The sequence below is a fragment of the Rhodocaloribacter sp. genome (genome assembly GCF_056451265.1).
Genome location: NZ_JBWOPL010000045.1, coordinates 1 through 57,671 on the forward strand (window position 1 = coordinate 1; position 57,671 = coordinate 57,671).

Below are 57,671 nucleotides of genomic sequence, written 5' to 3' on the forward strand. Positions count from 1 at the left end.
ACTTCGAATTGCGGATGCGGGTCGGGGGCCGTAATGAGCCCCGACGGGCATCGGAGACAAAAACATCTGCCGAACAATGAGAGTGCCGGAGGGCCGTGTGCCGGGACCGGTCCGTGTGAGGCAGGGAGAGTGGCAAGGAGTGGGGCGGAGCTTTGCCCGTGGGGGCTTCCGCGTCGAGGGGCCGCCTCGCCCGGCGTCACAACAGCGAGACGAAGGCGTCGTCTTCCACCTCGACGGAGCCGTCGGGAGCGAGGGCGGTGAGGCGCGCGTCGGTGAGGCGGCCGTCGAAGGTCGGGTCGAAGGGGCGGCGGACCCGGACGTAGTTGTCCGTGAAGCCGTGCATCGATCCGTCTTTCTCGTCGCCTTCCCAGAGGACGGGGCGCACCGTGCCGAGGTGCTCCCGATAGAAGGCGAGGCGTTTTTTCTCCGAGAGGATGCGGAGCATCTTGTTGCGCCGGGCGCGTTCGGGCTTCGGCGCCGGGGCTCCGCCGAGGGCGTCGAGGCGGTCGACCGCCACGGTGTTCGGACGTTCGGAGTACGTGAAGACGTGCAGGTAGGAAACCGGCAGGTCATTGAGGAAGCGATACGTGTTCTCGAAGCGCTCCTCCGTCTCTGCCGGGAAGCCGACGATCACGTCCACCCCGATGCAGGCGTGCGGCATCCGCTCCTTGATGCGCATCACCCGGTCGGCATACCGCTCGCGGCGATAGCGCCGGCGCATCTTCCCGAGCACGTAATCGTCGCCGCTTTGAAGGGGGATGTGGAAGTGGGGTTGGAACGTGTCCGAAGCCGCCACGAAGTCGATGATCTCGTCGGTGAGCAGGTTGGGTTCGATGGACGAGATGCGGCAGCGTTCGATGCCTTCGATGCGGTCGAGGCCGCGCAGGAGGTCGAGGAGGGTGACGCCGTGCTCCTGTCCGTACAGCCCGATATTGACGCCGCTGAGGACGATCTCTTTGTACCCGCGTTCGGCGATCTCGCGGGCCTGCGCGAGCGTCGGTTCGAGCGGATGGGAGCGGCTGCGTCCGCGCGCGAGCGGGATCGTGCAGAAGGCGCACGTATAGTCGCACCCGTCCTGCACCTTGAGGAAGGCCCGCGTGCGCTCGCCGGAGGAATACGCCGGTCCGAAGGCCGCCTGCTCGTCGATGCACGAGACGGCCACCTGCGTCGCGTCGCCCCGCGAGAAGTCGCCGAGGAGGTCGAAGAGGCGGAACTTCTCCTGCGCGCCGAGCACCGCGTCGACGCCGGGGATGGCGGCGATGGCCTCGGGGCGGAGCTGGGCATAGCAGCCCGTCACCACGATGAACGCCTCGGGGTTGGCGCGGCGGGCGCGGCGGATGACCTGACGGCACTTCCGCTCGGCTTCTTCGGTGACGGTGCACGTGTTGATGACCGTCACGTCGGCGGGCGTCCCGAACGGCGTCACTTCGAAGTTATGCGCCTCGAAATCGCGGGCCATCGTGCTGGACTCCGCATAGTTGAGCTTGCAGCCGAGGGTATAGAAGGATACGCGGGACACGTTTGCGGTGCGGGATGGGAAGAAGGATCATCGAAACGAACGGCGTCTCCGGTGCGGTTCGCGTGGGGCAAGAACGAAAAGTTTCGACGTACGTTTCACATCGACCGCTTTTTCGCGTATGCTCAACCGTTGACGCGATCCTTCTTCACCCCATCGAAAGAATCACTGTGTTTGCTCGCGAAGGATATCCCCTGATCGCCGGAGCCGGCGCCCTTGCCGTGGCGCTCGTGCTCGTCGGACTGTTGCTGCCGACGCTATGGCGGGGCGTGCTTTTCGTGCTCGCCGCCCTTGTCTTCGGCTTCACCCTCTACTTTTTCCGCGACCCCGCCCGCACGCCGCCGCCCGAAGCCGCCGGGGGGACGCTCCTCCTGGCGCCGGCCGACGGGAAGGTGGTGCAGGTCATCGACGTCGACGAGCCGTTGTATCTCAAAGGCCCCGCCCGGCAGGTGTCGATCTTTCTTTCGCCGCTCAACGTGCACGTCAACCGTGTGCCGGCGGACGGGGTGATCGAGTACGTGCGCTACGTGCCGGGGGATTACCTCGTGGCGTGGCATCCGAAGGCGAGTGAGAAGAACGAGCGCTCGGAGATCGGGCTCCGCCATCCGAGCGGGACGAAGATCCTCTTCAAGCAGATCGCGGGTGCGGTGGCCCGGCGCATCGTCTATCATCTCTCCGTCGGCGACACGGTGAAGGCCGGCGAGCGCTTCGGACTCGTCAAGTTCGGCTCGCGCATGGACGTGCTCGTGCCGCCGGGCACGCCCCTCGACGTGGCCGTGGGCGACCGCGTGACCGCCGGGGAGACCATCCTCGGGCGCATCCCGTCGTCGGACGCCGCCGCCGCCGCCGACTCCACCGAACACGCCGCCGCCCGCTGATGTTGCGCCTCCAGCCTCGCCGCCGAGACCCCGCCCGCAAGCAACGCCTCTTGCGGCAACGCATGCGCGCCTACCGCGAAAAACGCCTCGGCCCGCGCCGCCGCCAGATCCCGCGCGCCGCCGTGCCGTCGTTCTTCACGCTGATGAACCTCCTCAGCGGCTTCATCGCCATCACGCAGGTCTTCGACGGGCGGTTTCAGCAGGCGTGCTGGTTCATCGTCCTGGCCGGATTCTTCGACCTCCTCGACGGCATGATCGCCCGCCTCGCCAACGGCCAGAGCCTCTTCGGGGTAGAACTCGACTCGCTCAGCGACGTGGTCTCGTTCGGCGTCGCGCCGGGGTTTCTGGTCTACGTGTTCGGGCTGAAGGAATTCGGCATCCTCGGCCTGTTCGTGGCCTCGCTTCCGGCGCTCTGCGGGGCCGTGCGCCTGGCGCGGTTCAACGTCAACTTCGGCGGGGTGAAGAAGGAGTACTTCTCCGGACTGCCCATCCCCGTGCAGGCCATCTTCATCGTGGTGCTCATCCTCACCGTCGAAGACGCCTCCTGGTTCAGCCGGTACAGCCCGAACAACCTGTCCATCCTCGTGCCCATCATCATCGTGCTCTCGGGACTGATGATCACGACGATCCGCTTCGACGCACCCCCGAAGCCGACGGCGCGGTATATCCGCATGCACCCGCGCAAGTCCGCCGCCTACGGACTCGGGCTTTTGCTCACGATCTTTTTCCAGCAGTTCGGCCTGCTGATCAGCCTCTCGGTGTATCTCCTGCACGGCATCGGACGCGCCGTCGTCAACCTGATTCGGGCCATCATGAGCACGCCGATAGACGATCCGGTCGGGGGGGGGCAGCAGTGAGCAAGCGTGCGCGAAATCCCCGCGAAGCCGCGTAAAATCTACTTCCGTGGCGTATATTCAGGCGATTGGCGAGCCGAATTCCGTCGCGCCGCCGATCTTTTCGGAAACTCATGGTCTCCTTTCGTCATGTACAAAGCCGACATCCGCATCACGCTCCGACCCTCGATCCTCGACCCGCAGGGCAAGGCCGTCCATCATGCCCTCGAGAACCTGGGTTTCGACGACGTCGATCAGGTCCGGATGGGCAAGTACGTGGAAATGTGGATCGACACGGACGAGGAGGCGGAGGCCGAACGAGTGGCGCGCGAAGCCTGCGAAAAGTTGCTCGCCAATCAGGTCATGGAAGACTTTGACATCACCCTGGAGCCGGTCGCCGCACGGACGGCGTGAAGCGGGAGAGCAGAGGACCAACGACGTGAAGCCCGGACCCATGTTGAAGCACGACGACACCCTTTTCCCGAAGACGACCCTCGTGTGCGCCGAGGACCCGGCTGCCGCCCCGGACGTGGAGGTGATGGTGGCGGAGGAGACCGAGGAACGCCTCGATGCGCCGTGGCGGGTGATCCTGTACAACGACGAGATCCACACCTTCGAAGAGGTCATCTTTCAACTCATCAAGGCCACCGGGTGCACCATGGCGGAGGCGGAGGCGATGGTGTGGAAAGCGCACATGGAGGGCAAGGCCGCCGTGTTCGAGGGGACGTTCGAGGAGTGCTTCCGGGTGCAGGGGGTGCTGGCCGAGATCGGACTCGTCACCGATCTCGAAGGGTGAGGCGGGCGCTCACGTTCGCTCGCGGCGCATCCGGTCGAGGTACGCCGGCACTTCCCCGATGTGTTCGAGCGTGGTGAAAGCGTCGCGGAAGGGCGTCACGTCGTCTACGTGCTCGTGGATCCACGTCGTGTGATAGGGGATGTGCACCGCGTGCCCGCCGGCTTCGATCACCGGCAGGACGTCGGATTTGAGCGAATTGCCGACCATGAGGAAACGGTCCGGATCCACCGCATACTTGTCGAGGAGGCTGCGGTACACGGACGGATTCTTCTCGCTCACGATCTCGACGTGCGCGAAATACCGGGCCAGCCCCGAGCGGGCGAGTTTGCTTTCCTGATCGAAAAGGTCGCCCTTGGTGAGAAGCATCAGCCGGTGGCGTTTGGCGAGGCGGTCGAGGGTAGGCTCGACGTGCGGAAGCAGACGGATCGGCGTCTGAAGCATGCCCTTGCCCGTGTCGATGATGCGCTGAATCTCCGCGCCGGTGATCCGCCCGTCCGACAGCTCGATGGCGGTCTCGATCATCGAGAGCATGAACGCTTTCGCTCCGTAGCCGAAGAGGGCGAGGTTGTGCCGCTCGCGCTCATAGAGACGCTTCGTGAGGACCGCGTCGCCGAGGAACGGGGCGAGCAGGCGTTCGAGTTCTTCTTCCGCGGCGCGGTACAGCGGCTCGTTCACCCAGAGGGTGTCGTCGGCGTCGAAGGCGATGAGGTGGAAAGGCATGGCTCGGCTACGGGTGCTTCGATGGGGAAAGAGAGGGCGCGTCTTTCGGAAGATACACCTCCTGATCGCCCGATGCTCGAGGATCGCCGGGATCGAAGGCTCTGCCGTTCCGCTTTTCGGGGGGGCGCTTCAGGTCTGAACGGGGCCTCTCTTCGCTGATCGGCAGGGGTCGCCGGGGAAACGGGGAGGCCGTCGTCGGAAAACTCTGGGGTGCGGATGTCTCGAGTCTGGCAGGACGCGGCCCACCCCGGCGCTTCTCCCATCACTTCGAGCATTTCCGGTTCGTGGAACGAACGCTCGGCCGAGATCCGTCGCACGTGTTCAGGCGCATCCATGCTCTCGAGGGCGGCGATCTCGGCGAGCGCCGGTCCGAAGACGCCCGGGCGAACATCCCTCATCCGTCCCTCGACCACGGTGCACATGCTTCATCGCGTCCTCCTCCGATGACGGAAGCGTCCCGCCGGGTGCGCCGCGTTTTCGTCTCGTGTCTGCATGTTATCGCAGCGCCATGCCCTCGTCCGGAGCTTCGACGACGAGGGCGCCGGTGGCCGTGCGGCCGAAGACCGAGGGGCGATACATCATCTCGCCGTGGACGGGTGGGTGGACGAACGTGCCCGGCGTGGTGGCGCGGGCGACGTACGTGTACGTGTGCTCGCCGCGTCGGAGGTAGTCGGCGAAGAGGAGCACGCGGTCGTCATGGATCTCGGTGTGATTGAACGAACCCCACCAGCGGTCGCTCCCGGTCTGTTCCTTCGCCACCGCGCTCGTCGTCTCGAAGGCCGTGTTCAGCGCTTCGAGCCCGGCGGGCAGCGCGTCGTCAACGACCACGTAGTTGCGGTCGGCGGGGCTGGTGAGGCGGAGCGTGACGCGGACGAGGTCGCCGGCCTGGAGGGTGACCGTGCCGTCGCCGGTGGTCTGCTCGGGGCCGACGGGCGCGCCGCTCCGGCCGAGTCGTTGGATCGTGCGGGTGAGGCGGAGGCCGGCTTCCGCGGCGGGTTGCGGCGCGGCGCCGTACGTTTCGAGGAGGAGCGAGTAATAGAGCAGCCCGCGTCCCGTCTTCGTCACGTCCACGGCGGCGGCGCCCTCGAGCGGGAGCGCCTCGAGCGGGAGCGCCTCGAGCGGGAGCGTGGCGGCGGCGACGCGGAGGCTCCGCCCGCGAAAGGTCTCCGTGAGCACCGTCCGCCCCGCCACGCGCACCTCGGCTTCGAAGTCCGGCGCGACGTCCTCGAACGAGGCGAAATACGCAGCGAAGGCCTCCACGGCGGCGGCGTTCTCCTGCGTGGAAGCCCAGTGGCCGCCCGTCCTCGCGTCCATCAGGTACCGGATCATCTTCTGCGCCAGTTGCCGCGTGTCGTCCGACGGGTCGGCTTCGACGAGCGCCGTCAGGCCGTGGGCGGTGGCGCGGGTGTTCGAAGCGAAGATCCAACGCCATTCGGGGCGGTCGGGCACGGTGAAGAAGGCCGTCTCCGGCTCGATGCGGAGGCGGCTCCGGAGGCGGTCGAGGAGGCGGGGACGGAGCGGGCCGAGAAGCCGGCTGTTCGCCCGGATGACGATGCGGAGGAGGAGGCTCTGACCCTCGACGCCGGAACGGGGGTCGGCGAGAAGCTCTTCGGCGAGCGTGTACACCTCGTCTTCGAGGATGCGACCGTGCCGCGCGAGTGCGTAGAGCATGAACGCGCGCGCGTCGTTCCACACGGGCGCGGTAAAATAGCCGGGGCGGGCGCTCCGGTTGCGCACCTGACGGGCGAGCGCATCGACCGCTTCGGCGGCGCGCGCCTCCGGGAGGTCGAAGCCGGCGGCCTCCGCTTCGGCGAGCGCCAGCACCACGTAGGCGCTCACGTATGGAGCACTGCGTCGCCCGCCGGGCCACAGGCTGAAGCCGTCGCCCGTCCAGAAATCGTCGAGCTTCGCGAGCCAGCGCTCGATGACGTCCTTCCGGTCGCCATCGAGGGCGTCGAGGTCGAAGGCATCGAGGAGGTCGGTGGCGAGGATGAGGGGGCGGATGCGCGAGGTGCGCTGTTCGAGGCAGCCGTACGGGTAGCGAAAGAGGAAACGGGAGGCCCCGTCGAGGCCGACGAGCGCGGTGCTCGCGAGGCGGGCTTCGAAGCGCCCGAGGCCGGGCAGCCGATCTTTCGGAAGCCGGAGGGCCGTGTGCGCCGCGCCGTCGGTGGCGGCGAACGCAGCCGAGGTGTGTTTCGTCGTGGGAGGGCTGACGGGCAGCGTCCACGTGAGGGCGTCGCGCTCGGGGCCCATCTCCGCCGTGAACGTCAGCTTTGCCGGTCCGACGGCGTCGACGCGCCAGGCGAAGCGCACCTCTTTCGTCGCTCCCTTCGCGAGGGCGACGGTCTGCACCTCGTCTCCGGCGAGGGTGAGTCCTTCGGCGCTCGCGGTGAGGACGACCGTGCCTCCGGCGTCCGTCCGGTTCGTGACGAGCACGCCCGCCTCGAAGACATCGTTCCACCGCGCGAACCGAGGGAGGGCGGGCTGGAGGACGAGCGGCTGTGTGACGACGACGTCGGTTTTCGCCGCGCCGAACCGGTTGTCCGCCGTGAGCGCGGCGGCCATCAGGCGGAACGTGGTCAGGCGTTCGGGGAAGCGGAACGTGACGGTGGCGCGGCCCCGGTCATCGGTGCGGAGGGCGGGCGCCCAGTGGGCTAGCGGGCGGAAGTCCTGCCGGAGCAGGTAACCGGCGCCGCCGCCCCCGCCCCCGGCATCTTCCTCCTTCTGCCCGAAACTGCGCTGGCGCACGAGGTGGGCGCGGGACTCGCTCGTGAGCACCTTGAGCGGGCGCGGTCCGTAGAAGGCCCGGAACGGGTCGGGGAGGGCGTACCCGATGAGGTTGAGCACGCCCGCATCGGCGGCGGCGAACGCGAGTTCACCCGGCACGCCCCGCCCGGAGGCGTCCGTCAAGCGGAGCGTGACCGTCGCCGTTTCGCCCGGGCGGTACGTGGCGCGGTCGGGCTCGATCGCGACGCGGAGATGGCGCACGCCCGGATCGACGGCAATGCCCGCATAGCCGATCTTGAAGCCCGGCGCTCCGGCGTCGGAGGCCGGCGTTGGCTTCGCGGTCCTTCCGTTGAGCAGGATGACGCTCACGAAGACGTTCGGCAGGTGCGCCTCGGTCAGGGGCACTTCGATCTGCGGCGCGCTCCCGACGAGCGTCTCTACCCGGCTCGAGAGGATGCCGTCGCGCTCGACGGTGATCAGCGCCGTGGCCCGCTCGTACGGCGAGGCAACCATGAACCGGGCGGTCTCACCGGGGCGGTACGTCGCCCGCTCGGGGATGAGGTCGATGCGGTCGTCGTCGCTCCGTTCCCACGAGACGTAGCCCTCGCCCGTCGCATAGAAATAGGCCTCGGATCGGACCGTGTTGCCTCGCACGTCGGAGCCGGTGGCGCGGATGAGATAGCTCCCCCCGCGCGTGATCGGGATGCGGAGGCGTTTGGCTTTCCCGGCTTCCGTCGAGAGCCGTTGGCTTCCGACGGGCTCCTCGGTGTATGCGCTTCGCCACCGGAGCCGCCCGTCCACGCCCACCTCGCGCACGCTGTTCCACTGACGTCGGACCACCTCGACGACGAGCTCCTCCGTCGCCACGGGCCGCCCCGCCGGGTCGACCGTCGCCACGTCGAGGCGCATCTCGCGGTTCCGGCTGAGGTCGAGGAAGGTGGTGTGCGGCTTGAGGCCGATATAGAAGAGGCCGGGATGAAGGGGGAGCTCCTGCCGCGCCGAGAGCTCCTGCCGGGCAGGATCGGTGACGGCGGCTTCGAAGACGAGGGTGGCGGGCGCGCCGTACTCGTTGCCGGGGAGCGGGACGCGGAGGCGCATCTCGCCGTCGGCGTCGAGAAGCGAATCTCCCTGCGCGAGGGTCGCGTGCAGGCCGCGCCCGGAGCGGATCACGCCGAAGCGAAAGCTTTCGAAGCCGGGCGGGACGTGTGCGCCCGGGCGACGCTGGAGCGAGAAATGGACCGGCTGCCCGCCCATCGCCGCGCCGAAGAGGTACCGCCCCGAGACGACCCCTTCGAAGAAGTCACCCGCCACGTACGCCGGGGCGAGCGCCCGGGCCTCGACGGCGAAGTCGGCCGTCCGGAAGGCATCGACGCGGAAGCTGCCGCGCGCAATATCGCCCGGTTCATAATACCTGCGTGTGGCCGCCGTGGTGTCGCTCGCATACGCCACGCGCACGGAATAGAGGCCCTGCGCGGCGTCGGAAGGAACGGTCCACGAGAAGTCGAACGTGCCGAGCTCGCTCGGGAGGAAGCGGCGGTCGAGCGCCACCTCGTCGGTCGGGCCCTCGACGAACACGCGCACGCTGTCCGTGACGGGCATCCAGTCGGCGTCGGCGCGGGTGCGGAGGATGGCCTTGAGATGGACCGTCTCGCCCGCTCGATAGAGGCCGCGGTCGGAGAACACGCTTCCGGCGTCGGTGCGGGCCTCCGGCCGCCATTCGTAAGCGACGTCGAAGCGGTAGGGCTCCAGCCCTTCATTGAACAGACTGGCCGTGAAGGCCGTGTCGTCGTCTTTTTGTACGATCACGAACTGGTCGGGGCTGTCGTACGGGTTCGGCTTGATCATGCCGAGTTGGGCCCAGCCGGGCGTCGTCACGCGGCCCCGGGCGTCGGTCTCGCCTGTCCACCGGAGGTTGTTTCGGGCGTCGCGGATCGTCACGCGCGCGCCGGGCACGGGGGCGGCGGTGGCGAGTTCGGTGACGAAGACGAGGTTCTGGTGGGGGCTGAACTTCGCCGTCACGCCGAGACGGGTCACCTGGGCAAGAGCGCGGAAGACGCGGTCGGAGCGCCACGGCTCGCGTCGTTCGGCGCGCACATGGACGGCCACCACCCCCGTGCCGCCGGTGAGGAGGGAGTCGAGGCGAAGCGGGAGGACGGCGGGCGTGTTTTTCTCCACGGGAAACGTGAACCGCCGGCCGGCCGGGACCACCGCCGGGGCGGCGACCCCTTCCGGCAGGGGCTCATAATAGTGCGCGTCGTCATACACGCGGAGGTTGGGCACGATCTCCTCCGGCGCGAGCCGTCTCATCCCGACCCACGCTCCGTCCACGTTTGTCACGTGGACCGGAAGCGCGTGCTCCTCCCCGGCTTCGACGACGACCAGCCCCCCCGGCATGCGGAGCTTCGGTTCGAAAGCCCGCGTGCGGAACGACTGCCGGGCCTCTTCGAGCGTCTGTCCGAACAGGTCCGTCAGGTTCGTGACGGCGACGGTGTACCGCGTCTCCGGGAGCAGCCTCACGGGGATCGTGTGGACCTCGCTCACGGTCTCGTCCCGCGCCTCCACGCCGGGCGGCCATGCCGCCTCGGGCGTGAAGGTGAGCGCCTGCCGGAGATCGCCGAACCGTACGGGGTTCGAGAAGGTGAGCGTGATTCCGCGCGAGGGATCGAACGCATCGGTTCGTTCCTCCCACCAGTTGCTCGGCTGGCTCACGCCCACGAGGGCGAGGGGGCCGTACGTGTCGAAGCGAACGCGGGCATCCCGGTTCATGCCGAGCGGCCCTTCGCGCGCCGGCAGGCCTGCCCGGACCTCGACTTCGAACGATTGGCCCTTCGGAAGCGGGCGTTCGGGGGTGAGGACGAGCGTCCGGCCGTCCTCATCGGCCGACAAGCGGGTCGGGAACTCGGTGCGGGGGAGGGTTCGGAGAAAGAGCCGGACGAAGGGCCGGGCGCGCGTGGTGTCGAGGGGCTGGTTGAAACGCAGGCGGACGACCGCCTCGGGGGCGACGAACCGCGCGCCGTCGGAAGGCTCGGAGGTTTCGAGGCGCGGGCGGGGAGTCTCGAAGGTCCATGAGAACGGCTCGGCGAGCGCTTCGCCGTCGAGGGACGTGAGGCCCGAACGCACGGAGGCGCGGAAGGCGCTCGCGTGCGGGAGCGGCGCGTCGGGGGCGAAGACGAGGGTCTGCGTGCCCGACCACCGAAGCAGGCCCGCCGCCGGCGGATCGAGCGTAAGCGCGCCGGGGGAAACGGGCGTCGCCTCGCCGAGCGGGACCATCGGGCGGCTGAAGGTCACGGACACGACCACGTCCGGAGAGAGCGATGCCATCGGACCGTACGGCGTGGCGCTGATGATCCGGAGCGGGCCTTCGAGCGTGGGGGTGAAGGCCGCGCCGCCCGGCGGCACGTCGAGCGAAATGTTCTCGGCGGCAAAGGTCGACTTTGCGCCGTCTTCGGGTTCGGAACCGCATCCCGCGAACGCAAGCGCGAACGCGAGCGCCGCTGCCGTCAGCCGCGTCCTTCCCCACGAGCCGAGCCGGACCTGCTTCCATCGATCGATCATAACCCTGAACCCTGTGCATCCGCCGGGTGACAGGGGCACGATAACGCACGCCGGAAGTCTGAAGCAAGGGGGCGTCGTTCGGGAACTCGATATTTTATCGTGGAGCGTGCCCGAAACACGTCCGGTCGAGCGTATCGGGCAAAAAAGATGACGTCACGCTACGCCGGAGCTCAGGTCTCCGGGTCCGCCGGTTCGGAGGCGAGCGTCCGGAGGTGGCGGTAGAGGGCTTCGATCTCCGTGTCCGGCAGGTTCTTGAGGCTGGTCCACGGCATGTACTTGTCGTCGAGGACGCGCCCGTCGGGGCGGGTTCCGGTGCGAAGCGTCGTCGCGAATTGTTCGAGCGTCCAGGAGGCGACGTGGTGCAGGTTCGGGCTGTACGGCCCGTTCGGGTCGGGGTGGGGGCCGCCGGAGAGGCCGCTTCCGTGGCAGGCCCCGCAGAGCGTCGAGGCGCGGTAGGCTCCGAACTCGGCGGTCGGCCCGTAGTTCGGAGCGCTCGCCGGGTGGGGAGGCGTCTCGCCCATGAGTCGCGGCATGGTGAGGGGCTCGAGCATCATCGCCATCCGTCCGACGGGGCCGAGCGCTGTCTCGGGCAGTTCGTTGTCCACGGGCGGGAGCGTATTGAGATACGCGATCATCGCGCCGAGTTCGTCGTCGGCGATATGGGTGAAAAGGTCCGAGGGCATGATCATCAGGCCGCGTCCCCCGGCATTGACGCCGTGCCGGATGGCGCGCTCCCAGTCGGCGTCGGTATACCGGCTTCCGATGCCGCCCCGCCCGGGCGTGAGGTTCGGCGCCGTAATGCGGGCAAAAGGCATCCCGTCCACGTAAAGCGTTCCGGCGAGGCCTTCACCGTGACAATGGCTGCAAGCGTGGCTCTTCACGAGCGCGGCGCCCCGCGCCAGGGTCGCCGAATCGGCGGGGACGGCGGGAACGTGGTCGGGGAACGCATACGTTTCGTTGAATTTCGAGCCGCCTGCGATGTAGACGACGGTTCCGAGGATGGCGACGAGAAAGACGAGCCCGAGAAAGATCCGGAGGGTGGTTTTGAGGAGGTTCATGGGAGATCTCGCGATGGGAAAGGGGAGGAATTCAGGAGACAATTTATAAAAACCGGGTCGAAAAGGATACGGCGCGGGAAAGGCAACGTCCGGCGCGGGAAAAGAGCGCGTCATCGGAGAACGGTTGTCGGGGCAAAAGTTGCATCTAAGTATAGAAGTCGTTAAGGTCAGGAGTGATCGGTCTGCTCCGACCCCGCGCGCGCCGATCGAGGCATTTCGTTAACCCAACAACATGAGGAACCCGATGAAACCCACCGCAATGCCGTACGCCCGCCTGTACGTTCTCCCGCTCATCGCCGGTATGCTCTTTCTGGCTGCCTGCGGCGGAGAAAAAGCCGAGACCGGCGCGTCCGAGGAGATGGAGGAACCCCACATGGAAGAGACCGCGATGGCGCGGCCGGACACGACCGGCGCTTCGGTGTGGGCCTACCTTCAGGAGGCTGATTATCAGAACCACTGGCAACTATGGCCGGAGAAGGGCAAGCTGTATCAGGGCCGGGAGCCGCACGGGATGTTGCTCACCACGTACATGAACAGCGCCGCCTATGATGCGCTCATGAGCAAGGCCGGCGAGATGCCCGACGGCGCCATCATCGTCAAGGAGAACTACATGCCGGACAGCACGCTGGCCGCCATCACGGTGATGTACAAGGTGGCCGGGTACAATGCCGATCACAACGACTGGTTCTTCGCGAAGCACCATCCCGACGGCACGTTGTTCGAAGGCCCGATGGGGATGGCGATGGAAGGCCGCCTCGCCGGATGCCAGAATTGCCACGGCGCGAAGAAAGACAACGACTACATCTACACGGGCGCGTTGAAATAAGCGCCTGCTTTACCGCGCCACCACCATGCGCCGCGACACCCGACGCCCGTCGGCTTCGAGCGTGAGCAGGTAGACGCCGCCGGCGAGGCCGCCGAGGTCGAGGCGGGCCCTGTGGGCGCCGGCGCTCAGGAAACCGGCCTCCCGTTCGAAAACACGGCGGCCCAGCAGGTCGGTCACGACCCACCGCGCCGGCGCGGGACGCTCGAGCACGAAGGCGACGTTGACGAACGACGACGCCGGGTTCGGATACAGCCCTTCGAGGCGAATCGGGCCCGGCGTCGTCTCGTTCTCGGCGCTTGTCACCAGCGCGCTCGTGTTCACGGCCTCACTCGGCTCGGAGACGATGCCGAGCCGGCTCACGGCAGCCACGCGGTAGTAGTCCGGAGGTTGAGGCGAGACATCGTAGATTATGTCCGACCAGGTCGTTTTTTCGGCAGGCACGAGGGCGATAAGGTCTTCGGGACGCAGTTCGGGAGGCTCGCCGGAGCGGCTGAGGATGAGGTAGGCGCGGACGGGATCGGAGGCGGAGGCGGTCGACTCCGTCCAGTCGAGGCGGAAGCTTGCGCCGATCTCTTCCACGACGGGCGGGCCGGGTGCGGCGGCTTCGAAACGATGGGTCATCGGGGCGGGCAGAGAAAGATACCGGTACCGGTCGTCGAGCTCGAGCGCGAGGAGGTCGTCGAAGCGGAAGAAGACCTGCCCCAGTGCGCCCGCCGCGCGGCTCGTGTCGATCTGCGCGAGGATCTCCGGGCGCACGTTGTCCTTGAATGCTCCGATGCCGGTGAAGATGGGCCGTCCGCCCGCGTGATCGACCCAGTCATGGGCGAGGTAGGCGAAGTCGGGCGAGTCGAACGAGTTGCCGGGTTCGGGCGTGCGTCCGAGGGTGAAGTAGAGTTGGGGCGCGAGGTAGTCGTGGAGGCCCTCGGCCAGCCATCGGCGGCTCTCCTGAAAGACATCGCTGAAGGCCCAGAGCGCGGGCCATGCGCCGGGGAAATTCTCATAGTTCCCGATGGGGGCGGAGCCGACCTTCACCCACGGTTTCACGTCGAGGATGCGCCCGTACACGTCGCGGACGAACTGTGTCACGTTGTCCCGCCGCCAGTCGTCGATGTCTTCGAAGCCCCGGTCGTCGAACTGGAAGTTGACGCCGTCGTTGGGGAGGCCGCCGGAAGGGTAGCGGATGAAGTCGAAGTGGACGGCGTCGAGGTCGTAGTGCTCGACGATCTCCAGGACGTTGTCGACGAGCCAGGCGCGCGCTTCGGCGGAGGAGGGATCGATCCACGGGTTGCCGTCCACGGTTTGCACCCATTCGGGATGGGCCGTGAGCACGTGCGGCGGGTCGGTCACGCCCGAGAAGAGCCCTTCGGTCGTGCTGTCGCCGACGCGGAAGACGTTGATCCACACGTGGAGCTCCATGCCGCGCTCGTGCGCCGTCTCGATGGCGACGGCGAGGGGGTCATAGCCCGGATCGAGGCCGGGCCCGCGCAGCCGCGCCGACCACGGGAGCCGGTCGCTCGGATACATCGCATCCCCGCGCGCGACGGCCTGAAAGACGAAGGTGTTCATGCCGCGGCTCCAGGCATCGGAGATGCGGGCGCGGAGGTCGGCGCTCTGCCGGTCGGGGGTGTCGAGGACGCTCGCGGGCCAGCCGCCGTCGCCGAGCACCGTGGCGAACCACACGGCGCGGGTCTCGAAGAGCGGAGGGGCGGACTGCGCCGGGCTGAGAGAGGGGAGCAGAAAAAGAGAGCAGAAGAGGAGCGCGCGCAAGGGACAGTCTTCGGAGAAGCAAAGGGTGCGTGTGGACGTCGATCGGCCGACAAGGTACGGTGTCTCCCGGTGAAAAGGGAAGGCCTTGCTTCGTCCCCCTCGCTCCGTAAGAGAATCCCCCACACGACGCCGGCGCATCCGCACCACACGTTTCCCGGGGAAAGACGGGACACCGGAGGGCGCATCCCGAGGTATAATGTCGGAACCGTCGGCGTCTTTCCCGTGCGCGTGGTCAGCCGGGGGCGAGCATCCCGGAGCGAACGTAAGCGCTTCCGGCCACGCGCCCCGCTCCCGGGACGGATCAGACGGGCGAGACATCGTTCCATAACACTATTTATCAGAGAGATACGGTCATGAAAAAGTCTCCATGGATTCGCTGGTTCGAAGAGGTCGGCATCGGTGACGTGCCTCTGGTGGGTGGTAAGAACGCCTCGCTCGGGGAGATGACGCGCGCGCTCGCGCCAAAGGGCATCCGCGTGCCGCAGGGCTTCGCGACGACGGCGGATGCCTACCGACACTTCCTCACGGCGAACGGCCTCGACGACGAGATTCGGGCGCTCCTCGAGCGGCGGAAGCGTGGCGAGGCCACGCTCGAAGAGACCGGAAGCGCCATCCGCGAGTTGATCGTGCACGCCCCGCTGCCCGACGACCTCGCCGGGGCGATCCGGGAAGGCTACCGGGAGCTCGGCAAACGCTATCATCGCCGGCGCGTGGACGTGGCCGTGCGGAGCAGCGCCACCGCCGAGGACCTTGCGCAGGCGAGCTTCGCCGGGCAACAGGAGACGTACCTGAACGTGCGCGGCGAAGACGAACTCCTCCTGGCCTGCCGGAAATGCTATGCTTCGCTCTTCACCGACCGCGCCATCGTCTATCGCGAGGAACAGGGCTTCGATCACATGGAGGTCGCCCTCTCCATCGGCGTGCAGAAGATGGTCCGCTCGGACAAGGCCGGCTCCGGCGTCCTCTTCACGCTCGACACCGAGACCGGCTTCCGCGACGTGGTGCTCATCAATGCCGCATGGGGGCTCGGCGAGAACGTGGTCAAGGGGGCGGTCGACCCGGATCAGTACATGGTCTTCAAACCGCTCCTCGACAAGAACGGATACCGGCCCATCATCCAGAAGAAGACGGGCGAGAAGGCCATCAAGATGATCTACGCGGACAAGGGGCACACGGTCAACGTGCCCACGCCCGAACGGCAACGCATCCGCTTCGTCCTCGATGACGACGAGATCCTCGAACTGGCGCGATGGGCCGTCCTCATCGAGGCGCACTACGGGAAACCGATGGACATCGAGTGGGCGAAGGACGGCGAGACGGGCGATCTCTTCATCGTGCAGGCGCGTCCCGAGACCGTGCAGTCGCAACGAAAACCCGGGGCGTTGAAGGTGTACCGGCTCAAACAGAAAGGGAAACGGCTGCTCACGGGGCTGAGCATCGGCTCGGCCATCGCCTCGGGCAAGGTCGTCAAAGTGCTCTCGGTCGACGAGCTCGACCGCGTCGAACCCGGCTCGATCCTCGTCACCGAGATGACCGACCCGGACTGGGTGCCGGCCATGAAGAAAGTGGCGGGCATCGTCACGGATCACGGCGGCAGGACGTGCCACGCCGCCATCGTCAGCCGCGAACTCGGCATCCCGGCGGTCGTCGGCACGGGCATCGCTACGGAGGCGCTCAAAGACGGCCAGGCGGTGACGCTCTCGTGCGCCGAAGGAGAGGAGGGCTACGTGTACGACGGCCTGCTCGACTATGAGGTCCGGGAGATCGATCCGGAGAAGCTTCCGAAGACCCGGACGAAGATCATGCTCAACCTGGCCGAGCCGGACGCGGCCCTCAAGTGGTGGGTGCTCAAGGCCGACGGCATCGGGCTGGCGCGCATGGAGTTCATCATCACGAACCACATCAAGATCCACCCGATGGCGCTGCTCCGCTTCGACCAAGTCGAGGACGAGGAGGACCGCCGCCGCATCCTCGAACGAACGCGGGGCTATCGGGACAAGAGCGCCTACTTCGTCGACCGCCTCGCTCGGGGCATCGCCAAGATCGCGGCCTCCCAGTATCCGAACCGCGTCATCGTTCGCATGAGCGACTTCAAGACGAACGAGTACGCCAACCTCATCGGCGGGCGGTCCTTCGAGCCGGAAGAGGAGAACCCGATGATCGGATGGCGCGGCGCCTCCCGGTATTACAGCGACGAGTATAAGGACGGCTTCGCGCTCGAATGCCGGGCGCTCCGGAAAGCCCGGGAGGAGATGGGACTGACGAACATCTCCGTCATGATCCCGTTCTGCCGCACCCCGTGGGAGGCGGAGCGCGTCCTCGCCGTGATGGCGGAAAACGGCCTCGAACGGGGCAAGAACGGCCTCGAAGTGTACCTCATGTGCGAGATCCCGTCGAATGTGGTGCTCGCCGAGGAGTTCGCCCGGCACGTGGACGGCTTCTCCATCGGATCGAACGACCTGACCCAGCTCACGCTCGGCATCGACCGCGACTCCGACCGGCTCGCCTACCTCTTCGACGAGCGGAACGAGGCCGTCAAACGCCTCATCGCCGACGTGATCCGGCGCGCGCATGTGGTGGGCCGCCACGTGGGCATCTGCGGGCAGGCTCCGAGCGACTATCCCGACTTTGCCGCCTTCCTCGTCGAGGCCGGCATCGACGCGATGTCGCTCAACCCGGACAGCTTCGTGACCACCAAGACGCGCGTGGCCGAAATGGAACAGTCGCTCGAAAAGGCGTGAGGGTGCGGGCGCTTTCGGGCAAGCGGGACGGGTCAGAGGCGGCGTCCGTCACGCCGCTTCGTCACGCATCGCCGTCACCGCACGCTTGAGGCCGGGAAGATCTCGCGCGATGACGTTCCAGACGGCAGGCACATCGACGCCCATGTAGTTGTGAATGAGCACGTCCCGGAAGCCGGCTATCCGACGCCACGGAACGGAGGGATAGCCGGCCTTCAATGGAGGAGAGAGGCGCTTCACGGCTTCACCGATGACTTCAAAGTTGCGGATGACGGCGTCCTGGAGGATCGGGTCGGCGAGAAAGGCTTCACGGCCACGTGATGCGACGCCTTCGATGCGGTCGATTCGCTCCAGAATGTGGAGGAGGTAGAGCAGGTCACCCTGTTTCATAGCAGCACCGCCTCCGCGAGCACACGGTCGCGGATCCGGGGATGGAGCGCCGGTTCGCTTACCAGATCCACCGTGCGGCCCAGCAGGGCTTCGAGGTCTTGTTTCAGGCCGATCTGGTCGATGAGGCTGCAGTCCGGAGCCATGCTCACCAGCACGTCCAGGTCGCTGTCGGGGCGGGCTTCGCCTCGGGCCACCGAGCCAAAGAAGCGGAGTTGAAGAGCGCCGTGCTTGCGGGCCAGCGCTTCGATGGCTTCCCGGCGGCGGCGTAGTTCGTCGAGGGTCATGGGAAATCAGCGAATCGTTCGTGCGGGCAAGGGGCTGAAGGGATCGACGGGTTCGTGTCGGGGCCCTTTGCAGGATCGTACCCCGGGGTCGGCTCGCGGGATCCCCGTGCGTCGCGCCACGCGCTTCGGGCGCCCGGCGGTGCGCGCGGGCAAGCGGGACCGGGCCGCAGGAGCGATGCGGCGTGAAACTGGACGGAACTTCACAGAGCGCCTGACGGGAGCGATGCGCCGTGTGCGGGGGATTCGTATCTTGCGAAAAATCCTCTGATACCAACGACGGAGCCCTTTCATGTCCAAGTTTCCTTTCAACGTAGATGACGCCTATCTCTTCGAGGAGATGCTCGGAGAAGAGGATCGGCTGGTGATGGAGTCGGCGCGGGAATACGCGCAGACGATGCTCGAACCGCGCGCTCTGGAGGGCAATCAGCACGAGGTCTTCCATGAGGAGATCCCCCGCGAAATGGGCGACCTTGGCCTCCTCGGTCCGACGATTCCGCCCGAGTACGGCGGGGCGGGCGTCAGTCATACGGCGTACGGCCTCGTAGCCCGGGAGCTCGAACGCGTCGACTCGGCATACCGGTCGTTCTGCTCGGTGCAATCCTCGCTCGTGATGCACCCGATCCACAAGTTCGGCACGGAAGAGCAGCGCCGGCGTTTCCTCCCGCGCCTGGCCACGGGTGAGCTCATCGGATGCTTCGGCCTGACCGAGCCCGACCACGGCTCCGACCCCGGCTCGATGACCACGACCGCCCTCAAGGTGGACGGCGGATGGCTCCTCAACGGCGCGAAGATGTGGATCACGAACTCCCCCATCGCCGACGTGGCCGTGGTGTGGGCGAAGGCGAAGGAGCGCCGGGACGAACCCGGCGTCATCCGGGGCTTCCTCGTCGAACGCGGCATGGAAGGCTTCTCGACGCCGAAGACGCACAACAAGATGTCGCTCCGCGCCTCGGTCACGGGCGAGATCGTGCTCGAAGACTGCTTCGTTCCGGATGCGAACCTCTTCCCGGAAGTGCGCGGCCTCAAAGGCCCGTTCGACTGCCTGAACAGCGCCCGGTACGGCATCGCATGGGGCGTCGTGGGCTCGGCCGAGGATTGCTACCGGCGCGCCCGGCGGTACGTCATGGAACGGAAGCAGTTCGGCTACCCGCTCGGGGCCATGCAACTCATCCAGACCAAACTGGCGAACATGCTCACGGACATCACGCAGATGCAGTTGCTGGCGTGGCGGCTCGGCGTGCTCAAGGACGAGGGCCGCGCCGTCCCGGCGATGGTCTCGCTCGCCAAACGGAACAACTGCGGCAAGGCGCTCGACATCGCCCGCGTGGCCCGGGACATGCTCGGCGGCAACGGCATCACGGGCGAGTTCCGGGTCATCCACCACATGGTCAACCTCGAAAGCGTGAACACGTACGAGGGCACGTACGACATCCACGGCCTCATCCTCGGGCGCGAACTGACCGGCATCCAGGCGTTCGTCCCGCGCGGCAACGACCTGCCCGGGCGCGCGCCGAAGGCGGAGAAAAAGGAACTCTCGGCGACGGAGTGAGCGACGGCCAGGCGAGAAGAACTTTTGCGCCCCGGCTCTGATACGGGGCGCAGGCTGCCTTATTATCAGGCCCTGAAGCTCCTCCCCTTAGGAAGGGGAGGTGGCCCCGAAGGGGTCGGAGGGGTCTTGTCTGCTTGCGATTGAAGCGCCAACCCAGAACCCCCTCCCTCCTTCGGAGGGGGAGAGTCCTGGAGGGGGGGGTATCATCAGAGCAAACACTCACATGACCGTCAGACGAAACACCAACCACGCAGTAAGGTGTTAGTGAAGGGCACAAGCCAGTTATTATATCACGAGAAACTACAGCACAATCAGTCCATGATCCAGTAACAGTATTAGCGCATGCAGTATCTGAAGGATCGCATAAGTGACCTTGTTGATTACCATTATCATCAGTACCTGCTGATGAGTAACGAGCAATAATTTCAGAACCGCCACTTATAGAATTAGGACAGCACACACCATAACCAAAATCAGCGTATGAAACACCGCCTACATGAGCATTAGCAGTGTTAGAAGAAGACATTATAACAGTACCGGCAGAGCATAAGCCAGTAGTAGTTATTGAACATTCATTGTCTGCATTAACTAAAGAAACAATTAATAAACTAATAATAACTAAGTAAAAAAATAAAAAGCTCTTAAAAACAACTGCTCGTCCCATAGTATAACAAAAACAAACAAGAAAACAAGTATATAAAACTAACCTACAGCCCAAAAAACATCATATAATAATATTATTAATTATTAGTGAATAGTATAACAACCAGAATTATTAAATAATCCGTCATGATAAGTTCTTTCAGGCTTTAAAAATGTATTATCACAGGGAACGTACAAACCATTATCATTAAGCTTGAACATTTTATTAAGATAATTAATAGGAACGTACAAGCCAGTAGCAGTCTTACCATACAACTTATTAGAAGGGTTAGGATTGCTTGATATTATGTAACCAGCAGGAAACATACCGTTAATAGCTATTATTGCTTGTCCTGCAGGAGTTAATACAAAACCAGAAGAATCAGGACTTGAAATACCTCTCTGACGAGAAGTTGCTCCTGAATTTAAAGAAGCAAGATAATCATTAAAATAAGATTCACCAAAAGGGATTTTTACTCCGTTAACAACACCAAATGAATTTAACATGTAAGCCTCTAAGCCCGAACGATTAGTATAAGTACCAACATCGGAAAAGGTGCCTATAGTAAGATTCAAATCAGGATTCCTTGCGAAAACATGCACGTTACGAGTGCCGAAATTACCCTGCCATAAAGAATCACGGCGAAAAACAACTTTTAAAGGATCAGTAAGAAAATTATCGTATATAGGCGGTAATAAACGAGATAATTCTAAAAAAGTACTGATTTCACTCTCAGGCCAGGGAGGTAAAGTGCCTCCGGGAAATACATGAACCCCGTAAACAAATAATAAAGTATCATTTACAACACTGTTATCAACTATGGGAGTGGGGCGGATAAGAGCACCATCAAATCGTCGATTATTCAAATAAAAATCCACCACTCCACGAGGACCTCCAAGTGGACGATCTGAACCAATATCATCACCAGAAGCTAACTTATCAGTTGGAACAACAACAACAAAAGCAGAATCAAGACCCTCAACATTAAAGGGTTCTATCTGACCAGAAGTAGCTCCGCCAAGAAAATTGTTATAATGAGGAATAAGAGATTCGTGAACAGCATAAAAATCAGATAATACACCCTGGTCAACAATATCATCAAAAAAGCCGTTAACAGACTGGGTATAACCAGCTATAGCATCAGGAGATAACAGCTCGCGTTCAAGAAAGTCGGGTGTATAATGCGTTCCGCCAGGACCTGTAATGCTTAAAAAAGGATCTTTTATAGAGGATTCTAAAGTATGTTTTCCGCCAGTTACTAAAACAGAATCAATAACCTCGCCTGAATGATTAAGCAATAAAACCTCTAAAGAATCAGTATAAACCTCCATTGGAAGCGGGGAGCCAGGATCTCTGGGCACTAAAGAATTATAACTATCGCCCTTAACAAACGTTAGTTCTATTGTTTTCTCCAGAGGAACGAACAGGGTGTCGGTGGGGGAGAAGTCGAGGTCCTCGTCGAAGGGGGCGTAGCCCTGCGCCGAAGCGGAGACGTGGACCGTGAAGGCGCCGGCGGCTTTGTATTTGGCGGCGGGTGGCTGTGAGGAGCGGCCGGTGTTCGTCTCGGTGATGAGCAGCGAGAGGGGGCCGCCCAGATGGAGGAAGGAGGCGGCGTCGCGGTGTCCGAGTGCGTCGGCGGCGCGGAGGAAGTACAGGCCGGCGGGCAGGTCGTTCAGCCTGGCGGAGCCGGTGACGGGCGCCAGGTAGGCCCTGCGCCTGCCGAGCGCGTCGTAGAGGCTGAGGCGCTCCACGTCGCCGTCGAAGCGGAGCCGCAGGGGGCGGCCGCCGACGGTGGGGTTGGGGAAGAGCGCGCGCAGTCCGAAGGCGGGGGGCGGCAGCGCCTCCTCGCGCCCGGCCACGACGGGAAGCATGAGCGAGATGCAGCCCTGCGCGTCGGCGACGGCCTCGAGGGTGTCCCGGGAGGGATAGCTGAGCGCGAGAGACCCGCCGGCGACGGGGGTTTCGTCGAAGCGCAGACAGGCGGTGAGCGGGAGCGCGCTCTGGGCCGCACCGCGCCGGGGCGTCAGCGCCGCCGTGAGGACGAGGGCCGAGGTGAGAAGTGCCGCCGTGAGGCGGAGCGCGGAGCGATGCGACATGGGATCTGGCGCGGGTTGGCGTGGAGGACGGTCGCCCGTAGCAGCCACGGAGCCGCTTACGGTGTCGGCGGCTGCGATGCCGTACGAATACACGAATAAAAGCGCAAGGATCGACTTTGGCAAGGGACCCCGCCGCGCCGGAGACCGGGCCGCCGGCGCCGGGCGCATCGGTCAAAAGAAGCGACCGGGCAAGGATGATGCCGGGGGCGCGCAGGCCTTTCGCCCGCCGTCGGCCGGCGCACGCGATGTTCGGGAACGTGGGGCGGGGCGATCGTTCGGGGCGCTCGGGAGCGGCGAGACGTCCGGTCCCCGGCCCCGAAGCGTCGGCGGGTCGTTCGGGTCGGGGTTGCGCAAAGGCAACCTCGCGTGCCGCCGATGTTGCCTTTGTGCAACGAGACGCGGGCGGCATGGGTCGGCGGGGCGCGTCGGCGGCGAGCCCACCGGGTCGGGAGGCACGGGCAAACGGGTCGCTCGGGTTCGAGCGACGGCCGGGCGGCTCGCCTCAGACGCCGTGGAACGCGGCGAGGTCGGCGAGCAGGGCGTCCACGTCGGCGGTGCGGCCCGGCGCGGGGCCGAACGGGTCGTCCGTCTCGGCCTCCGGGTCTTCGAGGCGGCGCACGGTGGCGCGCACGCCGTGGGCGAGCGCCTCGACCTCATACCCGCCTTCGAGCGCACACACGAGGCGGTTCTCACAAAAAGCGTCGGCCCACCCGAGGATCTCGTACACGATCTCGGAGAAGCCCTTCACGCTCACGTTCAGGCCGCCGAGCGGATCTTTCCAGTGGGCGTCGTACCCGGCCGAGACGAAGATGCCTTCGGGTCGAAAGCGGGCGGCGAGCGGGGCGAGGATGCGGCGGAAGGCCGTGAGGAAAGCGTCATCGCCCGTGGCGGCGGGGAAGGGGAGGTTCACCGTCGCGCCGCGCCCGCGACCCGCGCCGGTCTCTTCGGCGGCTCCCGTGCCGGGGTAGAACGGATACTGGTGCGTGCTCACGTACAGCACGTTCGGGTCCTCGTAAAAGACCTCCTGCGTGCCGTTGCCGTGGTGCACGTCGAAGTCGACGATGAGGAGGCGTTCGACGCCGAAGCGCTTTTGCGCCCACCGCGCGGCGACGGCGACGTTGGCCAGCAGGCAGAAGCCCATCGCGGCGTCGGGGCGGGCGTGGTGGCCGGGCGGGCGGACGGCGGCGAAACCGTTGGCGACCCCACCCTCGAAGACGGCTTCGGTGACGGCGAGCAGCCCGCCGAGCGCCTCCCGCGCCGCGTCGAGGCTCGCGGGCGTGGCGTACGTGTCGGCGTCGAGCATCCCCCCGCCCTGCCGCACCGTGCGTTCGAGGCGCTTCACGTAGTCGTCCGAGTGGACGAGCCGCACGGTGTCGAGATCAGCGGGCGCGGCGTCGAGGGGTTCGAGGCGCTCCCACACGTCGTCGCCGCGCAACACGTCGAGGATCGCCTCGAGCCGCTCGGGCCGCTCCGGATGTCCGGCGGAGGCGTGATCCTTATGGCCGGGGTTGAAGGTGAAGGCAGTTTTCATGCGTTTGTTCGTTGCATTGCGTCGGTTCGTTCACACGGTACATCCTGGAGCGATGGGGCGACGGGGAAGGTGATCGTTCATCGCGCGGACGTTCAGACACCCGGACCCCCTCACCGCCGGAGTTCGACGGCTTTCGGGTAGCATACGTACGGTTTTTCCTCGAAGCGCGTCAGCGCCGTGACGGCGGCGGTGTCCGTGGTGCGGGAGAGTTCGCGCACCGCGCCGTGCCGGTCGATGACGCGGATGGACCCGGCTTCGGTCTCGTCATAGGCGGCGTGCCGGGAGGCGTCGAAGCCGAGATAGAAGGCGGCGTCGGCCTCGGCGCGGGCGGCCTCCGAGCGACCCGTGGCGACGAGCCAGCCGGCGACCTGCCCGCGCCACCGCTCGACCTGCGCTTCCGTGGGCGGCCTTTCGAGGAACGTGACGCGGAAGAAGTCGCGGTTGATAAAGCGGCGGGCGAGGTCGGCGAGGACGGGGTCGTCGGAAGTCTGCCATTGTTTGATGGAGAAGAGCACGTCGGTGTCGTCGAGGCTCGTGTAGGCGGCGCATACGTCGGGGCGGTCGAGGTCGTCGTCGGCGATCCGGTTCTTGAGGAAGAAAAGGAACGCCGGGGCCGTCGTTTGCTCGAGGTCGCCCGCGTCGGCTTCGAGCCGTCCGCGCACGCGAGCCAGGATGGCGCGGAGGAGGTGGTCGCCCGCGAGCACGGTTTTGTGGAGGTACACCTGCCAGTACATCAGCCGCCGGGCAATGAGGAAGTTTTCGACGGCATACGTGCCTTTGGCCTCGATCACGATCCGCGCCTCGGGCCCGCCTTCCGTCGGGTGGACGCACATCGTCTTGATGATCCGTTCGACGCCCACGCGTCCTTCCACGACGCCGGTATAGAACGAGTCGCGCCGGAGGTAGTCGAGGCGGTCCATGTCGAGCTGGCTCGAGATGAGCTGGTGGAAGAAGGGCCGTTGGTAGGCGTCGTCGAACATGGCGAGGGCCGGCTCGAGCGCGCCGCCGAAGCGTTGGTTGAGGCGGCACAGGAGCACGCGGCTCATCTTCTCGTGGTGAAAGCCGGAGATGAGTTCGTGTTCGAGGGTATGGGAGAAGGGGCCGTGCCCGATGTCGTGGAGGAGGGCGGCGGCGAGCGCGGCGGTGTGCTCCTCCGGCGAGACGGGCGTGCCTTTTTCCTGAAGCACGGTGAGCGCGTCCTGCATGAGCGCCATCGCGCCGAGGGCGTGGCCGAAGCGGGAGTGCTCCGCGCCGGGGAAGACGAGAAAGCCCACGCCAAGCTGCCGGATGCGGCGCAGGCGCTGGACCTCCGGCGTCTGGATGAGGTCGAGGATCAAACGGCGAGGCACGGAGATGAAGCCGTGCACCGGGTCGGAGAAGATTTTCAAGAAAGCGAGAAGGCTCGTTCGAAGGATCAAGCGCCCGGGAGCCGGGTTGAGTTTCTGTTCACGCGCGCCGTAATGTACGCATCTTCGCGCGATTCATGGGTTCAAAATAATCGGTCGGTCGTTTGCCGGAAGAAAGCCTCAGAGCCTCATTGTCCTCCGCGTCCTCGGCGTCGTATGCCCTTCCCTGCGCTGTGGAAGCTCCGGCGTCGTTCGTGCCGAAGGCGAGGTACGCCCTCGAGATGCTTTTGATGCCGCTCGGGATCGCGCCCGAATGGGTGGGGCGGGCGGAGCTGACGGAGACGGGCCTGTACTATGGTCCGGCGGGCGAAGGGCTGCCCTCGTCGGTGGTCCGGATGCCGCTCCGGGAAGAGACCCTCGCGTATTTCGACTCGGGCGAGGCGTATCGCGCGGCGCGCGTCCGGTGGCTGGAATGGAGGGAAGAGCGGTGGCCGGTCCTCTTTGGCGGGGCCCGGACGGGCGAAGAAGATCTCCTGGCGTCGGCGTTCTTCTGGCTCTCCGGATGGCAGGAGGCGACGATCCGCGCGCGCGACCGGCACGGGCGCTTCCCGCATCGCGTCTCGCTTCAGGCGCGTCTCGGCACGACCGCGCGCCCGGCGGTCGACGCCTACCGTGAGGTGCTCGCCGGGCGCCTCGCCGCCGTCGGGGTCCCGGTGCGCCGCCGCACGTGGGGCGGGCGGGCATGGGCGCTCTGCCCGACGCACGACGTGGACTACCTCCGGAAATGGCGGCCCGGCCTCGTACGCCGCGAGGTCGTGCATCACCTCGTCCTCAACCACCGCCGCGAGCCCGCCGCCGAGCGCCTCCGCCGCTTCGGACGCTTCCTCGGCGACGCGCTCCGCCCCGGCGACGTCTACCGCCGCGCCTTCGAACGGATGCAGGCGGAGACCGCGGCGCGCGGCGGCACGGCGACGTTCTTCCTCAAGGCCGGGGCGCATGGCCCGCACGACGTGCCGTACGCGCCGGACGGTCGCTACCTCCGGCGTCGCCTCGACGCGCTCGCCGAGGCGGGCTTCGAGGTGGGCCTCCACCCGAGCTATCACGCCTATCGCCATGCCGGATACCTGCGCGAAGAGCGCGACCGGCTCGCCGCCGTCACGGGCCGCGCGCCCGCGTCCGTGCGGCAGCACTACCTCCGCTTCGAAGCGCCCGCCACGCCGCGCCTCCATCACCGCCTCGGCTTCCGCATCGACTCGACGCTCGGCTTCGCCGAACACGAGGGCTTCCGACACGGCACGTGCCACCCGTTCCGCTACTTCGACCTCCTCGAGAACCGGCCCCTCGACGTGTGGGAGATGCCCCTCGCGATCATGGATGCGACGCTCTTCAACCTCCGAAGGCTCGACGCCGAAAAGGCTCGCGCCGTCACGGGCGACCTCCTCGACACGTGCCGGCGCTTCGGCGGCGCGGCCGTCTGCCTGTGGCACAATACGCTGTGGGACGAGATGGACTGCCCCGGCTGGGGCGACCACTTCCTCGAAACGCTCGACGCCGCCGTCGCGCGGGGCGCCCTCCTCGCTTCGCTCACCGACGCGTTTCATTCGTATCTCGCATGATCGCCATCCGCCCGCCCGAATACTTTCCCGGTCTCGCCTTCTTCGCCCTCATGGACGCGGCGGACCGGTTCGTGCTCGCCGACACGTTTCAGTACAGCCGGCAGTCCTTTCAGAACCGGGCGCGGCTTCGCACGCCGCAGGGCACGCAATGGGTTTCGATCCCGCTCGTGGGTCGTCAGCATGGGCGGCCCGTCCGCGAGGTGGTCATCGAACAGCGGCGGGACTGGCTCGGCAAACACGCCCGTGCCTTTACATATAATTACCGCTCGACCCCGTTTTTTGAATATTACGAGCCGTATTTTGAACCGATCTTCTCCGGGACGTGGACGCGCCTCTCCGACCTGACGTGCGCCACCGTCGAGCTGCTGCACCGGCTCCTCGGGCTGACGACGCCGCTCGTGCGGGCCTCCGCGCTCCCCGGCGCGCCGGACACCCTCCCGGCCATCCTCGCCGCAACCGGGAGCGGGGTGCTTCTCGCACCCGAAGCCGCCGCCGCGCACGACGCCCCCCTGGCGCCCGCGCTCCGGGTGATGCGGTATGAGCCGCCCGTCTATCGACAGAACTTTACCGGTTTCGTGCCGAACCTGTCCGTGGTGGATGCTTTGTTTAATTACGGACCGGAGACGCTTGCCCTCATACGGCAGGGGGTGCAGGGGATCGAGGCGGGGGCAGTGGCGGTGAGCGAAGCGGGCGACGACCGGGAAAAACCAGACGAGACATGAACGAGATATTCGACGTAGGCAACGGCTTTTTGGGACAAGAGATCCTCTGGGGCGTGGCGGCCTGGCGGCCGGCGGCGGCGGCGCTGATCATCTTTCTCGGCTTCTTCAGCCGCCGCATCGTGACGTGGCTCTTCGACGGCTTCTTCAAGCGTCGGGTCGGAAAGACGCGCGTGCAGTGGGACGATGACCTCGTGCGCCTCATCCCCAAACCGCTGGCGCTCGTGCTTCAAATCCTGCTCTGGCAGGTGGCCGCCGCCCTTCTGCTCTTGCCCGAAGAGCCGCTCAACCTCCGTCGCTTCGTCATGGACGGGCTCAGCGTGGCGGTCGCGGTCGCGCTCGTGTGGGTGTTCTTCCGCCTCACCGACGTGTTCGCGCTCGCCCTCAGTCGCGCCGCCAAACGCACGGAAACGCGTCTCGACGATCAGGCCGTGCCGCTCCTTCGGAAGACGGTCAAGGTGTTCGTGGGCGTCGTCGTGGCGGTGATGATCATTCAGAACCTGGGCTATTCGGTGACGAGCCTCATTGCGAGCCTCGGCATCGGGGGGCTGGCGCTGGCGCTCGCGGCCAAAGACACCGTGGCCAATTTCTTCGGCTCCGTCGTCATCTTCACCGACGCCCCCTTTCAGATCGGCGACTGGGTGGAGTTCGACGGCGTCGAGGGGACCGTGGAGGAGGTGGGCTTCCGAACCACGCGCATCCGGAAGTTCGACAAGGGCCTCATCACCGTGCCGAACCAGAAGTTTACTTCGACTTCGATCACGAACTATTCGAACCGGACGATCCGCCGCATCAAGTTGACCGTGGGCGTCTCGTACGAGACCTCGGCCGAGGAGATGGAACGTCTCCTCGAAGCGCTTCGGCTGATGATCGCCGAGCATCCCGGCATCGGGAAGGAGTTCTACCTCGTTCACTTCACCAACTTCGGAGCGTCGAGTCTGGACATCCTGATCTATTGCTTCACCACCACGGCGGAGTGGACGAAGTTTCTCGAGATTCAGGAGGACGTGATGCTCCGGATCATGCGGATCATCGCCGCGCACGGGCTGGAGATCGCCTACCCCACGCGCACGGTCTACCTTCGCGACGAGCACTGGCCCGCCGGACCGGAAGGCGCGAGGCCGCCTGTGGCCTGACGCGGGCCGCATCCACGCACACCAACGGGATCATGGGATGAAAACGGAAGACGTCCTCGTCGTCGGCGCGGGGATCTTCGGCGTCACGGCGGCGCTCGAACTGCGGGCGCGGGGCTTTCGGGTCGCGCTCATGGACCCCGGGCCGCTGCCGCATCCGCTCGCGGCGAGCACCGACGTGAGCAAGGTCGTGCGCATGGAATACGGCGGCGACGAAGCGTACATGGCGCTCATGGAGGAGGCGCGGGAAGGCTGGCTCGCGTGGAACGAGGCGTGGACGGCGGAGGGCCTCGGCCCGCTCTATCACGAGACCGGCGTGGTGATGCTCTGCCGCGATCCGATGACGCCCGGCGGCTTCGAGCACGAGAGCTTCCGGATGCTCCAAAAACGCGGGCACACGCCCGAACGGATCGACAACGAAGCGCTTCGCTCCCGTTTCCCCGCGTGGAGCACCGGGCGGTACGTCGACGGGTTTTTTCACGCGAAAGGCGGGTATGCCGAGAGCGGACGTGTGGTCGCGGCGCTCCTCGCGCGGGCGCGGCGCGAGGGCGTGCGGCTCCTCGAAGGTCGGCGCATGGCGGGTCTCCTCGAAGAAGGCGGGCGGGTGACGGGCGTGCGGGAGGCGTCGGGAAAGGCGCGTCGCGCCGGCGAGGTGGTGGCGGCGGCGGGCGCGTGGACGGGCAAGCTCCTCGGTCTTACCCCGGCGATCCGGGCCACCGGACATCCGGTCTTTCACCTGCGTCCGGCGAACCCGTCCCTCTTCGAGGCGGAGCGCTTCCCCACGTTCACCGCCGACGTGGCTCGGACGGGCTATTACGGCTTCCCGCTCAACCGCGACGGCGTGGTCAAGGTGGCGAACCACGGCATCGGCGTGCGGCTCGATCCCGATGCCCCGCGCGCGGTCACCGGCGCGCATCGGGAAGAGCTCCGGGCATTCCTCGCCGAGACGTTTCCCGCGCTGCTCGACGCCGAGGTCGTCTATACCCGCCTCTGCCTCTATGCCGACACGCAGGACGAGGATTTCTGGATCGCCCGCGACCCCGGGCGCGCGGGGCTGACGGTGGCGGGCGGCGGGAGCGGGCACGGCTTCAAGTTCGCCCCCGTCCTCGGCGCCCTCATCGCCGACGCCGTGGAAGGTGTGCCGAATCCCACGCTCGAAAAATTCCGCTGGCGGCCGGAGCTGCGCCTGGAACGCGGGCGCGAGGCGGCCCGACGACATCCCGAAGGCTGAGAAGAGCGGGGCACGTCGTCTGCCCGGGAAGAGGGGACGACGCGGGAGCAAATACATGAAGAAAATGCGTTCTTAAGGCCAGGTAGACCCCGCCGGGGCCGGACGTATGGTTGGGGACGCCTCGCGCTTGCTCATGGCGGAAGGAGTGTCTATATTTTGCGATAAACCGGGAAACGCGAACGGGATAACGGCGCTCAAGAAATCCTGATCTTGTTTGGAAGTGGTCATTATGCCGTTATCCGGAGCCTTGCCCCTGATGCATCCCTTGAGTTTCGGGTTGCAGGCGGCGCGTGCGGGAGGAGAGGGCTGCGGAGAAAGACTGCGACGTCCGCTTGGTTCGTAACTTCTACCTGTATGTTTGATCGATAGCTCCAAAGATATACATGTCCTATAAATGGAAAGCCGTTCGAATGTTTTTCTGGGGTGGTCTGTCCTTCGGGCTGCTCGGCCTCTCAACGTCGGTGCGCGCCCAGTCGCTCTTCACCGAAATAGCCGTCGAGGCGGGCGTGTACGTCGAGCACGACGGCCTGCTGGTGGATGACTGGGACACCATCGGGGCGGGCGCAGCCTGGCTCGATTTCGACCGAGACGGAGACCTGGATCTCTACGTAACCCGGCGGCAGTCGGCCAACCTCCTCTTCCGGAACGACGGGACCGGGCACTTTAGCGACGTGGCGGCGCTCTACGGCGTCGAGGACGCGACGCATGACGGCTCGGGCGTAGCCGTCGCGGATTTCAACAACGACGGGTGGGCGGACCTCTACCTCGCCAATGCCGACGAAGACGTGCTCTTCAGAAACGACGGGGGAACCGGCTTCACCGACATCACCGCCACGGCCTTTGCCGGGGCCATCTATTCGGCGCGCGGCATGTCGGCTTCATGGGGAGATTACGACGGCGACGGCTTTCTCGATCTCTACGTCGCCAATCATATGTCGCTCGCGGGCGTGGACTCGCACCTCGACCATTACGACCGCCTCTTCCACAACAACGGCGATGAGACCTTTACGGAAGTCTCGGAACTGCTCGGGATGGCGGATCTGAACGGATATGCCTTCATCACCGGATGGACCGACTTTGACTATGACGGCGACCTGGACCTTTTCGTGATCAATGATTGCATTCTCGGGCAGGATCCGGACGCGCTCCCGAACAAACTTTTTCGCAACGACGGAGGGATCGACTGGCAAAACTGGCTCTTCACCGAGGTCGGCGTGGAGGTGGGAGCAGATCAGTGCGAGAACGGCATGGGCCTCGCTACGGGTGACTATAACCACGACGGCGCGCTCGATTACTTCTTTACGAACAACTACGAGCCCGTCTTGCTCAAAAACCTCGACGGAACGTTCTCCGATGCGACGGCGGAGGCCGGCGTAAACCAGCGGAACGTGCCGGGGACGGGCGAGCACCGCCAGACCTGGGGAACCAACTTCGTCGACTTCAACCTGGACGGCTGGACGGACCTCTTCATCGCTGCGGGAAGCCTGCACCCACCCGTGGCGCTCAATCCTCAGCCGAATCTGCTGTACCTCAACAACGGCGACGGGACCTTCAACGACATCTCCTCCGGCAGCGGCATCGATGACGACGAACGGGGGCGCACCAGTATCCACGCCGACTATGACGGCGACGGGGACGTCGACCTTTTTCTCGTGAACTACGGCGGGCCCTCGCGCCTTTTTCGGAACGACAACTCGAACAGCAACCACTGGCTCATCGTGGATCTGGAAGGACGGGTCAGCAACCGGGACGGGGTGGGCGCCAAGGTCAAGGTGCAAATGCTCGACGGTCTGGAACAGGTGAATGAGTTGCACAGCGGGAGCAGTCTCGGCGGAGGAGACGACCTGGCGCTGTACTTCGGGCTCGGGCAGAGCGCGATCGTGGAGGATCTGTCCGTCGAGTGGCCCTCCGGAATCGTGCAGTCGATCAGTTATGGCGGGGTAGATCAACGCCTGAAGATCGTCGAGTCCGGGGTCCGTGTGGCGGTGACGCCTTCGGAATGGCCGGTGGAGATCCCCGCATCGGGCGGCAGCCTCACGTACACGGTATCGGTGGGCAATTATACCGATGAGGTGCAAACGGTGGACGTGTGGACCCTGCTCACGGGTCCGAACAGCATCACCCTCACGCGCGGACCCGTCCCCCGAACGCTGGATCCGGATGAAGAGTTGTCCCTCACCATAACGCAGAACGTCCCCGCCTCGGCTCCTTCCGGCGCGTACACGCTGGCGGGCTATGCCGGCGCCTTTCCCACGGGAGATCAGACGGACCAGTTTGCGTTCACGAAGGCCGCCGGCAAGGCGGGGGGGACGGTGGTCGACGACTGGAACACCACGTTCGACGGGGCGCAGGTTGCCGCCTCCAGCGAAGATCAGCCCCGGACGTTTACGCTCTCGCAGAATTATCCGAACCCGTTCAATCCCACGACGTCGATTGCGTATGAAGTTCCGGCGCCGGGGCGTGTGACCGTGGCGGTGTACAACCTGCTGGGGCAACGGCTACGGACGCTGGCGCAAGGGCCGCACGAAGCCGGAAGTTACCGCGTGGCGTGGGACGGCCGCGACGCGAGCGGCGCTCCGGTCGCCTCCGGCGTCTATCTCTATCGCATGACGGCGGGGACGTTCGTGCAGTCGCGCGCGATGATGCTGCTCAAATAAAAAGCGCCGGCGAGGCGATCCGCACCGGCGCTTTTACAGGTTTTCGTGCTCCGCAATCGGTCTATTCAGAGGCCTTCTGCTCGGGCTTCGACGCTTCCGAGGCAGGTTTGGCTTCCCCGTTGGAGGGCTTCTCGGCGTTCGATTTCTTGCTTGCCGAACCGTTTCCGTTCTTGCGGCCGTAGTCGGTCAGATAGAAGCCGCTGCCCTTGAAAATGAGCCCTGCGCCGCCGGTGATCATCCGTTCCACCTTCTGCCCGGTCGTCGGACATTTCTCCAGCGCAGGCTCCGTGATCCGCTGCTGTACTTCAAAGGTCGAGCCGTCTTCGCGGCGGTAGACGTAGGTCGGCATAATCGTTCAGGTTGTTTACGTCAACATGACAGTTCGGGCGTCCTTTTTCTGCTTTGCGCCCGGTTTAGTCGAGTCGGCAAATAATGTTCCGGTTCGGCGTGGGAGCGGCGGCGGGGTCATTCTCCGAGGATGCCGGGCAGGAGCGGGCGGGCGTCGCCCCGGAGGGAGCGATAGGCGATGTCGGCGAAGGCGGCGCGCACGGGGCGGTGCCGGTGGTTCTCGCGTGTGGGGTAGACCCGGTTCGTGAGCAGGATGGCGAAGAGCTTTGCGTCGGGGTCGATCCATATCGAGGTGCCCGTGAAGCCGGTGTGTCCGAAGCTCCGGGGGCCGAAAAGATGGCCGGCGGAGGAGTACCCCTCGAAGCTCCGCGTGTCCCATCCGAGCGCGCGGGTGCTTTCCCCCTCGGGATCGACGCGGGTGGTGAAGAGCCGGATCGTCTCCGGCCGGAGGAACTGCCGCCCGTTGACGCGCCCGTCGTTGACCATCATGTAGGCGAATTTCGCGAGGTCCTCCGCCGTCGAAAAGAGGCCCGCGTGCCCGGCGGCGCCGCCGAGGAGATACGACGTCTCGTCGTGCACCTCGCCCTGCACGAGCCGATGCCGGAACTCCTTGTCGTACTCGGTGGGGACGACGGTGGTGTCCGAGCCGTTGCCGGCCGGGCGGAAGCCCGTGTGTCGCATGCCGAGCGGTTCGAAGATGGCCTCATGCGTGAACGTGGCGAAATCCTGCCCGGTGATGCGCTCGATGACGAGCGCGAGCGTGATCATGTTGAAATCGCTGTACCGGGTGTCCGTGCCGGGAGGATAGATGAGGCTGTCGGAGAGGATGGCGTGGAGGACCTGATCCCGGTTCGTGAAGCCCATCCGGTGGAAGGGGCGGAAGGGGATGAGGCCGCTCGTGTGGGTGAGGAGGTGGCGGATGGTGATGCCGCGCTTGCCGTTTTGCCCGAACTCGGGCAGGTACGTTGCCACGGGCGCATCGAGGTCGAGCTTTCCCCGTTCGTAGAGGAGCATGGCCGCCGTGGTGGTGGCGATGACTTTGGTGAGGGAGGCGAGGTCGAAGAGGGATTGCGGGGTGACGCGCTGTTCGGAGTCGTACGTGAAGTAGCCGTAGCCGTCCTCTTTGGCGGCGACGCCCGCGCGCCCGACGGCGACCGCTGCGCCGGGGAAGGCATGATCGGCGATGGCGGCGCGCATGAGCGAGTCGATGCGAGCGAGCTCGTCTCCGTCCATGCCGACCTCCTCGGGATAGCCTTTGCGGAGCGTGGTCTGTTCGAGCGTGAGCCCCTCGCCGAAGGCATACAGTCCGGGGATGGTCACGGGGAGGCGTCCGTGGAAGCCGCTTTCGCCGAAGAGGGCCTGCGCGACGGCCCTCTGCGAGGCCTCGGCGGCGCCGTAGGCGGCGATGTACACGTCCGGTCGGCGCGCGAGGCCCATGGGAATGTACGGGTTTCCGAAAGAGATCAGCGCCACGGGCGGCCCGGTGGCGAGGAGGCTGTCGAGAAAGACGCGCTGTTCGTCCGGGAGGTTGATCTGTCCGCTCCATGAGCGCACGCGCACGTAGGCCGGGACGAGGATGAGGTCGTGCGCGGCGGCCTCGCGGAGGGCGGCCTCGCGCGCTTCGTCGGACGAGCGACGGTCGATGAGGCGGCGCGTGACGCGGGCTTCTCCGGCGCGGGCGCGCACCTCGCGGGTGAAGGCCCGACCGGTGTCGGTGTCGTCGCCGTCGCTGAGGGTGAGCACGAGGATACGCTCCGGCGGGTCGATGAGCGGGAGCAGGTCGTTCTCGTTGCGGAGCAGCGTCAACGACGCTCGTGCGATGGTTTCGCTGAGCATCCGGTGGGTGCGCGTGGCCACATGCCGCCGCGCCGCTTCGAGGTCGACGCGTCGGCGGCGGTCGAGGGCGAGACGCTCTTTCGCACGGAGGATGCGGCGGACGGAGGCGTCGAGGCGCGCTTCGCTCAGACGGCCGCCGGCCACGGCGCGGAGGACGGCGGCCCGCGCGGCGTACACGTCCTCGGACATGAGCACCATGTCCGCCCCTGCCTCGAGGGCGCGCACGGCGGCCTCACCCGTCCCGAAATGCTTCGTCACGCCCGACATGTTCATCGCGTCGGTGACGATCAGCCCGTCGAAGCCGAGATGCTCCCGGAGCAAGCCCTGCGTGATGGCGGACGAGAGCGTGCCGGGGACCTCGGCGTTGCCCTCGATCTTCGGAAACGCGATGTGCGCCGTCATGATGCTCCCGATGCCCGCTCGCACGGCGGCCTGGAAAGGGACGAGCTCGAGCGAGTCGAGCCGGGCGCGGTCGTGCATGATGACGGGCAGGTCCGCGTGGGAGTCGGTGGCGGTGTCGCCGTGGCCGGGGAAGTGCTTGGCCGTGGCGATGACGCCGCCCGTCTGAGCGCCGCGCACGAAGGCGGAGACCATCTCGGCCACGAGCGCCGGGTCCTCACCGAACGAACGCACGTTGATGATCGGATTCTGCGGGTTGTTGTTCACGTCGGCGACGGGGGCGAAGATCTGATGGGCGCCGAGGGCGCGGGCCTCACGAGCCGTCACGTATCCGGCGGAGAAGGCAAGGTCGGGGTCGCGCGTGGCGCCGAGGGCCATCGTGCGGGGCAGCGTCGTCGTATGTTCGATGCGCATCCCCGCGCCCCATTCCATGTCCTGCGAGATGAGCAGCGGAAGGCGCGCCCGCGCCTGCAAATCGTTGATGAGAACCGCCTGTTCGAGCGGCTCGCCCTGGAAAAAGATCAGACCGCCGACCCCGAAGTTTTCTACGAGATCCACGAGGCGCTTGTACGAGGGGTCGTCCACACTCTCGAAAAATCCGTACGCATTCGCCGCAAACAGCTGCGCGACCTTTTCTTCGAGCGTGAGACGGCGGAGGCTGTGCTCAGACCACTCATAGCTCGGCTCGGCCTCGTCGTCGGGGACGGATATCGGCGCCTGTGCGGCGCACGACTGGCCCATGAGGAGGATCGGAAGCAGCACGGGGAGGAGATTGCGGACGTGGATCATGGATCGAAAGAGGGTGGGGCGCAGATGATGAGTCCTTTAAAGGCTCTGAGGCCGAACGGTTTTCGGAAATTACGAAAAGGAGCCTTTCGAAGTGGAAAAAGGTTCGGGCGGATCGCCCCGAAAGACCCTCGTCGGCTCTGCGCGCCGTGCCCCGTGTGGACGCGAAGGGAGCGCCCGGAGGCTTCTTCGATCCGGGCAACGGACGCGCTCGACCCGGAGCCGGTTCAGGAGACGGTCTGAGGCGAACCAGAGCTGCTTTTTCGGTGGAGCAGTTCGTCGATGAGAGACGTGAGTTTTTGCCGGGTGAAGGGCTTGCTCAGGTAGGCATCGAAGCCTTCTTCGAGGAAGCGTTCGCGGTCGCCGGGGAGCGCGAACGCCGTCAGGGCGACGAAGAGGGTCTTCTCGAAACCGGGCTGCGTCCGGAGCTCACGCATGACCGAGACGCCGTCGCGTTCTTCGCGGAGGCTGATGTCCATGAGCACCACGTCGAACGAGCTTTTTTTCGCCTCTTCGAAGGCCGTCGCGCTGTCTTTGACCGTGGTGACCGACAGCCCGGGGCCGAGCCAGCGTTCGAGGAGCATCCGTACGTCCGGGTTGTCGTCCACGGCAAGGAGGGAGGCGGTCCGGAGCTTCCGGGGCAAGGCGGGCCGGGGGGCAGCGGGTTCTTGCTTCGGCGGTCGTTTGATGGACGTTGCGGACGGGTGATAGACGGGGAAGGTGACCGTGAAGACCGAACCGAGGCCCTTGATGCTTTTCACCGTGATGGTTCCATTCATCATCTCGACGAGCCGCTTCGTAATCGTTAGTCCGAGTCCGTTGCCTTCATACTCGCGCCCGATGCCCGACGACTCCTGTTTGAACTCGGAGAAGATGTCCGGGAGAAAGGCCTCGTCGATGCCGACGCCGGAATCTTGCACTTCGATCAGGAGCCGGTCGTGTTCGATGCTGATTTTGACGAGGACGCCGCCCTCCTCGGTAAACTTGATGCCGTTGCCGACGAGGTTGTTCAGAATGCGGTTCAGATAGGCCCGGTCGAGGCGGGCGACCGGTTCTTCGGCGGTCGAGCGCACGTCGAGCGTGAGGCCTTTCTTTGTGGCCAGCGGCTGAAGGAGACGCACGGCCGCGAGGCTCTCCTCATAGACGTTGAGGGGTTTGAGTTTGAGGTGCACCGAGGCGGCTTCCAGTTGCGCCAGGTCGAGCACGGAGTTGAGGGTATGGAGCAGCCGCTGTCCACTCTGCTCGATGCTGGCGACCAGGGGGCGATAGTCGTCGTCGACTTCACTGAGCAGGATCTGTGCAAAGCCCAGGATGCCCGTCAGCGGCGTGCGGATCTCGTGGCTCATGTTGGTCAGGAAGGCGTCCTTGAGGCGCACCATCTCTTCAGCCTGTTCCTTGGCAAGCACCAGTTCCCGTTCGAACTTTCGGTTCTCCGTTACGTCGCGGGCATTGACGAGGATGCCGTTGATGCCGGGATGGTCGATCAGGTTGCGTGCGCGAAAAGAGATGGTGCGCCACGAGCCGTTCTGATGCTGGACCCTTGCCTCCAGCGTGATGATCTTCGAGCCGTCGGTGCGTTCGTGGGCGAGGGCGCGGAGCGCGCGCCGCCGGTCGTCCGGATGAAGGATGTTCAGCGCGCGCCGTCCCACCAGATCGGTCATCGAATAGCCGAGGATAGCCTGGCACACGGGAGAGACGTAGGCGATCTTCGCCTTTCGGTCGATGATCAGGGTCATGTCCGAGGCGTGCTCGCTCAGGGCGCGGAAACGGCTTTCGCTGTCCCGCAACGCCACATAGGCCTCATTGAGGCTGTCGACCATGTCGTTGAACGAAGCGGCCAGTTGTCCGATCTCGTCGCGGGTCTGCACGGGCGCCCGCTGCTCGAGGTTTCCTTCGGCAATCGCTTCGGCCGCCTGAACGATCCGTTTGAGCGGGCGCGTGATGAACGCGCTGATGCAAAGTGTGGCGATGATGCCGAAGAGAAAAACGAGGAAGCTCACCAGGGCGATGGTCAGCCGGCTGTGTGTGAGCGAGCGGTTTAACTCTTCGAGGGAGAACCCCAGGTGCAGACGCCCCAGCGTCTCGCCGCCCCACTCGATGGTTCGATGCATCTCATAGAGGCGACCGTCCGAGGTAAGGCTGTCGTGGGGATGGACGCTCAAGTGTGCGAGGTCAAGGGTGGAGTCACGGATAATCGACGCAATGGGTTGATCCTCGGGCGAGAACACGAGGACATAGGCTACGTCCTCAAGGCGAACCGTTTCCTCCAGGGCTTTCTCTACCTCTTCGTAGTGGCCGAGCGCAAGGGCGGGCGCCAGCGAGAATGTGGACATCTCGGCTACGGCGCCGGCTTTTTCCTCGATAGCTTCGAGGGCCTGGCGCTTGAGATGGTTGGGAATGTAGAGGAAGAAGAAGAACGAAATGAGCGTGATCAGCCCACTGTTCAGGAGGGTCAGCTTCCATCGGAAGTTTACTCTCTGACGCGTTGAGGTCGGCGCCCCGTCCGGGGATATGGTGGGTTCGGGTGGAGTCATCGTGCCCCCCCTGAACGTTCAGAGCAGGCGATCCGGTGTGGGCACGTACCGGAAAGCGTGAGGGACCCATGGCGGATGAATAATCTGATCGTCCGCAGGGCGCGGCCGGTGGAGAAGGGAGGGGGCGCATCGGATCGCTTCCTAACGCTCGCCGTTTGTCTCCCGAGCATGGGAGAGCGAGAAGCGCCGGAGAGGAAAGAGAAGAGGAAGACGGTCGGGGAAGGGGGGCGCCTTTCAGGAGGCGGGGCGTCCGCGACCTCCCCTGTCCACAAGAAGAGACTGAGCCGTGAAGCGTTCATGGAACTGAAACTGTCGAGGAGGACGCACGAGCGCGGGGCCTTCCCGGAAGGATGGATACATGCGTGATATCGGCATGGAGCGGGTGATTCTTTAATGTGCGAATGGTTCGGAACCTCACTTTGCGGAATATGGACTGCCCTTGTCTCTTTCCGCCGTTGCCCCTAAACTTCCACGAGCGCTTCAGGGCGCACCGCATTACGCCCTTCTTCCCCTAGATCCCCACACCCCTTGACAGACTCCACCCGGCAGAAACGCCTTCTCGGCATTCTTTTTCTCGGCGTGCTCATGGCGGCGCTGTTCATTGCCATGGTGGGGCCTGCGCTTCCAGCCATCGGTGAAGACTTTGGCGTCAACGAACGCATGCTCTCCTGGGTGTTTAACGCCTTCGTGCTGTTCAACCTCGTCGGAGTGCCGCTCATGTCGAAGCTCTCCGACGTATACGGGCGTCGCCTGGTTTATGCCGCCGACGTGGCGCTCTTCGCCACAGGGTCGCTCGTGGTGGCGCTTGCCCCGAGCTTCACGGTGCTGCTCGTCGGATGCGCCTTGCAGGGGCTGGCGGCCTCCGGCATCTTTCCCGTGGCGAGCGCCGTCGTCGGGGACGTGTTTCCTCCGGAACGTCGGGGCGGGGCGCTCGGCGCACTCGGGGCCGTCTTCGGCGTCGCGTTCATTATCGGGCCGATCGTGGCCGGCATCCTCTTGCTCTTCGGATGGCGGTGGCTCTTCGTGGTCAATCTGCCGATCGCGGCTTTCGTCTTTGTGGCGAGTCTGCGGTTGCTTCCCGGCCGTCGTCCCGGCGCCGCGAAGCCGCTCGACTGGCCCGGCATGGCCGCGCTCGGTCTGATGCTCATGGCGCTGGCCTACGGCGTCAACCAGATCGATACGGAGCATTTTGCGGAGAGCCTCCGGAATCCCCGGCTGTGGATGTCCTTCGGAGCGGCGGCGGTCCTTTTCCCGCTTTTCATCGCCGTCGAACGACGCGCCGAGGATCCCGTCGTGCGGTTGCGGCTCTTCGGCAGCCGGCAGGTGGTTCTGGCCAGTCTCCTCGCCACCGGAGCGGGGATGACCGAAGCGGCGTTCGTCTTTTTCCCGGCCCTGGCCGTCACCGCTTTCGAGGTGACCCAGTCGACGGCGTCGTTCATGCTGCTTCCCCTGGTCTTTGCCGTGGCCGTCGCCTCGCCGATCGTCGGCCGCGTGCTCGACCGCGTCGGCTCGAAGGTGATCGTGATCGCGAGCACGGGCCTGCTCACGCTCGGGCTGCTGACCGTCGGAGTGGGCGGAGAGAGCCGGGCGCTTTTCTATGGCGGTTCGGTGCTCCTCGGGCTTGGACTGGCGGGGCTGCTCGGCTCGGCGCTCGCGTACATTCTCCTGCACGAGGCCGAAGCGACGGAGCGAACGGTGGCGCAGGGGGTGATCACCCTCTTCATCAGCATCGGTCAGCTCACGGGCAGCGCTTTCATCGGGGCGGTGGCCGCTTCCGAGGGCGGTTCCGCCCGGGGCTATCAGAGCGCCATCCTGATCATCGCCGCCATCGGGTTCGTCCTCACCCTGCTCGCTCTCGGATTGAAGAACCGCGCGGAGGAACAGAAGACGCTTCATGCGGAATAAAGAACCGGCCCTCCGTACCGGGGCGTCGCCCGGCGGGCGGGATGCTCGATTCATCAACCAGAAACAGAGATACGAAATGTATAAGCTCACGATCGAAGGTCACGGTACGTGCGACGTTGCGGAAGGCGCCCGGCTCGTGCGCGCCATCGAGGCGTGCGGGGTGGACATCGGGCATCGGTGCGGCGGTCACGCGCGGTGCACCACCTGCCGCGTGCGGTTCCTCGAAGGCGAGCCGGAGACGATGACGAAAGCCGAATATGAGAAGCTGAAAAGCGCCGGCCTGCTCGACGAGGTGCGGCTCTCGTGCCAGATCGCCGTCGATCGGGACATGGCGGTGGAGGTGCTCATGCGCGTCTCCGAGATGGGCTGGCCGGATCCCGGTCCCGAGCCGGATCCGGTGGTGCAGCCCGAAGCGGAGTGGCGCCCGAGGGCGGAGCTCGAGCGCGAAGGGTAGCGGGCTCGCCGGAGAGCCGCCGGCGGCTTGGAGAACTTGAGCGTCTTCCGCCTGTATGCACGTATGGCGCGCCACGCCTTCCCTAACCTTCCTCCCCGTATTCCATGGAATCCACCGAACTAGGGACGACCGGCCTGCACGTGAGCGTGATCGGGCTGGGCGCCATGCACTTCTCGCTGGCGGGGCGTCCGACCGAAGCCGAATCCGTCGCCGTCATCCACCGCGCCCTCGATCTCGGCGTCACCTTCATCGACACCGCCGATGCGTATTGCATCGACGAAACGGAGAAGCACCACAACGAGCGGCTCGTGCACCGCGCCCTTGCCTCGTACGACGGCGACACGTCGCACGTGGTCGTGGCGACGAAAGGGGGCCTGATGCGTCCCGGCGGCGCATGGGTGACCGACGGTCATCCGGACCACCTCCGCAAAACGATCCGGCAGAGCGTGGAAGCCCTGGGCGGTGAACCGATCACTCTGTGGCAACATCATGCGCCCGACCCGAAGGTGCCCGTTGAAGTGTCGCTCTCGGTCGTGAAATCGGCCGTCGACGAAGGTCTCATCCGTTTCGTCGGTGTGTCGAACTATTCGGTCGAGTTGATCGAGCGGGCGCGCCGGGTCGTCGACGTGGTGTCGGTGCAGAACCAGTACAGTCCGTGGCATCGGACGCCGGAAAAGGACGGCGTGCTCGATTATTGCGAACGGGAGGGGCTGACGTTTCTGCCGTGGAGTCCCTTCGGCGGCGTGAACCGCGCCAAAAAGCTCGATGAGATTCCGGTGCTTGCCGCGCTCTCGCGTGAGCGGGGTCTCTCGCCGCAGCGCCTCGTGCTTGCCTGGCTTCGCGCCAAAAGCCCTCGCATCCTGCCGATCCCCGGCACGACGAAGATCGAGCATCTCGAAGACTGCGTCGCCGCCGCCACCGTGACGCTCACCCCCGAAGAAGTGCGCCGCATCGACGAAGGAGTGCACGGCTGAGTCTCGTCCTCAGAAGAGCCGGTCGATGTCCTTTTTCGCCTCGGCGAACGTCTGTGGCTTTCGGTCGTCGCGCAACGACGCGAAGAACTCCTCGTCATACGAGCGGGTCTGCACCACGACGGGCATCGGGACGGCATGACCAAGGATGAGCGCCTGCTGCTTGGAGTCGAGCGAGGCGAGCACCTGCCGGAGCGCCGAGGCCCCGCTGACGCCCACGAGCGCCGCGCCGATGTCCTTCTCGTCGTTGAGCTGGGCCACGATCTTCGTCCCGATCTGGCTCAGCACCTCCTCGTCGATGGCGCTCGGGCGCTGGTCCACCACGAGGAGCGAGACGAAGTATTTCCGCATCTCCCGCGCGATCTTGCCGAACGGGGTCTCGTGCGCCACGCCGGGCGCAAGGAATTTGTGCGCCTCCTCGATGGTGATGATCAGCGGATGGGGCGCATCGGCGTCGTTTTGGGTCTGATGGTATCGGTTCGTACGCTCCTCATACCGGTCGCGGAGCCGTCGCGTGATCACGTTGGCCACGAGGAGGTACACCCGGAGGTCGTCGTATTTCCCGAACTCGAAGACGACCGACTTGCCGCTTTCGAGCGTCTCCATGAGCGCCTCGATGACGTCCTCTTGCCCTTTCGACGGCGAGGCTTTGAAGAAGCCGTACCCCTCGAAGACGCGGAGCTTCCGCTGAAGCGCGGCGATGGCGTTTTCGTGCGCCCCACACCGCTCGGCGATCTCGGCGGCGTCCCCGTGGAGGAGCGCGGTGAGCCAGTTTTTGCCGAAGAGGTTGTACAGCGCGTACGTGCTCTCGGCGGCGGTCGCCGTCAGGTTGAGCGTGTCGCGGAGCGGGAGAACGTCCCCCGGCTCGATCTGGTCGGCGTACAGATACACGTCGAAGTCGGGCTGGACGCTCGTGCGGCTGCGTGTGCCCTCGGGATCGAGCGAGAAGATCATCACCTTGCTCGGGAAGAGGTCGCGCAGCCCGCGCACGAATCCGCCGCCTTCCTTTCGGGCATTGATCCCGTACTCCGAGTGCATGTCGAAGATCAGGTTCACCGCATGGCCCGTCTTGATCGTGCCGGCCAGCAGCAGCCGCGTGACGAAGGTCTTCCCGGTTCCGGTTTTGCCGAAGACCGCGTTCGAGCGTTCGACGAAGCGGTGAAGGTCGATGCACAGGGGGATGCCGTCCATGCCGAGCGGCGCGCCCACGTTGAAAAAGCGTTGCCGTCCCTCGTCGTCTCTGTTTGCCTCGTGTCCGAAGACGCGCGCCACGTCTTCCTCCGTCGCCTTCGCCACGGCCGAGAAATGGGCCGGGACGGTTTTCACCGGCTTCACCTCGGCAAACTCCTCGTTCGCCCGGTTCTCCATCATGAGCATGGGCCGGAGCGAGACCGTGGCATACGTGCCCGCCCCCTGAAGCACGCGGCGGAGCAGGTCGTCCTCCCGGGAGGGCGGGTGGAGCAGGATGTTCTCGTTTGCGGCGTCGATGGTCACGTCGGTGATCATCGAGAAGAAGTCATACCGTTCTCCCTGGACGACGACGAACGTGCCGGCGACGACGCTCTCGATGGACTCGGCGGCATCGAGCTTCATTTCGACGCCCTGGTTGAGCGAACCGTGCGTGATGACGCCGATCTTGTCGGGACGGTCGTTGACGGACGAAGCCTGGCTCATACGGAAACGAAAGCGTGGGTGAGAGGTGCGGCCGCGACGCCGGTCAGGGTTTGTCGAGGCGGAAAAGCAGCCCGCCCGAGAGGGTGAACAGGTCAAGGTCGCCGAAGGTGATCTGACCCTGGGCGAACGGCCGCAGGTTGCCCGTGCGGAAGACGACGCCGCCGATGAAGTTGAGCCCCACGTCCGTGTCGCTTCGGTCGAACGCGCCGGGCCTCCGTCCGTCCCGGTCGATGGAGATACGGGAGATCCCGATGCCGCCTCCGATGTACGGACGCATCCCCGGATATCGGAGGGGATAAAGGGCGTTGATGCTGAACTGGTATACGTTCAGGCTGCCTTCGGTGAAGTAATAGTCGAACGCCGGATTGAGGATTACGGGGAGCGCGACGAGGCCGATACGCGCGTCTACACCGAGGAAAAACTCTTCGACGTCCCCAACGAGGTCGAAGCCGAGCCGGGGCGCGACGTCGAGGCGGAGCTGGGCGCGCGCAGGGGGCGCCCAACTCGCCGGGAGGGCGAGCAGGAGAACGAGCGATGCAAAGCGTGCGTGCACCATGACGGGTCCGTGGATAAAGGTGAGCAATGGTCTGGGGTGAAGCAGTATACCGGGGCGCGTTCACGTAGGCGGGGCCTGCTCATCGAGCCAGTCGATGACTTTCTCGGTGAGCAAGCCGAACGTGATGAACAGGATCACCTCTCCGATCAGTCGGAGCACGAATCGGCGGACGAAAAACTTCAGGGTTTTCGGCAAAAGCAGAAAAGCGGCGACGACGCCGAAGAAGCCGAGGAGGCCGTTCGTCAGCGTCTCGCCCAGGTCGGTGGAGCGCGGTTCGTGTGGGGGCATGGACTGGAGGTTCGCGTTCATGGGGAGGACCGAAAGGAATATACACGGCGGCGCGGGAAGGCGGAAGAGGGCGCGCGAGATTGTGGCTCCGGGGGAGTCATGGTTCCATACCCCTGAAGCCTGCCAGACCAAACCGGCCGGCTCCCGAGGGGGAAGCCGGCCGGTAGGGGGCGCGTGAGGCCCGAAGCACGCATGCTGAAGCTCAGAAGCGGTACTTCACGCCCACCTGCACCTGACGCGGATCGCCGAGGCCGGATTGGACGGTTCCGTCGAAGTTGAACAGCAGCCCGCCAAAGGTCGGGTCGCGGAAGTTGTCCGTGTTGAACAGGTTGAAGACCTCCACGATGGCTTCGATCTCTCCGCGTCTGGGGAGCTTGAAGACGCGCGTCAGGCGCAGATCCACGGAGAAGAACTCGTTGTCCTTCCGCAACGTGTTCCGCAGGAGGATCGTGCCGTTGGGGCAGATCCGGTCGGAGCCGAAGCCGAAGGGGTTGAGCGAGCGTTGACCGGTGCCCTGGTTGTTCGAGCCGCAGGACTCGGAGGTGGGCTGCGCCGAATAATAGCTCAGGCGGCTGTTCAGGAGAAAGTCGCCCGGCAGCCGGGTGAGGAGGAACGCGTTGAGCCGGTGACGCTGGTCGCGGTCGCTCCAGTTATACTCCCGGTCGAACTTCCGGGGATCGACGTACCGGAGCGTGAACGGGTCGCGCTCGTTGTCGTCGTCAGACTTGTCCCAGGAGAGCGTATAGTTGATCTGGAACTGCACGTCCTCGCGGATGGACTGCCGGAGCCCGAACGTGACGCCGTTGTACCGGGATTTGGCCGAGCTCTCGACCGTCGTCAGCGCGCCGACGCCATTGAAGCCGCCGTTGAGACCGGAGGACCACGGGCCTTCCACCCCGTCACCGAAGGCGATGGGATCGTTCCGGTTGACGAAGCGCGTCAGGTCGTCGGTGCTTGCGTGCGTATAGTTGATCGAGCCCACGAGGCCCCAGTCATTGATCTGATGCTCGATGCCGAAGCTCGCGCTGATCGTCCGGGGGTTCTTGAAGTCCTTGTCGAAGACGAAGACATCCGGGCGGAAAGGCTCGCCGGAGGGCGGGGTCAGGAGCTCGTCATAGTTCGGCGGCGCGCCGAGGATCGGGGTCAGAGCGCTGTTGCGGAAGATGGTCTGGCCGCGCGAGCCGTTCGTCGAGCGCGAGCTGGCCAGGTTGAGTCCCGGGATGCGCGCATAATAGATGCCGGCGCTGCCGCGAACGACCGTCTTCCGGTCGCCCTTGACGTCATAGGCGAAGCCGAATCGCGGCTGGAACATGTCCCAGTCCGAGGGGATCGTGCCGTCGGAGGGAAACTCGAACGTGCCCTGCGGGGTGGTGGACGTTTGTCCGATGAAGCCGCTGTAGAACACCTCGTCCGGCGGGGTGATCGGGTCGGGTTGCACCTGCGCTTCCCAGCGGAGCCCATAGTTGAGCGTCAGCTTTGGCGTCACGTTCCAGCTGTCCTGAACGAAGACGGCGAGCTCGTGCTGCGGGATGCTCTGCGTGCCCGCCTCCTCGACCGTCGTGCCGCCGACGCCGGCCTGCTGGAGATACAGCACCACCGGCCCGACGATGTCCGAACCGGCGGGACAGGCGCCCGTCGTGCTCGACGTTCCATTGGAGCACTCCACGTAACTGTTTCCGTTCTCCACGTAGTTCAGGAACCCGTCGATCGAGCCGAAGATGAACCGGCCGTTGGCAAAGCCGATGAACGTCTGCACCGACTCGACGCGGTTCCACTCGGCTCCGATCTTGATGAGGTGGTTGTCCTTCAGGATCGAGACGTTGTCCAGGAGTTGGAAGCGGGTGTCATAATACTTGACCGGGATGAAGAACGGCATGCCGAAGCGGTATCCGCCCGCAAAGTCGACGCCGGTGTCGGGGAAGGGACGTGTGGGCGTGTCGACGCCGGGCGGGGGAGCGATGCCGGGGAAGCCGGGGCCTTCGTACGGGCGCGGGCGGTTCTCACGGGCCCACTGGAAACGGAACTCGTTCGTCACGTTCTCCTTCAGGATCGACATGAGGCTGCCGTTGATCGCATTCGACCAGTCCTTCTCCACGGCGTTCGAACTGCGGCCCCACGGATCGACGTCAAACGTCCCGTTGACCTGCTCGGACCACGTGAAGTTGTACTTCAGCGTGGCGTAATGCTGGTTCGAGAGCCGCCAGTCGAGCTTCAAGAGATAGGCCAGGGCGTCGTTCGTCCGATCGATGGGGCCGTAGTCGCCGGCGAGCGCGCCGCCGAAGGCCGTGTCCATGAACTGGCGCAAGCGCGGGTCGATGCGGTCGATGTTCTTCTGCTTCGTGTCGTCGAAGAGCTGGGCGTCGAGCGCGGTGAAGAAGAAGAGCTTGTCCCTGACGATCGGACCGCCGAGCGTGAACCCGACCTGATGCTGCATGAAGTCGGGCTCGCGCACCAGGCTTTCGTGCTTCGAGTTGGCCGAGAGGAAATCGTATTTGCCGAAATAGTGGGTCGAGCCGCGGAAGGTGTTCGTTCCACTCTTGGTGATGACGTTCACGAAGCCGCCGCTCGAACGCCCGAACTCGGCGTTTGCGCCCTGCGGAACCACCACGATCTCCTCGACCGCATCGAGGTTGAAGGTGAAGGCCGGGCGCTGGCCGCCCCGCTGTTCTCCGAAGAACGGGTTGTTGAAGTCCGCCCCGTCCACAGAGATGTTGTTGTGGATGCCCTTCTGTCCGGCGATGGAAAGTTCGTCGCCGTCCGGTCCCTGCACGATCGCCACTCCGGGCGTCAGCAGGGTCAGGTTGAGGAAGTTGCGCCCGTTGTTCGGCAGGCCTTCGACGGCCTCGTCCGAAAGACGCGTGGCTGCCTCGCTCTGCTCCACGTCGACGGCCACACGACCGGCCTCGACCACTACCTCTTCGAGTTCATTGACCAGCGTAATGAGCACCTCGACCGTGGCGCCCACACGCACGCGGATGCCGGTCTGCTGGAATTCGCTGTAGCCGGGCGCACTCGCGGTGATTTCGTAGGCGCCGAGCGGCAACAGGTTGGCCGTGAAGATGCCGCGCTCGTTCGAGGTAACCGTTCGTTCAAAGTTCGTCCCCGTCTCCCGGAGCACGATGGTTGCGTTCGGGATGGGGTTGGAAAACTGGTCGGCCACGAAGCCGCGCACGACGCCCGTGGTGGCCTGTGACTGCGCGAAAACGGAGCCGGGAGAGAGAAGCAAGCCCATGCATGCCGTGATGAGCGACAGGCAGAGCAAGCGCAAACGAGAAGTATGCATGAAGATAGGAGGTTGGTGGATAGAGAAAGGCACACCGGTTATGCAGGGCGCCGGCGGTGAGGACGGTGTGGGGGGCCGTCGAAATAAAGGGATACCGATGCGAAAGTAAAGGTATGGTTAGAAAAGTCTCAAGAGAAACTCGACTGACGGCCTTTTTGAAGGGATGAATGTGGAGAGGGACGATGAAAAGCAATGACATAGCTCAGTGCTCGATTTTCCCGTGAAGCTTCGACCGCGCAGCATCGAACATGTGTGCGTATCTTGACTCCCGTCTTTTTCATTCAGGAGGTCCGCGATGCCTTTCAAAGCGCTGGTGCTCGAACAGGAAGCAGGGAAGGTGACGGCCGCGGTGCGGTCGCTCGAACCGGAAAACTTGCCCGAAGGGGATGTGCTCGTCTCGGTGATGTATTCGAGCCTCAATTACAAGGACGCGCTTGCCGTCACCGGTCGGGGCAAGATCATCCGAGGCGCTTATCCTTTCGTGCCCGGCATCGACCTGGTGGGGGAGGTCGTCGCCTCGGAGTCGGAGTTGTGGCGCGTGGGGGATCTCGTCATCGGCACCGGCTGGGGCCTCGGGGAGAACACGTGGGGCGGGTTCAGCCGCATGGCGCGGGTGCGGGGCGAATGGCTCGTGCCGCTCCCGGAGGGCCTGACGCCGAAGGAGGCGATGGTCGCCGGGACGGCGGGGTTCACGGCCATGCTCTCGGCCATGGCGCTCGAACACGAGGACGTCGCACCCGGACGCGGAGAGGTCGCCGTCACCGGGGCGACGGGCGGCGTGGGCAGCTTCGCCGTGACCATCCTCGCGCGCCGCGGCTTCGAGGTGGTCGCCTCGACGGGGAAAACCCACGCGCGCGCTTACCTCGAAGCGCTCGGCGCCGCCCGTCTCATCCCCCGAGACGACCTGGGGCGGGGACCGGGTCGTCCGCTCGACACCGCGCGGTGGGCCGCGGCCGTGGACACCGTCGGCGGGGCTACGCTGGCCGCCCTCCTCAGCCAGACCGGGCGGCACGGGAGCGTCGCCGCATGCGGGCTCGCCGGAGGACACGAACTGCATACGACGGTCTTCCCGTTCATCCTGCGCGGCGTCAACCTCCTCGGCATCGACTCGAACACGTGCCCCATGCCCCGACGCCTCGAAGCCTGGGCGCGCATCGCCGCCGAAGTCCCGAAAGAAGCCTTCGCGCGCATGACCAACCGCGTGATTCCTCTCGCCGAAGTGCCTGCCGCGAGCGCAGCGCTGCTCGACGGGCAGGTGCTCGGCCGCATCGTCGTCGACGTTCGGGCGTGACCGTCACAGCCCATACAGCGCGCCGAATTTCTCTCGAACGTACGCCAGCCAGGGTTCGGCCCGAAGCCCTTCGCCCGTCGTGTCCACGAGGATCTCGGTCGCCGTCTTCTTCCGCCCGTGCCGGTGGACGTGCACCCGGAGCCATCGAAGCAGCGCCTCGAAAGATCCCCCGGCGATTTGATCCTCGAGCCCGACGAGGTCCTGTTTCGCCTGATTGAATAGTTGGGCCGACATGAGGTTGCCGAGCGCGTACGTCGGGAAGTAGCCGAAAGCCCCGAGCGACCAGTGGATATCCTGAAGCGCGCCTTCCGCATCCGAGCTCGGGCGGAGACCGAGGTAGGCCTCCATCTTTTCGTTCCACGCCTCGGGCACGTCGGCTACGGCGAGGCGGCCTTCGAGCATCGCTTTTTCGAGTTCGAAACGGAGCATGATGTGGAGGTTGTACGTCACCTCGTCGGCCTCCACACGAATGAGCGACGGGACGACCTTGTTCACGGCGCGGAAGAAGGTCTCGCCATCCACGTCTGACAGACTTTCGGGGAAGGTTCTCTGGAGATGCGGATAATAGTATGACCAGAAGGGACGGCTCCGGCCCACGAGGTTTTCCCACAGCCGCGACTGCGATTCGTGCATACCGAGCGACGTCCCCGAGGCCAGGGGCGTCCGGTCGAGGGAAGGGGCGATACCCTGTTCGTAAAGGCCGTGACCGGCCTCATGGAGCGTCCCGAAGAAGGCGGGATTGAAGAAGTGCTCGTCCACGCGGGTGGTCAGTCGGACGTCGAAGACGGAGAAAGCGGTGGTGAAGGGATGGGCCGAGTGGTCCTGTCGCCCGTGCTCGAAGTCGAAGCCGAAGTTTCGAATGACCGCCAGCCCGAAGTCCCACTGTTTTTGCGGGTCGAAGCGACGGTGGAGGACCGTCTCGTCGGGTGCGGGTCGCTCGGCGATGGCATGGACGAGCGGCACGAGCTCCGCGCGGAGGCCTTCGAAGACCTGTTCGACGTCGGCGGTCTTCATGCCCGGCTCGAACTCGTCGAGGAGGGGATCGTAGAGGTGCGCTTCATAGCCGAGCGTCTCCGCTTTCTCGACGTTCAATGCGACGAGCCGCTCGAGGTGCGGGGCGAAGGTCGCGAACGAGTCCGTCTCGCGGGCCGTCTTCCACGCCTCACGCGCGTGCGCCGAGGCTTCGGCAAGCGCCGCCACGAGCCGCCCCGGCAGCTTTCGGGCGCGCTCGTAGTCCCGCCGGGTCACGCGCACAAGCGCCGCCTCGGTCGAGGCCGGGTCGAGGTCGGAGACGGCCGGGTCGAGCCGGTCGAGGAGGGCGCCGATCTCGTCGGCGGTGAGGTGCTCGTGGGCGAGCTTCCGGATCGTCGAGATCTGCAAGGCACGAACGCCGGCGGCGCCGGCCGGCATGTACGTCTCCTGATCCCATTCGAGCACGGCGGCGGCGGCATTGAGGTCCATCACCTTTGCAAGCCGGGCCTTGAGGGTGTCGAGCGTCTCTTTCATTGGTTTCATCGGAATGACGGTGCGTGGTTCATGGGAGCCCTCTCCCCGTCGCAGACGGGTGCGCGTCGGGTGCGGGGATGACGGGCCCGCGAAGCGTGGTCCTTTCGGGGTCGGTATCCGTAGTATGTGAAGCGCCGGGTTCTTCGAGCCCGTGGCGTATGGGGGAGGATTCTACGATGTTTCGAGGGTTCATTCCCGACGTCGGATCTTCCGTCGGTCTGCGATATTGTGAGGTCCGTCGCGTAGGGCATGACATGGTCGGTTCGTCTCCATGTTTTATCGCGAGAACGCGCGGGGCCGGAGCGTCAGGCGTCGGGCAGGCGGAGGCCCTTTGGCACGAGGCGTCGTTCGGCGACCTCGAAAAGGCCCTGCGCGAGGAGCGCGAGCGCTGCGGCGGGGACGGCGCCTTCGAGGATCAGCCCCATGTCGTCGAGGCGGATGCCGGTGAGGATCGGTTGCCCGTAGCCGCCCGCGCCGATGAGCGCGCCAAGCGTGGCCGTGCCCACGTTGATCACCGCCGCCGTCTTGATCCCGGCGAGGATCGGGCGCGTGGCAAGGGGCATCTCGATGCGCCGGAGCCGCGTCCACGGCGTCAGGCCGAGCGCCTCCGCCGACTCGATCAGCGGCCTCGGGAGGTCGATCAGACCGGCGTGCGTGTTGCGCACGATGGGAAGGAGGCTGTACAGAAAGAGCGCCACGACGGCGGGCGTCCCGCCGATGCCGAAGAGCGGGATCATGAAGACGAGAAGCGCCAGCGAGGGAATCGTATAAATCGCCCCGACGACGCCGAGAATCACCTGTCCGACGCGGGGATGCTTCGCCGCGCCGACGCCGAGCGGGAGGGCGAAAAGGATGGCCGCGAGGAGGGAGACACCGACGAGGAAGAGGTGCTCCCTCGTGCGCTTCCACAGCCGCTCGCTCCAGGTCTCGGGCGCGTCCGTGGCGAGCGCGTCGAGACCGAGCGCTTCGCGCAAAAAACCGGCGGCGACCAGCGTTTCCGGCACGCGCTCGATCTTTGCGAGGGCGTTGAGGCGCGTCATCGTTTCCGCGGAAACCGTGCCCGCCATGTCCCGGAGCACGCGCACGAAAGCGGGAGCACGCGCTTCGAGGTCCGCGCGGTAAAGATAGACGGCATGATAATCCGGGAAGAAGGCGCGGTCGTCTTCGAGCGTGCGGAGTCCGTAATAGGCGATCTCGGCGTCGGTCGAATAGAGGTCGATCACGTCGATCGAACCCGCTTCGAGACCTCGATAGGCCAGGTCATGATCGACGCCCCGCACGTTTGTCTGGGGCAACCGGTAGCATTCGCGAAGGGCGGGCCATCCGTCCCCCCGGTCCATGAACTCATTGCTGAAACCGAAGCGTAGATCGGGGTGCTCCCGGAGGTCGGAGATCGTCGAGATGCCGCGTGCTGCCGCCCGCTCTTCCCGCATCCCGAGCGCGTACGTATTATTGAAGCCGAGCGGCTCGGTCATGCGGAGGCCGTACGCCGCGAGGGCCTCCGGAAGCTTCGCCTCCTCGATGGGTTCTCCGGCAAAGATCTCCTGAAGCAGCGTGCCCGTATACTCCGGATACACGTCGATATCGCCGGAGCGAAGGGCGTTCCACAGCAGGCGCGTCCCCCCGAGTTCCCTGCGGTGCTCCGCCTCGAAGCCCGAGTGCCGGGCCATCTGTGCGGCGATCTCGGCCAGGATCACGTTTTCCGTGAACTTTTTCGAGCCCACTACGACGTCCGGAGGCGACGGTGCGAGCGCCGCCGGGGTGAGCATGAGGAGGAGCGCAAGGAAAGCCGGTCGTCGCATTTTTTTCATCGGCTATGCTCCGTCGGGGGTGTGGAGGCTTTCGAGTGGACTTCGTTGCGCGTTGATGAAGGCTTCGACGAATGGATCGGCGGGATGGAAGACGAGGTCTCGGAGCGTGCCGCGTTGGAGGATGTCTCCGGCGCGGAGGAAGAAGATAACGTCGCCGAAATGGCCGGCTTCTCCGATGTCGTGCGTGACCATGACGACGGTTTTTGCGAGCCGCCGGAAGATGTCTCTGAGGTCCGACTGAAGCTCGGCGCGGATCATGGGGTCGAGCGCGCCGAGCGGTTCGTCGAGCAGGAGCGCGTCGGGGTCGAGCATGAGCGCGCGCATGAGGCCGACGCGTTGGCGTTGCCCGCCGGAGAGCTGGACCGGATAGTCGTCGAGGCGCGCGAGGGGCAGCCGTACGAGCGCCGCGAGCTTTCTCATGCGCGCCTCGATACGCTCGCGGCTCCAGCCGAGATGACGGGCCTGCAGGGCCACGTTCGCACGGGCGGTGAGGTGGGGGAAGAGCCCGCCCTCCTGAATGACGTAGCCCATCCGATGGCGGAGCGCACGCATGTTCTCCGCCGTCACCGGCGCGCCTTCGAAGCGCACCACCCCCGCCGTGGGCCGGGTCAGGCCGATCATCAGCCGGAGGATGGTCGATTTGCCGCAGCCGCTCGGTCCGATGAGCACGGTCGTCTTGCCCGGCTCCAGCGCGAACGTGGTGGGCCGGAGCGCCAGGGTGTCCCCGTACGATTTTGAAACACCGTCGAATGCGATCATGCCGGGTGATATCGCCGGAGTGGGGGCGGTGTTTCTGCTCCGGGGCGCTTCCGGACGGCAATGAAAAAATAATGAGGACGAGCGTGCATGGGAGTCCCGTAAGCCCGGACGGGATCCTGACGCTTGACAGGGCGTGTGAGGGGGTGTTATTTTCGAGCCCCTTCGAAGAAGCCAATGTAGCTCAGCTGGTAGAGCAGCTCACTCGTAATGAGCAGGTCAGCGGTTCGAGTCCGCTCATTGGCTCACACACAGAACGCCGCCCCGGTGACAGCGCCATCGCTGTGTCCGGGGCGGCGTTCTGTTTGGGGCCCTGCGCCGCGAGGAACGAAGCAATTTCCGTCTAAGGCACTTTCTTCATTCGGGGAAGGAACGAGAAGGACCCGTAGGGCCGAATGAACACTGGCACGGTGATTGACGGGTTCCTCGGCGCGAGCATAACCGCCTCTCAGGGGTGGATCCACCTCGAAGCTTGCCTCAGGCAAGCGGGTAAGGGGTTTCATTCGGGGTGGTTCCACCGAGGCAGGCCTCCGGGCCGCCTTCCTCTCAGTGACCGTCAGGGTTGAGGAAAGGTCCCGCCTTTCAAATCCTCTGCGTGACCGTGCGGTCGAGGAAGGACTTATGCGCGATAGCAACTTTTTTCGAGCCCCGACAGGCTCGAAAAGTTTAAAAAGCAGCCCAGTCCCGTAAGACTGGGCTGCTTTTCTTTGGGTCAGCAACTCGGGGAGAAGGCAAGCGAGCGGAAGAGCTTTTGGCTCCCGGAAGGAGCCCGGTCACGGACGGGGACCTCCTCGTCGATGATCCTGACGTTGCGGGCATGCGGCCCTTTGGGTCCGTCCACAAGCTCGAACTCTACGGACTGGCGGGTGCGGAGCACCTTGAAATTCCGATCGAGCATGACCTGAGAATAGTGGACGAAGATGTCGGGTCCGGCTTCGGGATGTTCGATGAATCCGAATCCTTTTTGTGCATCGAACCACTTAACGACACTGCGGCAAATAGCCATGGTACACCTCCTTAGCTGTGAGATGGGTTCACTGTGAAGAACGAGACTCCCTTCCGGAAGCCTGGGTGGACGCTCACACGAATGAGCCCTTCTCAGCGCCGGGGGCACAAATCAGGGTAGGGGGCTTCAACGAGCGTGCCGGCCACAAACACAGTTTCTGTGCCGAATAAACGAGCATCGGACCCTTCGGGCACTGTGGAAGCATCTCGAGCAAAGAGCAATCACAGGCCGATCTGATTCCGGAAGCGGGTCCTCGGGGATCGAAGGATCACTGGGAAAAATTCCCATAAACAGGAAATATTCCCATACTTAGGAAAATTTCCCGGATACGAAGGACGTGCATAAAGACCTCTCTACACGAGCGGATACGCTCCGGTCTTCGGGAAGAGATCGTCGATCCGAGACGGCCCGAAAAAGCCGAGAAAGCGACGAAAGCCCGCATCGGAGCAGACGTACGGAAGAAAATAATTCCGTACACCGGGAAAGAATACCCGACCACGGCTTCCGTATGCCCGGGGCCGTTGCGTGGGACCGGAGAGGCGATTATTGACCGGGAATATGCGCGTACACCGAGGTCCGGCCCGCCTCGTCGAAGGCGACCACGTCATAGGCTTCCACGTAGCTGCCTTCCATGCCCGGCGAACCGGTGACCATGCCGGGCACCGAGAGCCCTTTCAAAGCCGGACGCTCCTCGAGAAGTTGCCGGACGTACTGCGCCGGCACGTGCCCCTCGATGACGTAACCGTCGACGATGGCGGTGTGGCACGAGGCCAGATCGCGCGTGACGCCATACTCCGCCTTCACCGGCGATACGTCGCGGAGATCGTGCGTCTCGACCTTGAAGCCGGACGCCTCCATGTGTTCGACCCATTTGGTGCAGCACCCGCACGTCGGTGATTTGTAGACGATGACGGTAGGCTCGGCCTTGCCCTGGAGCGTGAAGGCCAGCACGAGGATGACGAGCAAGGACACACCGCTCAGCGTGACGATAAGCTTTTTGTTCATGAGAAGGAGGCTATGGCAGAAGGGAAGCAAACGCCGGAAAAACCGGGTCGTGATTTTCACCCTATTGCTGGAAGGGCAAAATGTTTCCTTTTCAGAGACCTCGGAAAAGGTGACCTCTACCTGTAGTCGCTCGTCGATGCGTTTGGTTGCCGGTCCCGTTCACAGTTTCACGGCTCGCGTCCGGAGCGACGGGGCGTACCAGAGCAAAGCCACCAGCCCGATGATGGCGGTTTGCGCGAGAACGGTTTCGAGCGTCGGGTAGAAGCCGAGCAGGTCGAAGCGCCAGGAGAAGGGCGTCTGGGTGATGGAGAGCAGGCCGGTCTCCTGGAACGCGTGTATTCCTTTGCCGATGAGGATCACCGAAAGGATGCCCATCACGAACGAAGAGTAGCGGAACAGACTCCGGATGGGGAGGCGCGCCGAATACCGGAGGAGTACGGCGGCAAGCACGAGCACCAGAGCGATGGCGAGAAGGGCGCCGCTGGCGATCGCCATTTTGCTCCGGGTCCCTTCCTCGATGGTGAGGGCGGAGAGAAAGAGCACCGACTCGAAGGCTTCGCGGAAGACGGCGAAGAACGAGATGGCAGCGAGCCCGAACAGGTTGCCGCCATTGAGCGCCTGCTTGACGCGGACGTCGATGAACTCTTTCCACTTGTGGATCTCGGTCTTGCTGTGGAGCCAGAAACCCACGTAGAGGAGCACGATGACGGCGAACAGGGCGATGCCGCCTTCCATGAGCTCACGCCGGGCCGCTCCGAGTTGAATGAGGAGGTCGGAAAAGAACCAACCGAGCACGCCGAGGCCGATGGCGAGCATCCAGCCCGCATGAACCCAGCGCATCGCCTGCCGGTTTTTTACGGCCCGGAGCACGCCGAGGATCGCAAGGATGACGAGAAAAGCTTCCAATCCTTCCCGGAGGAGGATTGAGGCGGCCATGAGGAAAGAGAACCAGAACGAGCGTTCCTGTCGGTCCAGCGTGTCGCCTGCGCGAAGCAAAAGCGCCTGCGCGTCGTCGACGGACTGACGGACCGTCTCGACATCCTTGCGGTGGTCGATGGCGCTGCGGACGGCCATCATGCGACCTTCGAGTTCGCTCGTCAGGCCCGGATCGTCGGCGCGCAGGGAAGGCTCGACGGGTTCGACGCCTTCGAGGTAGGCGAGCACGGCCAGTCGCCGGGCTTCATTGGGTCGGCCGGACGTGTACGCGGCAAACGCTTGATCGAGATACTCCCGGGCGAGGGCGAGCGTGCCGCCGGGCAGGGCGAGCGGGGCGGCGGTGCGGAGCGCAGCCATCGCTTCTTCCGGAGCCGGGACTTGCCGCGCTTCGAGCAGCCGCGTCAACTCGGGATCGTTCGAGGCGGCGACTTCTGCGAGCGATACGACGTCTTTGAGTGCTTCGGCGCGGCTCGAGGCGGCGGGATGCGCCTGCGCCGCCTGAAGCGATTTGACGAAGAACGCCAGATCCCAGACTTCGCTATCGCTGAGCTTCGGATGGGCGGGCATGGCCGTCCCTTCGACGCCCATGCGGATGGTGTTGTACACCTGGAACGGTGAGAGCGAAGCCACCCGCTCGCCTTCGACGAAGTTCGTGGGGCGAGGGTCGAGGCCGCCGGCCAGGGGACCGTCACCCGCGCCGGCGGCGCCGTGGCACGAGGCGCACGTGGCCGCATAGGCCCGTCCGCCGTCGGCGACGCTCGGCCACGACAACGGCGCAACCGCAAGGCCCGAGCCCCGGATCACGGCTTCTCGAAGCGCACGCGCCCCTTCCGCCACGGCCTCGGGATCGGCCTTCGCCTCGATGAGCGTCCTCAAATCCTCACTCCGCTCCGTGAGCCCCTCCTCTGCGGAAAGGACCCCTTCCTCGATGAGCGAGGCAAGCATGAGACCGGCCGTGCGACCAAAATCGCGCATCTCCTCATATTCCGCCTCATTGACGACCTTGCCCCCCGAGACGGCATACGGATAATCTTGCCCGAGATAGTCGAGGACGTGCACGAGAGCGCGCGCAGAGGGTTTGTCGGCTGTTGCTTCGGAGGTTGCCTGCGCGTGCCCGAGGTACGGCACAGCGCCCAGAATCATTGCGAACATCAGCGAGCACAAGGCGCGCCGGCGCGGAAAAGAGGCGTGGGGCATGAGAGAAGGAGGGCCTGTTTCTGTTGGCTCTTAATTTAGACTTGATTTAAATAAGGATGCAAGACCCCTCGAAGAGTTCCTGTGAAAAGAACGAGGAAAGGAAGGGGATTTTGCAAAAAAGCTGGAGGGAAAGGAGGCGAAAGCTGCGTCAGGACCGGTGCGGAGAGGCGAGGTGTGGGTCGGCGTGGCGCGCGCGCCATCGGAAGAAGGTTTCCGAATTCCCGAAAAGATCGCGCGAGGTCGGGTTCGTGAGCGCCCACCGATAGCCTTCGCGGGCAAAGCGGAGGTTGCGGTCGCTGATGATCTCGTCGTCGGCGAGCCATCCCGCGCGGCGCATGGCCTCCCGACGGAGCGGCACGGGGAACGGATACGCCCCGGTCAGAGCGAAGAGCCGCGAGGCCGCCTCCCCGGGCGGGAGCGCACCGGATGCGGCGGCGTCGAGGAGCGGCTCGGCGCGCTCGAAGAAGGCGCGATAGTCGGGGTCTTCGTGCGGGGTGAAGAGCGGGTCGGGGACGCCGTC

At 65.0% G+C, this 57,671-nt stretch carries 41 protein-coding genes and 1 tRNA gene (1 of these 42 running past the window's edge); 18 read left to right on the top strand and 24 right to left on the bottom strand.

Annotated elements, in window-relative coordinates; translation table 11 throughout:
- Window positions 1–196 precede the first annotated feature (196 nt).
- The gene (gene mtaB, locus AC1HIY_RS07425; protein WP_479576087.1) at window positions 197–1,519 is read right to left on the bottom strand and encodes a tRNA (N(6)-L-threonylcarbamoyladenosine(37)-C(2))-methylthiotransferase MtaB; all 1,323 of its coding nucleotides are present in this window, start codon (window positions 1,517–1,519) and stop codon (window positions 197–199) included.
- 167 nt (window positions 1,520–1,686) lie between these two features.
- Here mtaB and AC1HIY_RS07430 point away from each other — a divergent pair, with 167 nt between their 5' ends.
- The 4 genes from AC1HIY_RS07430 to AC1HIY_RS07445 all read left to right on the top strand — a co-directional run bounded on the left by AC1HIY_RS07430 (window position 1,687) and on the right by AC1HIY_RS07445 (window position 4,023).
- Window positions 1,687–2,394 (top strand): phosphatidylserine decarboxylase family protein, encoded by a 708-nt coding sequence (locus AC1HIY_RS07430; RefSeq protein WP_479576088.1) that lies wholly within the window; start codon window positions 1,687–1,689, stop codon window positions 2,392–2,394.
- Entirely contained in the window at window positions 2,394–3,251 is an 858-nt protein-coding gene (gene pssA / locus AC1HIY_RS07435; protein ID WP_479576089.1) for a CDP-diacylglycerol--serine O-phosphatidyltransferase, read from the top strand. The genes AC1HIY_RS07430 and pssA overlap by 1 nt, the downstream gene beginning before the upstream one ends.
- A 126-nt stretch (window positions 3,252–3,377) precedes the next feature.
- The gene (gene purS / locus AC1HIY_RS07440) at window positions 3,378–3,641 is read left to right on the top strand and encodes a phosphoribosylformylglycinamidine synthase subunit PurS (protein WP_479576090.1); all 264 of its coding nucleotides are present in this window, start codon (window positions 3,378–3,380) and stop codon (window positions 3,639–3,641) included.
- Between the two features lie 40 nt (window positions 3,642–3,681).
- A complete protein-coding gene (locus AC1HIY_RS07445; protein WP_479576091.1) occupies window positions 3,682–4,023 on the top strand; it encodes an ATP-dependent Clp protease adaptor ClpS in 342 nt (113 codons plus the stop codon).
- 9 nt (window positions 4,024–4,032) lie between these two features.
- Here the strand turns inward: AC1HIY_RS07445 and AC1HIY_RS07450 are convergent, their stop codons facing one another.
- From AC1HIY_RS07450 to AC1HIY_RS07460, 3 genes are all read right to left on the bottom strand, one after another.
- A complete protein-coding gene (locus AC1HIY_RS07450) occupies window positions 4,033–4,743 on the bottom strand; it encodes an HAD family hydrolase (protein WP_479576092.1) in 711 nt (236 codons plus the stop codon).
- Window positions 4,744–5,238: 495 nt separating this feature from the next.
- Window positions 5,239–11,025, bottom strand: a complete 5,787-nt coding sequence (locus tag AC1HIY_RS07455) for an alpha-2-macroglobulin family protein (protein ID WP_479576093.1) — start codon at window positions 11,023–11,025, stop codon at window positions 5,239–5,241.
- A 170-nt stretch (window positions 11,026–11,195) separates the two neighbouring features.
- Complete coding sequence (locus AC1HIY_RS07460; RefSeq protein WP_479576094.1) at window positions 11,196–12,083, bottom strand: c-type cytochrome; 888 nt, start codon at window positions 12,081–12,083, stop codon at window positions 11,196–11,198.
- 244 nt (window positions 12,084–12,327) lie between these two features.
- On the opposite strand from AC1HIY_RS07460, the gene AC1HIY_RS07465 reads away from it, so the two are divergent.
- The gene (locus AC1HIY_RS07465) at window positions 12,328–12,909 is read left to right on the top strand and encodes a cytochrome P460 family protein (RefSeq protein ID WP_479576095.1); all 582 of its coding nucleotides are present in this window, start codon (window positions 12,328–12,330) and stop codon (window positions 12,907–12,909) included.
- Between the two features lie 9 nt (window positions 12,910–12,918).
- Here AC1HIY_RS07465 and AC1HIY_RS07470 read toward each other — a convergent pair whose 3' ends face one another.
- Window positions 12,919–14,676 (bottom strand): family 10 glycosylhydrolase, encoded by a 1,758-nt coding sequence (locus tag AC1HIY_RS07470; RefSeq protein WP_479576096.1) that lies wholly within the window; start codon window positions 14,674–14,676, stop codon window positions 12,919–12,921.
- A 353-nt stretch (window positions 14,677–15,029) separates the two neighbouring features.
- Here AC1HIY_RS07470 and ppsA point away from each other — a divergent pair, with 353 nt between their 5' ends.
- Window positions 15,030–17,417, top strand: coding sequence for a phosphoenolpyruvate synthase (gene ppsA, locus AC1HIY_RS07475; RefSeq protein WP_479576097.1), 2,388 nt, complete (start codon window positions 15,030–15,032; stop codon window positions 17,415–17,417).
- 48 nt (window positions 17,418–17,465) lie between these two features.
- On the opposite strand, the gene AC1HIY_RS07480 is transcribed toward ppsA, so the two are convergent.
- Complete coding sequence (locus tag AC1HIY_RS07480; protein ID WP_479576098.1) at window positions 17,466–17,804, bottom strand: HepT-like ribonuclease domain-containing protein; 339 nt, start codon at window positions 17,802–17,804, stop codon at window positions 17,466–17,468.
- Window positions 17,801–18,088 (bottom strand): nucleotidyltransferase family protein, encoded by a 288-nt coding sequence (locus tag AC1HIY_RS07485; RefSeq protein WP_479576099.1) that lies wholly within the window; start codon window positions 18,086–18,088, stop codon window positions 17,801–17,803. Before AC1HIY_RS07485 ends, AC1HIY_RS07480 begins: the two co-directional genes overlap by 4 nt.
- 289 nt (window positions 18,089–18,377) lie before the next feature.
- On the opposite strand from AC1HIY_RS07485, the gene AC1HIY_RS07490 reads away from it, so the two are divergent.
- Window positions 18,378–19,637, top strand: coding sequence for an acyl-CoA dehydrogenase (locus tag AC1HIY_RS07490; protein WP_479576100.1), 1,260 nt, complete (start codon window positions 18,378–18,380; stop codon window positions 19,635–19,637).
- A gap of 747 nt (window positions 19,638–20,384) precedes the next feature.
- Here AC1HIY_RS07490 and AC1HIY_RS07495 read toward each other — a convergent pair.
- The 3 genes from AC1HIY_RS07495 to AC1HIY_RS07505 all read right to left on the bottom strand — a co-directional run bounded on the left by AC1HIY_RS07495 (window position 20,385) and on the right by AC1HIY_RS07505 (window position 25,295).
- Complete coding sequence (locus AC1HIY_RS07495; protein WP_479576101.1) at window positions 20,385–22,376, bottom strand: T9SS type A sorting domain-containing protein; 1,992 nt, start codon at window positions 22,374–22,376, stop codon at window positions 20,385–20,387.
- A 502-nt stretch (window positions 22,377–22,878) separates the two neighbouring features.
- Window positions 22,879–23,907: a histone deacetylase family protein gene (locus tag AC1HIY_RS07500; protein ID WP_479576102.1), complete on the bottom strand. Its 1,029-nt coding sequence runs from the start codon at window positions 23,905–23,907 to the stop codon at window positions 22,879–22,881.
- 110 nt (window positions 23,908–24,017) lie between these two features.
- On the bottom strand, window positions 24,018–25,295 hold the full coding sequence (locus AC1HIY_RS07505) for an HD domain-containing protein (protein ID WP_479576103.1): 1,278 nt from the start codon (window positions 25,293–25,295) through the stop codon (window positions 24,018–24,020).
- Window positions 25,296–25,486: 191 nt separating this feature from the next.
- Between AC1HIY_RS07505 and AC1HIY_RS07510 the strand changes: the two genes are divergently transcribed.
- The 5 genes from AC1HIY_RS07510 to AC1HIY_RS07530 all read left to right on the top strand — a co-directional run bounded on the left by AC1HIY_RS07510 (window position 25,487) and on the right by AC1HIY_RS07530 (window position 32,609).
- Window positions 25,487–26,869 (top strand): polysaccharide deacetylase family protein, encoded by a 1,383-nt coding sequence (locus AC1HIY_RS07510; protein ID WP_479576104.1) that lies wholly within the window; start codon window positions 25,487–25,489, stop codon window positions 26,867–26,869.
- Entirely contained in the window at window positions 26,866–27,591 is a 726-nt protein-coding gene (locus AC1HIY_RS07515) for a WbqC family protein (protein ID WP_479576105.1), read from the top strand. Before AC1HIY_RS07510 ends, AC1HIY_RS07515 begins: the two co-directional genes overlap by 4 nt.
- Complete coding sequence (locus AC1HIY_RS07520; protein WP_479576106.1) at window positions 27,588–28,724, top strand: mechanosensitive ion channel family protein; 1,137 nt, start codon at window positions 27,588–27,590, stop codon at window positions 28,722–28,724. The genes AC1HIY_RS07515 and AC1HIY_RS07520 overlap by 4 nt, the downstream gene beginning before the upstream one ends.
- A gap of 37 nt (window positions 28,725–28,761) precedes the next feature.
- The gene (locus AC1HIY_RS07525) at window positions 28,762–29,952 is read left to right on the top strand and encodes an FAD-dependent oxidoreductase (RefSeq protein WP_479576107.1); all 1,191 of its coding nucleotides are present in this window, start codon (window positions 28,762–28,764) and stop codon (window positions 29,950–29,952) included.
- 383 nt (window positions 29,953–30,335) lie between these two features.
- Entirely contained in the window at window positions 30,336–32,609 is a 2,274-nt protein-coding gene (locus tag AC1HIY_RS07530) for an FG-GAP-like repeat-containing protein (RefSeq protein WP_479576108.1), read from the top strand.
- Between the two features lie 61 nt (window positions 32,610–32,670).
- Here AC1HIY_RS07530 and AC1HIY_RS07535 read toward each other — a convergent pair whose 3' ends face one another.
- The 3 genes from AC1HIY_RS07535 to AC1HIY_RS07545 form a co-directional block, all read right to left on the bottom strand.
- On the bottom strand, window positions 32,671–32,958 hold the full coding sequence (locus AC1HIY_RS07535; RefSeq protein WP_479576109.1) for an FmdB family zinc ribbon protein: 288 nt from the start codon (window positions 32,956–32,958) through the stop codon (window positions 32,671–32,673).
- A 116-nt stretch (window positions 32,959–33,074) separates the two neighbouring features.
- Window positions 33,075–35,981, bottom strand: a complete 2,907-nt coding sequence (locus tag AC1HIY_RS07540; protein WP_479576110.1) for a glycoside hydrolase family 3 N-terminal domain-containing protein — start codon at window positions 35,979–35,981, stop codon at window positions 33,075–33,077.
- Between the two features lie 224 nt (window positions 35,982–36,205).
- Complete coding sequence (locus AC1HIY_RS07545) at window positions 36,206–38,512, bottom strand: ATP-binding protein (RefSeq protein ID WP_479576111.1); 2,307 nt, start codon at window positions 38,510–38,512, stop codon at window positions 36,206–36,208.
- A gap of 75 nt (window positions 38,513–38,587) precedes the next feature.
- Between AC1HIY_RS07545 and AC1HIY_RS07550 the strand changes: the two genes are divergently transcribed.
- The 4 genes from AC1HIY_RS07550 to AC1HIY_RS07565 all read left to right on the top strand — a co-directional run bounded on the left by AC1HIY_RS07550 (window position 38,588) and on the right by AC1HIY_RS07565 (window position 41,845).
- Complete coding sequence (locus AC1HIY_RS07550; RefSeq protein WP_479576112.1) at window positions 38,588–38,878, top strand: hypothetical protein; 291 nt, start codon at window positions 38,588–38,590, stop codon at window positions 38,876–38,878.
- Between the two features lie 162 nt (window positions 38,879–39,040).
- The gene (locus AC1HIY_RS07555; RefSeq protein ID WP_479576113.1) at window positions 39,041–40,417 is read left to right on the top strand and encodes an MFS transporter; all 1,377 of its coding nucleotides are present in this window, start codon (window positions 39,041–39,043) and stop codon (window positions 40,415–40,417) included.
- A 76-nt stretch (window positions 40,418–40,493) separates the two neighbouring features.
- Window positions 40,494–40,871 (top strand): 2Fe-2S iron-sulfur cluster-binding protein, encoded by a 378-nt coding sequence (locus AC1HIY_RS07560; protein WP_479576114.1) that lies wholly within the window; start codon window positions 40,494–40,496, stop codon window positions 40,869–40,871.
- Window positions 40,872–40,975: 104 nt separating this feature from the next.
- Window positions 40,976–41,845: an aldo/keto reductase gene (locus AC1HIY_RS07565; protein WP_479576115.1), complete on the top strand. Its 870-nt coding sequence runs from the start codon at window positions 40,976–40,978 to the stop codon at window positions 41,843–41,845.
- 9 nt (window positions 41,846–41,854) lie between these two features.
- On the opposite strand, the gene AC1HIY_RS07570 is transcribed toward AC1HIY_RS07565, so the two are convergent.
- From AC1HIY_RS07570 to AC1HIY_RS07585, 4 genes are all read right to left on the bottom strand, one after another.
- A complete protein-coding gene (locus AC1HIY_RS07570; protein ID WP_479576116.1) occupies window positions 41,855–43,516 on the bottom strand; it encodes a helicase HerA domain-containing protein in 1,662 nt (553 codons plus the stop codon).
- Between the two features lie 43 nt (window positions 43,517–43,559).
- Entirely contained in the window at window positions 43,560–44,072 is a 513-nt protein-coding gene (locus AC1HIY_RS07575) for an outer membrane protein (protein WP_479576117.1), read from the bottom strand.
- A gap of 60 nt (window positions 44,073–44,132) precedes the next feature.
- Entirely contained in the window at window positions 44,133–44,360 is a 228-nt protein-coding gene (locus AC1HIY_RS07580) for a hypothetical protein (RefSeq protein WP_479576118.1), read from the bottom strand.
- A gap of 202 nt (window positions 44,361–44,562) precedes the next feature.
- Window positions 44,563–47,643: a TonB-dependent receptor gene (locus AC1HIY_RS07585; RefSeq protein WP_479576119.1), complete on the bottom strand. Its 3,081-nt coding sequence runs from the start codon at window positions 47,641–47,643 to the stop codon at window positions 44,563–44,565.
- A gap of 295 nt (window positions 47,644–47,938) precedes the next feature.
- Between AC1HIY_RS07585 and AC1HIY_RS07590 the strand changes: the two genes are divergently transcribed.
- Complete coding sequence (locus tag AC1HIY_RS07590) at window positions 47,939–48,934, top strand: MDR family oxidoreductase (protein WP_479576120.1); 996 nt, start codon at window positions 47,939–47,941, stop codon at window positions 48,932–48,934.
- A gap of 3 nt (window positions 48,935–48,937) precedes the next feature.
- On the opposite strand, the gene AC1HIY_RS07595 is transcribed toward AC1HIY_RS07590, so the two are convergent.
- The 3 genes from AC1HIY_RS07595 to AC1HIY_RS07605 all read right to left on the bottom strand — a co-directional run bounded on the left by AC1HIY_RS07595 (window position 48,938) and on the right by AC1HIY_RS07605 (window position 53,010).
- A complete protein-coding gene (locus AC1HIY_RS07595; protein ID WP_479576121.1) occupies window positions 48,938–50,449 on the bottom strand; it encodes a carboxypeptidase M32 in 1,512 nt (503 codons plus the stop codon).
- A gap of 296 nt (window positions 50,450–50,745) precedes the next feature.
- Entirely contained in the window at window positions 50,746–52,251 is a 1,506-nt protein-coding gene (locus tag AC1HIY_RS07600; RefSeq protein WP_479576122.1) for an ABC transporter permease/substrate-binding protein, read from the bottom strand.
- Between the two features lie 3 nt (window positions 52,252–52,254).
- Window positions 52,255–53,010, bottom strand: a complete 756-nt coding sequence (locus tag AC1HIY_RS07605; protein WP_479576123.1) for an ATP-binding cassette domain-containing protein — start codon at window positions 53,008–53,010, stop codon at window positions 52,255–52,257.
- A gap of 170 nt (window positions 53,011–53,180) precedes the next feature.
- Between AC1HIY_RS07605 and AC1HIY_RS07610 the strand changes: the two genes are divergently transcribed.
- Window positions 53,181–53,253: transfer RNA gene (locus tag AC1HIY_RS07610), tRNA-Thr, on the top strand.
- Between the two features lie 466 nt (window positions 53,254–53,719).
- Here AC1HIY_RS07610 and AC1HIY_RS07615 read toward each other — a convergent pair.
- The 4 genes from AC1HIY_RS07615 to AC1HIY_RS07630 all read right to left on the bottom strand — a co-directional run.
- On the bottom strand, window positions 53,720–54,013 hold the full coding sequence (locus AC1HIY_RS07615; protein ID WP_479576124.1) for a cold-shock protein: 294 nt from the start codon (window positions 54,011–54,013) through the stop codon (window positions 53,720–53,722).
- Between the two features lie 543 nt (window positions 54,014–54,556).
- Window positions 54,557–55,018, bottom strand: a complete 462-nt coding sequence (locus AC1HIY_RS07620; RefSeq protein ID WP_479576125.1) for a DUF411 domain-containing protein — start codon at window positions 55,016–55,018, stop codon at window positions 54,557–54,559.
- 159 nt (window positions 55,019–55,177) lie between these two features.
- Window positions 55,178–57,097, bottom strand: a complete 1,920-nt coding sequence (locus tag AC1HIY_RS07625; RefSeq protein ID WP_479576126.1) for an FTR1 family protein — start codon at window positions 57,095–57,097, stop codon at window positions 55,178–55,180.
- 202 nt (window positions 57,098–57,299) lie between these two features.
- Window positions 57,300–57,671, bottom strand: the 3' end of a protein-coding gene (locus AC1HIY_RS07630; RefSeq protein ID WP_479576127.1) for an NAD(P)/FAD-dependent oxidoreductase. It continues 1,290 nt past the right edge of the window; the window shows 372 of its 1,662 coding nt (coding positions 1,291–1,662); the start codon falls outside the window, past its right edge — the gene reads right to left on this strand; its stop codon occupies window positions 57,300–57,302.

Bases quoted from the DNA above. Each gene is read 5' to 3' on its own strand.
- pssA (WP_479576089.1), top strand. From the start codon at position 2,394: ATGTTGCGCCTCCAGCCTCGCCGCCGAGACCCCGCCCGCAAGCAACGC.
- purS (WP_479576090.1), top strand. From the start codon at position 3,378: ATGTACAAAGCCGACATCCGCATCACGCTCCGACCCTCGATCCTCGAC.
- AC1HIY_RS07445 (WP_479576091.1), top strand. From the start codon at position 3,682: ATGTTGAAGCACGACGACACCCTTTTCCCGAAGACGACCCTCGTGTGC.
- AC1HIY_RS07450 (WP_479576092.1), bottom strand. From the start codon at position 4,743: ATGCCTTTCCACCTCATCGCCTTCGACGCCGACGACACCCTCTGGGTG.
- AC1HIY_RS07455 (WP_479576093.1), bottom strand. From the start codon at position 11,025: ATGATCGATCGATGGAAGCAGGTCCGGCTCGGCTCGTGGGGAAGGACG.
- AC1HIY_RS07460 (WP_479576094.1), bottom strand. From the start codon at position 12,083: ATGAACCTCCTCAAAACCACCCTCCGGATCTTTCTCGGGCTCGTCTTT.
- AC1HIY_RS07465 (WP_479576095.1), top strand. From the start codon at position 12,328: ATGAAACCCACCGCAATGCCGTACGCCCGCCTGTACGTTCTCCCGCTC.
- ppsA (WP_479576097.1), top strand. From the start codon at position 15,030: ATGAAAAAGTCTCCATGGATTCGCTGGTTCGAAGAGGTCGGCATCGGT.
- AC1HIY_RS07480 (WP_479576098.1), bottom strand. From the start codon at position 17,804: ATGAAACAGGGTGACCTGCTCTACCTCCTCCACATTCTGGAGCGAATC.
- AC1HIY_RS07485 (WP_479576099.1), bottom strand. From the start codon at position 18,088: ATGACCCTCGACGAACTACGCCGCCGCCGGGAAGCCATCGAAGCGCTG.
- AC1HIY_RS07490 (WP_479576100.1), top strand. From the start codon at position 18,378: ATGTCCAAGTTTCCTTTCAACGTAGATGACGCCTATCTCTTCGAGGAG.
- AC1HIY_RS07495 (WP_479576101.1), bottom strand. From the start codon at position 22,376: ATGTCGCATCGCTCCGCGCTCCGCCTCACGGCGGCACTTCTCACCTCG.
- AC1HIY_RS07500 (WP_479576102.1), bottom strand. From the start codon at position 23,907: ATGAAAACTGCCTTCACCTTCAACCCCGGCCATAAGGATCACGCCTCC.
- AC1HIY_RS07515 (WP_479576105.1), top strand. From the start codon at position 26,866: ATGATCGCCATCCGCCCGCCCGAATACTTTCCCGGTCTCGCCTTCTTC.
- AC1HIY_RS07520 (WP_479576106.1), top strand. From the start codon at position 27,588: ATGAACGAGATATTCGACGTAGGCAACGGCTTTTTGGGACAAGAGATC.
- AC1HIY_RS07525 (WP_479576107.1), top strand. From the start codon at position 28,762: ATGAAAACGGAAGACGTCCTCGTCGTCGGCGCGGGGATCTTCGGCGTC.
- AC1HIY_RS07530 (WP_479576108.1), top strand. From the start codon at position 30,336: ATGTCCTATAAATGGAAAGCCGTTCGAATGTTTTTCTGGGGTGGTCTG.
- AC1HIY_RS07535 (WP_479576109.1), bottom strand. From the start codon at position 32,958: ATGCCGACCTACGTCTACCGCCGCGAAGACGGCTCGACCTTTGAAGTA.
- AC1HIY_RS07540 (WP_479576110.1), bottom strand. From the start codon at position 35,981: ATGATCCACGTCCGCAATCTCCTCCCCGTGCTGCTTCCGATCCTCCTC.
- AC1HIY_RS07545 (WP_479576111.1), bottom strand. From the start codon at position 38,512: ATGACTCCACCCGAACCCACCATATCCCCGGACGGGGCGCCGACCTCA.
- AC1HIY_RS07550 (WP_479576112.1), top strand. From the start codon at position 38,588: ATGAATAATCTGATCGTCCGCAGGGCGCGGCCGGTGGAGAAGGGAGGG.
- AC1HIY_RS07560 (WP_479576114.1), top strand. From the start codon at position 40,494: ATGTATAAGCTCACGATCGAAGGTCACGGTACGTGCGACGTTGCGGAA.
- AC1HIY_RS07565 (WP_479576115.1), top strand. From the start codon at position 40,976: ATGGAATCCACCGAACTAGGGACGACCGGCCTGCACGTGAGCGTGATC.
- AC1HIY_RS07570 (WP_479576116.1), bottom strand. From the start codon at position 43,516: ATGAGCCAGGCTTCGTCCGTCAACGACCGTCCCGACAAGATCGGCGTC.
- AC1HIY_RS07575 (WP_479576117.1), bottom strand. From the start codon at position 44,072: ATGGTGCACGCACGCTTTGCATCGCTCGTTCTCCTGCTCGCCCTCCCG.
- AC1HIY_RS07580 (WP_479576118.1), bottom strand. From the start codon at position 44,360: ATGCCCCCACACGAACCGCGCTCCACCGACCTGGGCGAGACGCTGACG.
- AC1HIY_RS07585 (WP_479576119.1), bottom strand. From the start codon at position 47,643: ATGCATACTTCTCGTTTGCGCTTGCTCTGCCTGTCGCTCATCACGGCA.
- AC1HIY_RS07590 (WP_479576120.1), top strand. From the start codon at position 47,939: ATGCCTTTCAAAGCGCTGGTGCTCGAACAGGAAGCAGGGAAGGTGACG.
- AC1HIY_RS07595 (WP_479576121.1), bottom strand. From the start codon at position 50,449: ATGAAACCAATGAAAGAGACGCTCGACACCCTCAAGGCCCGGCTTGCA.
- AC1HIY_RS07600 (WP_479576122.1), bottom strand. From the start codon at position 52,251: ATGAAAAAAATGCGACGACCGGCTTTCCTTGCGCTCCTCCTCATGCTC.
- AC1HIY_RS07605 (WP_479576123.1), bottom strand. From the start codon at position 53,010: ATGATCGCATTCGACGGTGTTTCAAAATCGTACGGGGACACCCTGGCG.
- AC1HIY_RS07615 (WP_479576124.1), bottom strand. From the start codon at position 54,013: ATGGCTATTTGCCGCAGTGTCGTTAAGTGGTTCGATGCACAAAAAGGA.
- AC1HIY_RS07620 (WP_479576125.1), bottom strand. From the start codon at position 55,018: ATGAACAAAAAGCTTATCGTCACGCTGAGCGGTGTGTCCTTGCTCGTC.
- AC1HIY_RS07625 (WP_479576126.1), bottom strand. From the start codon at position 57,097: ATGATTCTGGGCGCTGTGCCGTACCTCGGGCACGCGCAGGCAACCTCC.